Here is a 56,099-nt window from a genome sequence, read left to right as displayed (position 1 = left end):
CTGCTGTCGTTCACCCAGATGGAGTGTTTGTTAATGGGGAATTCAAAACTAGATTGTTGATTGATGCTATGGGACATCTTTCTCCCATCGTACTGCAAGCACGTCTTGGGCGAAAACCAGATGCACTTTGTCTAGTTGTAGGTACATGCGCTCAAGGTTTTCCTGAAAACAGCACAGGTGACCTATTATTATCTTTTACACCTATTCAGCATCAGTGTCAATACTTTTGGGAAGCTTTTCCGGCTAGAGATGGGAGAACTACTTATTTATTTACTTATCTGGATGCCCATCCACAACGTATGAGTCTAGAAGCTTTGTTTGAGGAATATTTACGCTTGATGCGAGAATATCAAAATGTGGAATTAAACCAGCTTACCTTCAAACGAGCTTTGTTTGGCTTTTTTCCCGCCTACCGCCATCCACTCCAAATGCCTTGGAGTCGCATTCTCCCAGTAGGAGATAGCAGTGGCAGTCAATCTCCCTTGAGTTTTGGTGGTTTTGGCGCAATGGTGCGTCACTTGCAGCGGTTGACTTTTGGTATTTACGATGCTCTACAAACAGATCAACTATCGCAAAAATCTTTAGCATTATTACAACCTTATCAACCAAGTTTAGCTGTTACTTGGTTATTTCAAAAGGCAATGAGCGTGGGCGTAAATCAGAAAGTTGCTCCAAATCAAATTAATGAACTGCTGTCTGCGGTATTCCTTGCCATGCAACAACTAGGCGAACCTGTACTTAAGCCATTTTTACAAGACGTGGTGCAGTTTCCGGCGCTCACGCAAACTTTACTGAAAACAGCTATAACACATCCTGGAGTAGTTGTCAAGGTGATACCTCAAGTTGGCTGGGCAAATTTACTTGATTGGATGGTGCATTACGGTAATTTGGGTATTTATTCGGCTTTATTTTCTTTGAGTCAAAGGCTACCAACTAGGGTGGAGTTGCCTAGTGTGGTTAAATATTATTGCGATCGCTTGATTGATGCGAGTAAATATGGTTCAGGAAGGGACTTTGAACCCGAGAAGCAGACAGAGGTACTTTGAGTAGCCGCAAATGTGGTTAACTAAACACTGATGCAACTGCTGTTTCCGCACTGACGGAGTGCAGCATGTTATGGTTGTGCTGAGTAGATGATAATGTTGCTATCAAGAAGCATTAAGAATCTCTACCAGGAAGATGTCGTCTGGAGCGTACATCACGCTGCCAAGCGATTGGATCAACTCCAGCAAAAGCATTGTTAGCAGCAAGTTTCTCCAGGATCTCCGCCATTTTTTGACCGCGAGAGGCAGTATCTTCACTCAAATTGTCTTGCACTATTGTAATATGAACCATAATCGGTTGGTCGCCTAGATCTGGTGTTTCTTCCGTCCACTCTAAACAGTTTCCCCTCAAAATCGCCTTAAAAGTTTGTAACATCATCGCCTCCCAGATCACAATCACCTTTATTATCCTAAAGTAACTCAACTTACCGTCATTAACTCCAAATGCCTTGGAGTCGCATTCTCCCAGTAGGAGATAGCAGTGGTAATCAATCTCCCTTGAGTTTTGGTGGTTTGGTCCCGATGATGCGTCACTTACAGCGTTTAACTTTTGGTATTTGCGATGCTCTACAAACAGATCAACTATCGCAAAAATCTCCAGCATAACTCAAGTAGGATGGATAAATTTACTTGATTGGATGGTGCATTACGGTAATTTGGGTATTTATTCGGCTTTATTTTCTTTGAGTCAACGGCTACCAACTAGGGTGGAGTTGCCTAGTGTGGTTAAATATTATTGCGATCGCTTGATTGATGCGAGTAAATATGGTTCAGGAAGTGACTTTTGATGACATTCTTTGATAATATCACACTTGAACGTCGGCTCACAATTGTCAAGCCAAAAATTTTCAACTAAATCTAATCATTATCATAGATAATAATCTATTTAATAGAACTTGTAGGATAAATAAATCCAGATATATAAATATTTGCTTATGACATCGATTTAATATATTTTTAATAAATAAAGGCAATGAATTAATCATTGTGTCTTCTATAGCTGTACACTATTTCTTAGTACACCAATTAGATATCCGACAACATTTCAGAATATAAAGTTCCTGAATTTCTCTAGGCTTAGCGAAGAAGAGTCTACTTAGACTCTTTTTGAGGAAAGGCTAAGAAACCATGAGCATTTATAAATTTAAGGTTGCTTAAAAATGCAAGAGATACATCCTTCTTGCTGAGCTTTCAATTGCTTTCAAAAACGTTTACTTACTTAAATACTTTATGACAGAGCATTTTAGCATCAAATTTTTTTTAATCTATTCTTACCCACTGATCATGCTTGTGCCAAAGTTGTGTTAATCAAGCCGAGAAAATAGATCTGACCACAACCACCACTATCTCTCGTTAAACAGCTAGTTGCTGCTCACAGTAATTGGTGAATTAATCTTTGCCAAATACCAATATAAAGCCGGATATTTTCATTGTACAGGCGGCTCAACCATTTATTTCTGAATAACATATTTATTTACAAAAAGATGCATAGGTTAAGTTGAGTTCGCGACTCGCAATGTTCTTGGATTTGTTGTTGCATAAGGCAAATTATGTTTGTGGGGTAGTGGCAAGATTAGGGGTATGTTTTTGAATCAACGGGTTGTCGTTTATCATAAAGCAGGAAAATGCGAATTACAAATCTTATCCATTTTAGGAACCTGCGCGGCGATATTTTTGGTGGTTTAACCACCGCTGTCGTCTCTTTGCCACTGGCACTGGCTTTCGGTGTCGCCTCTGGTGCTGGTGCGGTGGCTGGTCTTTACGGTGCGGTGTGCGTCGGCTTTTTTGCAGCGCTGTTCGGAGGCACACCCACCCTCATTTCTGAACCAACTGGACCGATGACTGTGGTGATGACCACGATAGTGGCTGGGATGACGGCAAGAAACCCAGAGAACGGCTTGGCAATGGCGTTTACTGTAGTCATGTTAGCCGGAATATTTCAAATTATCTTCGGTGTATTTAAGCTGGGGAAATACATTACCCTCATGCCCTACAGCGTAATTTCGGGCTTCATGTCTGGAATTGGCGTTATCCTCGTCATCTTGCAAATTGCGCCGTTTGTGGGACAGCCTAGTCCTAAGGGTGGCGTAGTAGGTGTAGTTCAAAACTTGCCCCAACTATTATCAAATATCAATCCTGCCGAAGCTACCTTGGGAGCAATAACGTTGGCAATTCTTTTCCTCATGCCAACTAAGTTCAAGCGGATTGTTCCACCACAACTGGTGGCGTTAATAGTAGGAACAGTAATTTCCCTGGTCTTCTTCAGTGGCGTTGAGATTCGACGGATTGGCGAAATTCCTGTGGGACTGCCGGAATTGCAGTTGCCAGTCTTTACCTCAGGTCAGATAACGGTAATGATCCTTGATGGTCTGGTTCTAGGGATGCTGGGTTGTATTGATACCTTGCTCACCGCCGTCATTGCTGACAGCATCACTCGCACTCAACACGACTCTGACAAAGAATTAATCGGTCAAGGCATTGGCAACCTGGTTACTGGGTTATGTGGTGGTTTGCCTGGTGCTGGTGCCACGATGGGTACCGTAGTTAATATTCAAACTGGTGCAAAAACAGCGCTGTCTGGTATCACTCGTGCGTTAGTACTGCTCGTTGTAGTTTTGGGTGCAGCTCGTTTGACCCAAAGTATTCCAATGGCGGTGTTAGCAGGTATCGCCCTCAAGGTGGGTATTGACATTCTCGACTGGAGTTTCCTCAAGCGTGCTCATAAGGTATCGATGAAGGGAACCTTAATCATGTACGGTGTGTTGTTACTCACTGTATTTGTTGACCTGATTGTTGCGGTTGGTGTTGGGGTGTTTATCGCCAATATCTTGACTATCGAGCGTCTGTCTGAGCTGCAATCCCATGAAGTTAAAACTGTTAGCGATGCTGATGATGAAATTGTCTTAACTAAAGAAGAGAAGCTGTTACTTGACCAAGCTAATAATCGCGTCCTGCTGTTCTACCTCAGTGGACCAATGATTTTCGGAGTGTCCAAAGCAATTGCTCGCGAGCAAACAGCAATGAAAGACCATGATGTGCTGATTGTCGATTTGAGCGATGTTCCTCTGTTAGGTGTGACTGCTTCCTTGGCGATTGAAAATACCATCAAAGATGCCATTGAGAAAGACCGTAAAGTTTTTATCGTTGGTGCTACTGGCAAAATCCAGCGACGGCTGGAAAAGTTAGGAATCTTCGACCTCTTACCTCAAAATCAAATTTTGATGGATAGAACTGAAGCGCTGCGGCAGGCAGTTGCCTTGGTTAGGGGATATAGCGATGGTACGGCTGCTGTGAGGTATCACTACGGTAATGATTCTGGTTCCGATAATTATCAATCTGGAGCTCCTGACGTTGTTACATAAGTTGGGTTAAGCAACAAAACTAGTTATTAGTTAGCGCTGTCTTCGCGAAGATAGCGCAACTGCGAACTCATCAAAATTACTCACGTATTCACCATGCAGATAGTAAATTTAAGTATATTCTTACCTCAGCTTTTGGTTCCAATTCATCCGCTACTAGCTACAGCAACTAAGGCAGAAAACGCTCCCATTGTTCTCACCGCAGTATTACTGAGCTTAGTTGTTATATATATTGCAAGTAAGATAGGCGGCGAGTTATCAAAGAAATTTGACTTACCCCCGGTTTTAGGTGAATTGGTTGGCGGTGTTGTAGTGGGTGCTTCCGCTTTGCATCTGCTGGTGTTTCCCGAAAGTGGAGCCAACGCTTCTGACTCGGTACTCATGACCATCCTGCAAATGATTGACAACCTCAGTCCGGAGGCGGTACAGTCCATCTTTGAAAGTCAGAGCGAAGCAATTTCCATCTTAGCAGAACTAGGTGTAATTGTCCTGCTATTTGAAATTGGTCTGGAGTCCGACTTACGGGAACTGCAAAAAGTCGGTTATCAAGCGGCGATTGTGGCTTGTGTCGGGGTGGTGGTTCCGTTTGTGGCTGGTACTGTAGGATTGATGTATTTGTTTCATCTGTCAGCTATTCCCGCGATTTTTGCAGGTGCAGCTTTGACTGCAACTAGTATTGGCATTACTTCCAAAGTGTTGTCAGAAATAGGACAACTCAAGTCTAGAGAAGGGCAAATAATTGTTGGTGCTGCGGTTATTGATGATGTTTTGGGTATTATCGTGTTGGCGGTAGTCGCTAGTCTTGCCAAAACTGGCGAGGTGGATATTTTCAACGTCATCTATTTAATTGTCAGCGCCACAGTGTTTCTGCTGGGTTCGATTCTACTGGGTAAGTTCTTCAACAACAGCTTTGTCGCGATCGCTGATAAACTACAAACACGGGGCAAATTAATCATTCCAGCGTTTATCTTTGCATTTTTCATGGGTTTCCTTGGTAACGCGATTCATTTAGAAGCCATCTTAGGCGCTTTTGCAGCAGGCTTAGTCTTGGATGAAACTGATAAGCGCAAAGAACTCGATCAACAGGTGATTCCCATCGCCGATATTTTGGTGCCAATTTTCTTTGTCACCGTGGGTGCCAGAGTTGATTTAGGTGTTCTCAATCCTGCCATTCCTGAGAATCGCCAGGGATTAATTATCGCTGCGTTCTTGATTGTAGTGGCAATTATTGGCAAAGTTGTCACTGGTTGGGCAGTTTTCAACCAACCCGGAATTAACCGCTGGGCGATTGGAGTTGGCATGATTCCACGGGGTGAAGTTGGATTGGTGTTTCTTGGTATTGGTGCAGCTAGCGGAACCCTTGACAAACCCTTGCAGGCGGCGATTATCATTATGGTAATTTTAACAACTTTCTTGGCTCCACCTTTTTTACGGTTGGTGTTTAAACAACCTGTGGAGGTTGAAGAAGTTGTGGAAGTTAAACAACCAGCGGATGTTGCTGGGTGATTTAAGTGACATTTATGTGGGTAATCACCGTGATTACCCCAAATTTACAGTAGCAGCAAACCCTTATCCAACAGGTAATTCCCGTGTTAGAAGCATATGTGTTCGCAACAATGTTGTGCGGATTTTTCGGCATCATCTGGAAAAAGAACCTTGTGATGAAGATCATTTCGATGGATGTTATGAGTACGGGGGTGATTGCTTATTATGTGCTGATTGCATCACGAAATGGGTTTGTGACACCAATTGTGTCTAACGTCAAAAATAGCGCATATGCTGATCCGGTTCCCCAAGCGGTGATATTGACGGCGATTGTGATCGGATTTTCGATTCAATCTCTAATGCTAGTTGGTGTCATGAAGCTGGCACGGGATAATCCGACTTTGGAAAGTAACGAGATCGAGAAGAACTATACGCCATGAGTACCATTACGATCGCGTGGATTGCACTACCGTTTTTTTTAGGATTCGTCATTTCTCTCATCCCAAGACTTGACAAATACCTCTCATTGTGCGTAGCTTTTGTTTCTTTGGGATATGCATTGCAGCTATTTGTCTCGTCACCACTGACATTAAAATTACTAGATAATTTCGGCGTTATTTTAGTAGTTGACCAATTAAGCGGCTACTTTATTTTAACTAATGCGCTGGTAACAGCCGCAGTTATCCTCTACTGTTGGCACAGCGGTAAGACAGCTTTTTTTTACGCACAAACTGTGATTTTGCATGGCAGTATTAATGCGGCGTTTGCTTGTGCAGATTTGATCAGTTTATACGTGGCGTTAGAGGTGAGCGGTATTGCCGCGTTTCTCTTGATAGCTTATCCCAGAAGCGATCGCTCAATTTGGGTTGGTTTACGCTATCTGTTTGTCAGCAACGTGGCAATGCTATTTTATCTCGTTGGCGCGGTGCTGGTATATCAGGCACATCATTCGTTTAGTTTTGCTGGTTTGGGCGTGGCACCTCCAGAAGCTCTTGCCCTGATCTTTGTAGGACTCTTGACAAAAGGGGGAATTTTTGTATCGGGATTATGGTTGCCTTTAACCCACTCCGAATCGGAAACGCCAGTGTCGGCAATGCTGTCGGGAATTGTGGTAAAAGCAGGTGTCTATCCATTAGTGCGTTGTGCGCTGATAATTGATCAGGTTGATCCGATAGTGAGAACCTTTGGAGTTTGCACCGCGCTTTTAGGAGTGTTTTATGCAGTCTATGAAAAGGATACCAAGCGGATGCTGGCGTTTCACACGGTTTCCCAGTTAGGTTTTATCCTCGCTGCCCCTAAAGTCGGTGGTTTTTATGCGCTCACGCACGGATTGGTAAAAGCGGCACTCTTTCTCATCGCTGGTGTCTTACCAAGTCGAAACCTGAAGGAACTGCAACATCAGCCGATATATACCCCGCTCTGGATTGCCCTAGTCATAGCTAGTTTCTCGATTTCCGGCTTTCCCTTGTTGTCGGGCTTTGGGGCGAAGGTGTTGACATCGAAGAATTTCCTACCTTGGCAAGCTATTGCTATGAACATTGCTGCCCTGGGAACGGCAATATCGTTTGCCAAATTCATATTTTTACCGCGTGGGGGTGAGGTCCAAGGGGATGCAAGCCCTGGTTTCTGGGCAGCAGTAATCCTGTTGATAGGTGGGCTGTTTGTAGCAAATATTGCTTATTACGAGGCGTATAGCGTTGCGAATATCATCAAACCTCTCGCTACCATCGGCATTGGATGGGTGGCTTACTTTGTGATTTTTAAAAGCTCAGTAGTCAGGCTACCGCGTGCCTTTGAACAATTTGACCATCTAATTGGTGTGATGAGTCTGATTTTAATCCTACTATTTTGGAAGGGATTTGCATGGTTGGGCATCTAAATCTGATCTTACGACTGGTCATCTGGTTTCTGCTTACTGCCAATTTCAGTCTAGAAAATATCATTATTGGCGTCACCATAGCACTTCTATTGCCCGGTCGTCAAAAAACCCCGGAAGCATTAAAAGATTGGCTGCGTGTGCTGGGTGAGATTATAGTGGCGATTCCGCAAGCGTATCTTGAGGCATTTGAAATCATTATCCGTCCCCATGAAGAAGAAGATATAACGATGGAACGAGTCAAACCAGGACGTACACCCGGTTTGATATTCTTGGATATATTCTTGATTACTTTTACGCCAAAGACTATTGTTCAGAAATACCACGAGGATGGTTGGTATGAAGTACACCGGGTGAAACGGAGGAAAGACGCATGAATTTGAACCTGGTAATTATAGCAATGATTCTGGCACTGCTCATACCCATCTACGAAGCATGGAAGGATGAAGATGTCTGGCAGAAGTTGTTGGCATTTTCAAGTATCGCGTCTAAGACATCAATTATGATCGTGGTCGTATCCGTCTTGCGCGATGATTGGATGGTCGGTGTTGTTGGGATAATTATTCTCAGTGTGGGTAATGCTTCATTAATGCTGCTGGCTAATGTACTCAAACGAATGAGTGATAATATATGATAAACATATTAAGTTATACCTGCATTGGCGTAGGAATAGTTTTCTGGTTTTGGGGAACCTCTCACCTCCTGGGCAAGCGATCGCTATTGTTTAAGCTTCATAGTCTTTCAGTTGCCGATACGCTCGGCTCCATGAGTATCATGTTCGGGATGTTATTGATGATACCCAGTAAATGGCCACTACTCATCCTCGCCATCATCTCCTTAGCAATCTGGAATACAGTGCTGGGGTACGTATTAGCTTACTGTTCTAGTAGCGGAGGTAACTATGAATGATAGCTACGTCTCTTTTATCATCGCCCTGCTGCCCTTGGCTGCGTGTATGGTGGTATTTGAGGTCAACCCATACAATGCCCTGGTTATCCGTGGCATATTAGGAGCGTTGGCGGCAATGACATATGCGATTTTGGGGGCAGCAGATGTTGCTTTAACCGAAGCATTGGTGGGTACTATGCTAGCAATTACGCTCTATACGGTTGCCGTGCGTTCATCACTGGTACTGCGTCTGGGCTTGCTTAAAGATGAGTCTGTACAAAAAGATAGCGATCGCCACTTTAATCTTCTCATAGAAGACTTACGCACAATCTTTCGCAAACGCCATATGCGTCTGGAACTAGTAACCTACGAAGATAACCATGCCTTACACCAGGCACTAATGGATAAAGAAGTTCATGCCACTTGTTCTCGACTGTCCCACTCAGAAGATCAAGACGAAAAATTACCCTATCAAACTGCAATTAGAGTCCGCCGTGTATACGATATCATACAAGGCGAACTTTCGTCAACAGTAACAAACCTGACCTATGTAAATACACCAAATTCAAAGGAGGGGCAGACATGAAATGGGTATACATTGCTGCGGGCATAGCGCTGTACATCAAATTCCTGATCATGCCCAATCCAGCATCAGAACCAGGTATCTCCATAGTCGAAGCGCTTGTCAAAGATGGTGGGATACCCAATGTAGTTTCGACGATTATTCTCAGGAACAGACTATATGATACCATCTTCGAGGTGATTGTATTTACGATCGCCATCATGGGTGCTTACTATCTGCTAGCCAATGAAAAGCCCTCCAGCAAAGTTTATCTTTTCAACGATCAACCATCCATTGTTCTAGCGCGTCTAGGAGCAACCATTGCCGCGATGGTAAGTATCGAACTAGCGATTCGGGGGCATCTCAGCCCAGGCGGTGGTTTTGCAGCAGGAGTAGCGGGAGGAACAGCGATTGGATTAATTGCCATTACCTCATCACCCGAGTGGATGCAACGGATCTACAAGCAGTGGCACGCCGCTACACTAGAGAAAGTTTCAGTTCTGATCTTCATTGTACTATCAGCTATAACTCTAGCTGGAATAGAATTACCCCACGGAGAATTGGGCGCACTCTTCAGTGGCGGTGTTGTCCCCATACTCAACATCCTAGTTGCAGTCAAAGTCGCATTAGGTTCTTGGGCAGTAATTTTGCTTTTTATTCGTTACCGGGGATTATTATAACAGATCAAAACCTTGCCGAATGTGAGAAGCACATGGACGCGGTTTCTGGCAAGAGCGCTTGCACCAAGAATATTTCTGCCAAAATTGAAAGTGTGACAGTTAAACAAAGAACGGAAATTTATGATTAACCCATTATTTGAAAAACAGATTCTTGCCCAACTTAATAAATTGAGTAATGAGCAACAGCAGCAAGTACTGGATTTTGCGCAATTTTTAGCGATGAAAAACCCTGTGGGTGTGCCTGGTAAAGATTTGCTACAATTTGCTGGTGTTATCTCAGATCAAGACGCAAAAGTTATGCTAGAAGCAGCAGAAGAAAATTGGGGACAGGCAGATTTAAAAGCATGGACTGAATGAGTAGTAAGTTTTTACTAAATATCAATATTATTATCGCTTTGCTTCCAAGAAACACATCAGTTCAGCAAGATTGTTGGTTAATCTAGGAAATTACATGGAAAACACCTTTACTGCAGTGTTTGAAAAAGTAGATGACTGGTATATTGGCTATGCTCAAGAGTTACCTGGAGCGATCATTTGATATCAAATCCGCTTGGTCTGAATGATTAAAAAACCGCCGAGACGCTGAGGGCGCAGAGGGAGAAGAAGGAATAATTCCGATACAAACGGATTTGATATGAGTTGTTTATTCCTGCCTGGGTTTTACCTCGAATTCCAATTTGGAGCGATAAAAACAAACATCAAATTCTAGAAAAAAGTTTGTTTGTCCAAGTATCAATGGAGCATTGGCACTTTTTCCCCAAGCAAATGCTAATCTTACGGGGGCAAAATCACCTATCTGGGCAATAGCGAACAAAGGCATCGCTGGTTGGTTGCTAAGATTTCCTGCTAATCGAAGAATTGCTTTACTATCATCCCAAACTCCGCCAAGCTGGATACCAATTTCATAGGGCAAAACGTTAATTGTTGCACCACTATCTACCAAAGCAATCACCTCTACCAATTGTTCATTAGTGTGGAGAATCAACGGAATTCTTGGCAAGCTGTCAAACTCGTTTTGAGATGGATTGGTAGTTGAGTATTTAAATCGCATCTTTTATATTTAATCGCTTTGGGAAGTTCGCTCCATAGCTTGCATTAAGAGTTCTCCAACCCCAAAGTTATCATACGGTGTTGGCAAGTGGTAAGTTTTATATGGCTCTAAAGGAGAGATATCTTCTTTAGTATCCAGTTGTTCAGCTAGGATACGGATTAACTTCAGCTTTTCTTGTGAGGAAAGTTGCTCAATTGCAGGAAGGATTTCGGTTAAAGTCATTTTCAGTTGACCACTATTTTTTCTTTTTGACTTTCTTCTACATCATATCTTGCGCGATCGCCATTAAGTGGTAAGCGTTACCTGACAGTAGACTCCGCTCCTGTTGTCCAATAGCAAAAGTACTTACGGTAAAAGACAAGTCCACAGCTTTTACTTAGGGTGTAACGGTTTAATAGTAAGGTGCGTGTTAACCGAAAGACACGTTAGTTCAGCAACTTTATGTAGAAGCTGAGGCGGTATTTGTTTCCAGCACTGTAATAGGTGAACTCTATTATATAGAATTGAGTTAATTATTCAACTGATATGTAAAATGAATGACTCCCAGCCCCTGACTATTCAACTATCTCTGCAAGAGCGTTCTACCTTAATAGCTGAAGCCCAGCGACGCAATCTTTCACTGGATGCGTTGGCACTCGAACTTATCAAAGATGGAATTGCCCAAATGCAGTCCTTGAAGCGTCAAGCAGCCCTCAACGCTCTTGAATGCTTAGATGAACTAATTAGTCATCTACCATTGGTGGATACAATTGAGATAGTTCGTGCCAGCCGTGAGGAGTTGGAACAACGGAGTAAATTTAGCCAATGACTGTTGCGGCGAAATGCCCATGCGAACTTTCCACCGAAACTCACTTATTTCATTCTTGCTCATGTTTGATCGTGTTGTGCATCAAGGGCGAAAAGAGCTTCGAGATTCGAGAACTTTACAGGTTCCCGCTCAGGAAGATGAATCGCAATCTCTATGGAACCACCAAGAGCACGGATGATATTCGCAAGTGTAGCAAGCGTGATGTTATCTCGTCGTTCAAGTCGTGAAATGTAAGACTGATCAACTCCAAGGCGTTCAGCGAGTACTTCTTGAGACATTCCTGTAATTTCTCTAATTGCCTTGAGGATGTGAAGTTCGTTCTTTATCTCCTGAGATCGAGCAGTTATGCGCTTTTGAGCTTCTGGTGAAAACTCCTTTCTTTTTTCTTGATAAGATTTCATTGCTGGTTTCTTCTTTGTAACTCTTCTAAATGTTCTTTAAAACGTTTGTCAGCTATGGGAATGTTCTCCTCATACCATCGCTTGTTCCCTTGCTTATTCCCGCCCACTAAGAGAATTGCTTTTCGCTCTGGATCGAAGGCAAAAAGGATTCTCCACGGAAACCCTCTAAACTGTACTCGCAGCTCCTTCATGTTGTTAAAGGACGACTCAGAAATCGTATCAACGTAAGGTCTCCCTAGAGTTGGTCCTTCCTCGGATAGCACATCAAGTACCGCAGCAATCTCTTCTTGAAGTGCGGGATCTTGCTGGTCGAACCATGCTTCAAACTCGTCGTGAAAAAGTATTTCCCATATCATATATTTTATATTATGACATATATATCATAATTATCAAGTCTAGGGGAAATAATAGTTAGAGCGGTAAAAACCAACATCAAACTCTAGAAAAAAGTTTGTTTGTCCAAGTATCAATGGAGCATTGGCGCTTTTTACTCAAGCAAAAGCTAATCTTACGGGGGAAAAATCAATCATCTGATCATATCTTGGGCGATCGCCAATGAGACTACTTTGGGATGAATGGGAAGCAGCGAACCAAGAAATAGAAGAAGTCGCGTCCAAGTTTATCTTTGCTAACTGTTATAATTCCCAATTTGCCTGCATCGTACTACAAGCACACCCAGAAGACTTCTCTACCACCCAGTACCAGGTATCGGAAAGCAAGAAGCCGCAAGACTTCGTGGAAAAAGAGTTATTTATAAATCTTCACAATTTTCTGTAAGCTTTATATGTTACACTTCACAGAGATGGACATGAGAGAAGAATCGACCACGTCGCCAAAAAAATCTGGTAAGGGATTCATATGGTGCTCTGTAATGGTGGGGAGATGCCCCACGGGAGCTTCTAGGGAAAAGTTTAGTTGATTATACTTCTGCCATTCAGTATTCTTGCGCCAGCCGACACGATCAGCTAACTTCGTATACTTCTCATAAGTGTCTCCTCGGTTGCTTACCATGCCGCCTACCTGATCCCAAATGCGCTTTTGTACGCTAAAGCCAAAGCGCTCATTACTGTATTTTACCCAAAGTTGGTCAATAGTGCGTAATTCATTACAGGGAAAGTTGCTAATGCTTTGCTCATCTAGCCGGCCTTCTTTTTCTCTGCCAGCTACTTTCAGCATCAGTCTGGAAGTTTCCTCATCCGCTTCTTTCCATTTTTTGGCTCTAAGCAAGTTCTCTAGATTAGAGTAATCTACTTTTGTCACTTTTGGTGTGGATGAATTGATTGGTAATGGCGAGTTTTGCGTTGTCAATTGTGATATCACTGGTATCAATGCTGTGAATAGCGCCAACAAAACAATAATCGCTAATATCCACTTCCTAAGAGGTTGCGTCCAAGGTAGTTTGGGACGAGGAGTTGGAGGTGGGGTGTTTTCAGGCAATAAATTCAACCACTCTTGCATCGTTTGAGGACGGTTTTTTGCCTCCAACGCCATACCTTTCCAAATTGCTTGATTCACCGCATCGCTGAGACTGGGGACAAGTTGCTTTGGTGGTGATAATTTCTCGCTTTCAAACTTACGGTTTAAGGATTTGGTGGGTATTTGTCCAGTTACCGCATAGTACAGAGACGCAGCTAAACAGTACACATCCACTGTTGGATGACGAATACCTTTGCTAATTAATTCATACGGCGCAAATGCCTTATTACCAAAAGACCTCGAAAGGGTACTAGGTGGCGACATGTCTCCAGCAATACCAAAGTCAATCAGCACCGCCTTACCAGAGTTAGGAAGCCCCGAATCAAAACTGAGCATAATATTAGGAGGGGTGACATCAAGATGCCAAACTCCTTTTTTATGTACTTCCACTAAAGCTATCCCAATTTGGTGGATGTACTTAACGGCTTCAGTTTCCGATAATGCCCCGATGCGCTGCACAAACTGCCATAAACTCTCGCCTGGTATATATTGCATCACTAGGCAGTGGCGACCATCTTCTTCAAATAAATCGAAGACCTGTACAATATGAGGGTGGGAGTCTGTACAACATTCTGCCAGCATCTGCGCTTCTTTTTTAAAGCGCTCAACATACTTGGGATAGTCTGGATCGTTTTGGACATTTTGGTTTGGTGTTTTGATGACGACTAGGCGATTGAGCGTGGTATGGATTGCTTGGTAGGTGACAGCGAAACCACCACCGCCCAACATTCTCTCTATCTGATATTTGCCGTTGTGTATTAGCTGCCCTTTTGCCCAGAACATATACCTCGTTTTATTGAGAACTATTAATGATTTTGACACGTCTGAGGATGAGGTCAGCACTGTGGTGATTGTCACCTGTTTTGCTGTTGATTGGGGGTAGAATGGTTAAGAGTAGGTGGTTGATTGGGAAACCAATCCTTTAATAAATCTGTACCGTCTTTAATTCCTGATATCAATGCTGCAAATAATGCCAAAACACCCATAATCTCCAGTATTACCGCCCATAGAGGTTGTGCCCACAGTAGTTTGGGGAAAGTAAAACTCCTTGTTTTCAATCCCAATTCCTTCAACCAGTCGTCTACAGTCTGGGGACGTTTTTCTGGTTCTAGTTGCATCCCATGAATAATAGCTTTGTTAAGGCGATCGCTAATTTGATTGTTCAGTTCTAATGGTTCAATTAATCGCTTACTTTGGTCTTTACGATCTGTCGCAGAAACTGGCTGTTGTCCAGTTAATAATACATATAAAGTTGCTGCTAAAGAATAAACATCCGTCCAAGCACCGCGCTGCGACTGTCGTTTTGCCGAGTTGAAGTAAAGTTCAATCGGTGTAAATCCATCAACTCTAGCACCGCGACTTGTGAGGGGATTGTCGAAACCCCTTGCTAAATCAAAGTCTATCAAAACAGCTTGGGTAGTACCCGCCCGCACCATGATATTTTCTGGTTTCACATCTCGATGTAAGAATCCTTGTTTATGAACTTCAATCAGTGCTTGTCCAATTTGCTGGATATAATCTATAGCTTCTTGTTCTGGTAAAAATTTTCGGGCTTTGACAATATTAGCTAAATTATTTCCATGAATATACTCTATTACTATGCATAGTAAATCCCCTTCCTTAAATGTCTCTATCACGCGGACAATATTGGCGTGTGCGCATCTTGCTAGCTTGGGGGCTTCATCTGCAAACCCTGATTCTAGATAATTGCGATCTTGAAGAGTCAGTTGGTTAAGCACATCGGGATTCAGTGTTTTAATAACAACATTCAAGTTATCCCTATTTGTTGCCAGATAGGTAATTGCAATGCGCCCCCGTCCTAACTCTTGTTTTATTTCATACTTATCGCGGTGTAACTTTTGTCCAGTTGCCCAGGTCATTAGTTTATCATCACAGATTGAATTTATTTTTACATAGTCATAGCAAACAATAATCAGTTTCTGCGTCCATGCTTCATCAGCTTGGCGTCCTTCTCTTCGAGACGCTTCGCGAAGGCGTCTTGGCGGTTTATATAATTAAATTGAGGGCGCTATAGGAGTAAATCATAATTAACTCTTCAATTACGAATTGCCCGTATCACCTGCAAACTCCCACCCGCATACAAAGTTAACTCGGTACTCTCAAACCCCCTCTCTCTCAATAACCCAACCAAATCAGTTTTCAACAATTGCCAAGCAGTCTCCGTCTCAAACAACAGCAAAAACACCCATAACCCAGGTAAGAAGACTGGATTGGTGGGAGGATGAAAATCTACCAACGTAAACACTCCACCTGGCTTCAACACCCGATATACTTCTTCGATAATCTTTCTCAATTGCTCCGGAGCCATTTCATGCAATGCGACGCTGGTATGCACTACATCAAATTCATTATCCGCAAACGGCATCTCTTCTGCAAAAGCCTCCACATACTCTGCTTGAGGAACATTTTGTCTGGCTCTTTTTAAAGACAGCGGCGATGCATCTAAACCTGTTACGTTTTGTGAATATTTTACCAAGTACTTAGTTGCTTGACCGCTACCACAGCACAAATCTAGTACCTTGGTGTCTGAGGAAATTGATAAGTTTTGTAAAGGTAATTGGTGGAAACGCGCCTCTCCGCCTATGCTGAGAGCGGCTAGACGCGATATGCCATCATAAAGCCATTGATAGCGGTAACTCAGATCTCTGAAAATTGTTGCCATAGCTTCTTTCCTGATTCTGAATTTAGGGTATTTAATAAAGATATTATTGTTAACATTAGTAAAAAAAGCTAATAAATATTGGGGGATGGTAAAATAGTATGGGTCGTGTAGGCGTATTATTGCTCAACCTTGGTGGTCCAGATAAGCTCGACGATGTAGGACCATTTCTCTTTAACCTGTTTTCAGATCCAGAAATTATTCGCCTACCGTTTCCCTGGTTGCAAAAACCCCTGGCTTGGCTAATATCTTCACGGCGAAAGAAAGAATCTCAAGAGAATTATAAGCAAATAGGCGGTGGTTCTCCACTACGACGCATCACCGAAGCTCAAGGAGAAGCCTTAAAAGCACAACTTGAAGCATTGGGAGAACAAGCAAAGATTTATGTTGGGATGCGCTATTGGTATCCATACACCGAAGAAGCGATCGCCAGAATTGCCCAAGATGGCATTGAACGTTTGGTTATATTACCACTTTATCCCCAATTTTCCATCAGTACCAGTGGTTCCAGCTTTAGGCTCTTAGCAAAACTTTGGCGAGAAAATCCCAAACTCCAACCCATTGAATACACCGTGATTCCCTCATGGTACAAAAAACCAGGCTACCTGCAAGCAATGGCAGAATTAATTGCCCAAGAAATCGATCAATGTTCCAATCCTGACGAAGCCCATATCTTTTTCAGCGCTCACGGTGTACCAAAAAGCTACGTTGAAGAAGCAGGCGATCCTTATCAACAAGAAATTGAGGAATGCACTCACCTAATTCTGCAAACCCTCAATCGTCCCAATCCCTATACCTTAGCTTACCAAAGTCGCGTAGGTCCGGTAGAATGGTTACAACCATATACGGAAGAAGCTATCCCAGAATTAGGAGCAAAAGGCGTGAAAGATTTGGTAGTAGTACCAATTAGTTTTGTCTCCGAACACATTGAGACACTGCAAGAAATTGACATCGAGTATCGCGAAGTAGCAGAAGAAGCCGGAATTCACAACTTCCGTCGCGTACCCGCCCTCAACACCCATCCCATATTTATTAGAGCATTAGCAGACTTAGTGATAGAAGCATTGAAAGCTCCCAGTCTCAAACTGTCACAAGTCACCCAAATGAAGAAAAAGGTGAGAATTTACCCACCAGAACGTTGGGAGTGGGGGATGACATCAAGTGCAGAAGTTTGGAATGGTAGAATTGCCATGCTCGGCTTTTTAGCATTGATTATAGAGTTAATCACCGGACGTGGTTTACTGCATATGGTTGGTTTGTTGTAGTCGTAGAGACGTTCCGACGGAACGTCTCTACATGATTATCGTAAACATTTGTCAAGATAGATTCAGAATTCTCATTTTTAGTTCAAGATCGAAATATATAAGCATAGTAGCTACCTGAACTGGATTTGGTAAAACCACAGGAGCTAATTTATTGCATTAAATCTCAGATTTAAAATAGGAGATGGAAGATGATGGTACAACAACATGCATCTCAACTTTTCAAAGCAGTAAAACAGGATCAAGCATTAAAGGAAAGACTCAAAGCAGCATCTGAGCCAGAAGCTTTTATCAAAATTGCAAAAGAGCGTGGCTATAACTTTACAGTACAAGAATTAGAGACAGAATTGAGCAATTTGTCTTCAGAAGAGTTAGCTGCTATTGTCAATCCAGGAATGTCACCCAGATTTCACATTCATCCCAGGTAAGCTAGAGATGTTTGTCATTTGCGCGTTGAGACAGCAGAGGAGTGGGGGAGATAGGGAGTGGGGGAGATAGGGAGAAAGGGAGTCGGGGAGAAAGGGAGAATTCAAATTCATAATCTCCTCTGCTCCCCTACCCCCCCTACGCCTCTAAACCTTCAAACCTGCTTGCGATTGAACGTAGGCTTCTAGTTCAACTTTAACAGGTTCTACCTTCCAGATATTCTGACAGTACTCACGAATAGAGCGATCGCTCGAAAATTTCCCAATCCGTGCTACATTCAAAATTGACATCTTTGTCCAATGCTCTTGATTGCGGTAAGCTTGACTTACTTGTGCCTGACAATCAATATATGATTGATAATCAGCAAGTAACAAAAAGGGATCGCGTTGAAGTAGATTGTCGATGAGCGGGCGGAACAAGTTTGTATCACCCCGTGAGAAAACACCTGAAGAAATCAAATCGATGACTTCTCGCAGTTGAGGATTAGAGTTATAGTAATCCCAAGGATGGTAATTTGTCTTGAGGTGAGAGACTTCCTCAGTTGTCAATCCAAATAAAAAGAAGTTTTCTGCTCCTACTTCTTGACGAATTTCCACATTCGCACCATCGAGAGTACCGATAGTTAGTGCGCCATTCATAGAAAACTTCATATTTCCCGTACCAGAAGCCTCAAACCCAGCAGTAGAGATTTGCTCTGATAAATCAGCAGCAGGGTAGACTCTTTGTCCTAAAGTAACATTGTAATCTGGGATGAAGACAACTTTAAGGCGATCGCGCACATCCACATCATTATTAACAACTTCCGCGACAGCATTAATTAACTTGATAATTAACTTTGCCATGTAGTAGCCTGGTGCAGCCTTCCCACCAAAAATGCAAGTACGGGGTGTAACTTCGATATTTGGATTTTGCTTGATGCGGTGATACAATGTGATGATGTGGAGAACATTGAGATGTTGACGCTTGTACTCGTGAAGACGCTTAACTTGAACATCAAATAAAGATTCTGGATTCACCACAATCCCAGTGCGCTGCTCAATATATTTCGCCAAATCACCCTTCACATCCAACTTAATTTGTCGCCACTGTTGACGGAAACCAGCATCATCAACAAAAGCTTCCAATTTTTTCAATTCCTCAAGATGCTTAATCCAGTCATCGCCAATCTTGCTTGTTATCAAACCAGTCAACCGGGGATTACTCGAAACCAACCAACGGCGTGGCGTAACTCCGTTAGTTACATTAGTAAACTTCTGTGGGAACAACTCATAAAAATCTCGTAAAATAGTTTGCTTGAGTAACTCCGAATGCAAAGCAGCGACACCATTAATAGCATGACTACCAACACAAGCCAAATTAGCCATGCGCACGTATCTCTCACCAGACTCATCAATCAGAGACAACCTAGCCACCTTACCTTGATCATAAGGATACTTTCGCCGCACCTCATCCAACAAACGACTGTTAATTTCGTAAATAATCTCCAAATGACGAGGTAAAAGACTACCAAACAAACTAATCGACCACTTTTCCAAAGCCTCTGGAAGTAAAGTATGATTAGTATAACCAAAAGTATTTTGAGTAATCTGCCAAGCACGATCCCAATCAAAGCGATGCTCATCAACCAAAAGGCGCATCAACTCAGCAACACCAATTGCTGGGTGAGTATCATTAAGCTGCACAGCAAACTTTTCATGGAAATTATCCAAACTTTGCCCAGTCAGCAAATGAACACGAATCATATCCTGAAGAGAGCAAGAAACAAAAAAGTATTGTTGCTCCAACCGTAACTGCTTACCTTGAAGCTGCTCATCATTAGGATAAAGAACCTTAGTAATATTTTCCGACACTACTTTCTTATCAACAGCGCGGTAATAATCACCCACATTAAAAGCTTGAAAATCGAAAGACTCAGGAGCCTCCGCCTTCCAAAGACGCAAAACATTAGCAGTATTCACCTTATACCCAACAATCGGAGTATCGTAGGCTATACCCTTAACGATTTGATTAGGAATCCAACGAATGCCCCATCCCCGCTCATCATTATAGAACTCAGTTTGACCACCAAACTTCACCTCAAACGACACATCAGGACGAGCAATTTCCCAAGGATTACCCCACTGTAACCACTTATCAGTAATCTCAGCCTGCCAACCATCACGAATCTCCTGATCAAAAATACCATACTCATAGCGAATCCCATAACCGATCGCCGGAATCTCCAGAGCCGTCATAGAATCCAGATAACAAGCAGCCAGACGCCCAAGCCCACCATTACCCAAACCAGGCTCCTCCTCCTGCTCAACCAACTCATCAAGATTCAACCCCGACACCTCAACAGCTTCACGCACCCGCTCATAAATCCCCAAACTAATCAGATTATTTCGCAAATGGGGACCCAAAAGAAACTCAGCCGACAAATAACAAACAACCCGCACACCCTGCTTCACATAAGCCCTAGTAGTACTAATCCAACGCTGAATCAAGCGATCGCGCACAGTATAAGCCAACGCCAAATAATAATCATTCCTATTAGCAATCTCCGGATACTTACCCTGCACATAAAACAAATTATCAGCCATTGCCCGACGCAGAGTCTCAACACTCAAACCAGTGCGATCATCCTCAAATTGTAACCCAACTTGTGGCTCCATTGATGCAGTCATATAATCCTCCTTACTTCTTCCTTCGCGCTCTTCGTGCCTTCGCGGTTCAATTAATTAACCGCGAAGACGCAAAGAGCGCGAAGTAAATATTAGCTTTTACGTACAAATCAAGTAATCACAGTCGGCTTATCCATCCCCGTATACTCTCGTACCCCAGCCACCGTATCAGCAATACCAATCAAATCAGCTAAAGCCACCTGCGGATCAAGATTATGTTTCCCCGCATCAGCCTCATAACTTTCTAAATAAATTCTCACAGTCGCACCTTGAGTACCAGTACCAGACAGACGGAAAACAATTCGCGAACCATCAGTAAAGCCAATGCGAACACCCTGCTTTTGACTAACACTACCATCTACAGGGTCAGTGTAGCTGAAATCATCGGCATATTCAACCTGATAAGAACCGTATTGTTTTCCTTTCAATGAAGGTAAAGAAGAGCGCAGTTTTTCAATCATAGTATTAGCGCGATCGCTATTCACTTCTTCATAATCATGACGGGAGTAGTAATTGCGCCCGTAGGTTTGCCAATGTTCTTTAACAATCTCTTCCACCGACTGTTGGCGTACTGCTAAAATATTCAACCAGAATAACACTGCCCAAAGTCCGTCTTTTTCGCGGATATGGTTAGAGCCTGTGCCGAAGCTTTCTTCGCCACACAAAGTTGCTTTGCCTGCATCTAAGAGATTACCAAAGAATTTCCATCCTGTGGGAGTTTCGTAACAATCAATCCCCAAATGTTGCGCTACTCTATCTGGTGCTTGACTAGTAGGCATAGAGCGAGCTATCCCAGCTAAACCAGAACTGTAACCGGGGACAAGTTTGGCGTTGGCGGCTAATACTGCTAAACTGTCACTGGGAGTAACATAGAAGTTGCTACCCAAAACCATGTTGCGATCGCCATCGCCATCGGAAGCTGCACCAAAGTCTGGCGCATTCTCGCCAAATAGAATTTCCACCAAATCATGTGCATATACCAGATTTGGGTCAGGATGTCCACCCCCAAAATCTTCTAATGGTGTACCATTTTTCACAGTACCAGAAGGTGCGCCCAAACGTTGTTCAAAAATGCGGTGAGCGTAAGGACCTGTGACAGCGTGCAGAGAGTCCATGCACATGCGAAACTTACCATTGGTGAGGAGTTCGCGAATGCGGTAAAAATCGAATAGTGACTCCATTAGCTCTGAGTAGTCGGCTACGGAATCAATTACTTCCACCACCATGTCACCTACCTTCCCTGGTCCTAATGTATCAATATCTACATCATGAGCTTCAATAATCTTGTAGCTATCAATTACTTTACTACGTGCATAGATAGCTTCCGTCACCTTTTCTGGAGCAGGACCACCATTACTTGTATTATACTTTACCCCAAAGTCTCCATCTGGACCACCAGGATTGTGGCTAGCGGAGAGGATTATACCACCGAATGTGTTATACTTGCGAATAATGCAAGATGTTGCTGGGGTAGAAAGAATACCACAGTGTCCCACTAAGACTTTACCAAAGCCATTAGCGGCTGCCATTTTTAGGATAACTTGAATTGCCTGACGATTGTAGTAGCGACCATCGCCACCGACAACGAGAGTACTTCCTTGATATCCTTCTAAGCTGTCAAAGATAGACTGAATAAAGTTTTCTAGATAATGAGGCTTTTGAAACACAGAAACTTTCTTGCGCAGCCCAGAGGTACCAGGTTTTTGATCGGTAAACGGCTGGGTAGGTAAAGTTTTAATATCCATAGCTATGCTTTTTGACATGATGTCTCAGTCATAATTTTATCCTGAAAGGTTCAGATACCCGACCACCCTGCGGAAAGTCAAAAGTCAAAAGTCAAAAGTCAGCATGATTTTTGACGCTCCCGTTGGGGCGTGACTTCTCTAAGAAGTAGGGTATCTTGTATAGGTTATTACGTATTTAGGCATTACTTCTTCTGGACGAAGCAGAACTAATTGCTTTACTTGAGAATATTAATTACCACTAGAACATGTCATACCCCAACAGGTAGTAGAGGTTGACAAAGTTAAACCCCAGTAAAACCGGGGTTTTTTTATGATATTAATGTCATAAATCTGCCAAAAGGCAGAGTTATAGATTTGTTTGACAAGTTAATATCCGGGTGTAGTAACTCCAAAAACTCAACTACTACGTATTCAAGTACCCCTTTGGGGTCTTTTTTTTGCTTGGCGCAAAAGGCTATTTGCCTCTGCATATAGTATATTACCATACATTTAGGTGCGTCCAGCTAAACTAGCAACGACTGTCGCTAATTCAAGTGGTTCAACAGGTTTTGGTACATGCATTTGAAAACCTTCCTTGATTGCTCGTGTGCGATCCTCTGCTCTAGCATAAGCTGTTAGTGCTGCTGCGGGAATTTTTCTTTGATTTCTAGAGACTTCGCGCAAGCGTACTTCACGAATTAAAGAATAACCATCGCGCTCAGGCATAGCGATATCGCTAACTAAAACATCTGGATTCCATTCTTGCATCACATCCAAGGCGGCTCGAGCTGATGCGACTGCTTTCACCTGAGCTTGGCACTGTTGCAATACTATAGTAATATACTCACGAGTGTCATCTTCGTCATCGACAACCAAAACCTTAACATTATTTAGTAAAGGTAAAGTAACACAGGAGTTAGAATCAAGTATTTGGATAGAGTGTTCTTCTCCTCTACTCCTCATCACCCCTACTCCCCTAATTTCTTCGACAAGTGGTAGTGTAACAGTAAAAGTTGCACCTTTACCTTCCCCAGAACTATTTACTTGGACAGTGCCGCCGTGTAATTCTACTAAATGACGAACGATCGCCAATCCTAATCCTAGTCCACTATGAGGTCTTGTGCTAGAGCTATCTGCTTGACGAAATCGATCAAATACGTAAGGCAGAAATTCAGCATTAATTCCCATACCTGTATCAGTTACGGTAATTTGGGCAGTTTCCCCTACTCCCCCCCTACTCCCCGGCTCCCCCTCCGGGTTGGCAGTCGTCTGCTTCGGGAAACCCGGATGCAGAGCTGTCTCACCTACTCTTTGTGAAAGCAGTACTTCTACCCTGCCATTATTTGGTGTAAACTTAATCGCATTGGATAATAAATTCCAAATTACTTGTTGTAAGCGCTCGGCATCGCCAGAAACTAAGAATTTTGCCTGGGTTCCCTTGTTTATGGCATTGTTAAGTTGTGCATTCTGTGATTCTGGTGTGGGAGAGAGGGAAAATTTCAAATCAATTTTCTTCGCTTCAGCGGCTAGGCGTACAGTTTCAATCGCGGCTTCGACAATCGGAACTAAATCACAATTACGGATATTCAGTCGTAACTTACCCCTAATCATGCGCGAGATATCGAGTAAATCTCCGATGAGCTGTGTTTGCGCTTTGGCATTGCGCTCGATTGTCTCGATTGCCTGAGCAGTTTTCTTTTCATCTAGCTTGCGGGAACGCAAAAGTTGCGCCCAACCAAGAATCGCATTGAGAGGCGATCGCAACTCATGAGATAATATTGCCAGAAACTCGTCTTTCATCCGATTTGCTTCTCTGAGCTGCTCAGTTTGCTGTTGTAAAGAAGCAATCAACCTAGCTCTTTCCATTGCAATGGCAATTTGATCGCAAACTGCTTGCATCATCCCTATTTCATTTTGGCTAAACTTTAACCGACTGCGGCTACCAAAACTCATCGTCCCCAAAAGCTGCCCTTGAGCGATTAACGGGTAACTATAGTATGCTGTAATTCCCACAGAGCGAATCCACTCAGCTTTGGGATTGATTGATTGCTGTACATCTTCTATCGCAATTGGCGTGCGGTGGTAAGCTACATCTCCACTCACCAATTTCCCCAACTCTAGCGATTGAACTTCTTTTGCTTTTTCTTCAGAGATGCCACTGTAAGAAGCTAGCTGTAACACTAATTTTTCATCAATTAAATAGTTAAAGTAAACATCCAAACCAATCTGCTCAGAAAGTTTTCTAAACAAGCTATCAATTAATGCTACTGGTTGCTGACTTGACAGTAAATCGCTAGCAGCGTTAAATAGTAACTGCAGCCGCTGATAACCCAAAGACAAAGCTTTCTCCACTCGCTTCAGATTAGTGATATCCTGAAATACCAAGACACAAGTTGCTTGATGACCGTGCATTGCAGGTAGGGTATCAGCAAATACCAGCAGGGAACGAATACCTGCTGGTGTGTGCCAATCTAATTCCAGTCCTTCTATTCTCTCACCCCTTGCTACCCTTACTCCAGGAGTAAGTTCATTTGGAATAGGATTTCCGGCTTTGTCAGTAGAGTAGTAAATTGTCTGATACTCAGCTATAGAGTTAGCTAGGGGAAACTTGCCTCCTGCTACTTCGTCAGCCGCTCTATTGGCAAACATTACCCTTGCTGTAGCAGGTTCAATCAACAGCAGCGGCGTTGGCATCAAGTTTAGCACCTCTTCCAACCATTTTTGCTGATTAATCAGAGTTTCTTCTATTTGCTTACGAGCTGTGATGTCTTCCGCGAAACCGAGAATTTGATAAATTTCTCCCTTGTCATCCAGAATGGGGATATATTTAATTAATGAAATAAACTTGCCATACCCTGGTAAGTTTACTGTAACTTCCTTTGTTTGGGCAGTGCGTGAATATTTTGCTGTTTTGAGAATATCAATATAACCTGATGTCAACTCTGGTGGGAAGATTTCCTCATCAGTACATCCGAAAACTTCTTCTTTTGACTTGTTAATGCGTCGCAATCCTTCAGCATTCAAAAACTGAAACCGCAATTGCGCATCGTAAATGGAAAAAATATCAGGGATGTTGTCAACAGCTAAGCGAAATCTCTCTTCAGTATTGCGTAAGGCTTTTTCTGCACGCTTTTGTTCGCTCAAGTCTAGTATAAAGGCAACTGACTCAACTCGATTTTCCCCTAACAAAGCATAACCTACCAAAATAGGGATGCGAGTTCCATCTTTACGAATGTATTCTTTTTCGTAGGGTAGACAAGCACCATCTGCTTTTGCTTCGGCAATTCTTTGCTTATCTAACTCCAGATACTCTGGGGGCGTAATCTCAATCCAGCTGATTCTCCCAGCAACTAAATCCTCTCGATCATAACCAATTATGTCCAGAAATTTGTCGTTGGCTTGCTGAATCCCACCATCAACATTACCAAACAAAATACCGATCGCGTTGGCTTCAAATAAACTGTTCAGTTTTTCTTCTTTCTCTCTTAACGCTATTTTAACGCGATCGCGTTCATTGCTTAGTCCTTCTACTAATCCCGCATTCAACACAATTAACACGCAAAAACTGCTCACCAGTACTATTACCAGCAGAGATATTGCCAATCCCGACTCATAAAGCTCTGCCAGTTGTCCTTGCAGAATTATCCATCCTAGTAATAACGGTACTACAATTGTCGCCACTAACAAACGACGCGCCAGCACCCCACTATAAGTATCGCTCGTCACCAACCGCATGAAACCTTTATCTGCTCGCGTCCACAAAATTCCTACACTTAGTACAATGAAGGTAGCTGCTGTAAGTAACGTCATTGGTGAAGTTGTTGGCAGTATGCTGTAGAGAATTGGCTCATTGTAGGTATAACCCATCAGGGCTACTCCAGAAATGACGACAACGAAGACGGCAAAAATCTGGACATACCAAGAAGAACGGTCAGTTTTTGATATACTTAAAAGCTCTAACGCTCTACCTAGTAGTATAAAATTTATTGCACAGTTCAACCCCATTCGCTCGGGGGAAGATGTCATCCAAAGTCGATCAATTCCTATATCCCAACCAAATAACCACTCGCTCAGTGTCAACCAACCAATTATATACACACCTAATGCGCACAACCTAGACAACAGTGTCTGTGGAATTGTTAGCGAGGTATTATTCTCCTCCCCTACGCCCCAAACAGATAGCCACAAAGATACTCCCGCCAAAATGAAGCATAAGGCTGCATTTGCATTCATTGTCGAGACAATGAAGAAACCTTTGTCCCAGTTTAGTCCCCTAATCACCATTACCATGCAAGCGATCGCTATAGTAAGGAAACTCGCTGCTTGTGCAACCAGTTTTAGTAATGAAGTTTGCTCTTGGTTGTTTTGGCACAAGCGGTTGACTTTTAGCATTGAAGATTTCGTAACCGCATCTATCTAGCGTAGTAGGTTAACAATTTATCAGTTTACTAACTATCCATAATAATTTACCTTTTAATTTTTTTTAATCTACCATACGGCAGAAGATAAATAGGTTATCATTAAAAATTGTCTTTTCCTCCTTCTGCCCTCTGCCTGGTTTAAATAAACAATTTAAACCGCATCAGTTGAGTTTCAATCACTTGGGGTAGGATTTTGTGTAGTTCTGTACTATTAGTAAATTGTAAAATTTGCTTCGATGCTAAGTCAAAAGGAAACTCTCCTGATAAATCTGGGCGCTGCATTTGAGTTAATAAGATTTGCTCAGAGCGTTTGCTTTGCATAGCATAGCCTATTTCTACACAAACATTTGGGCTGGGAATTAACTGTGTAGCTTGTTTTTTTTCCATGCTAGCAATCGGCGTAGTGTCGGCTATAAATAACAAGCTCTTACGAATCTTTCGCATTAAAGCGCTACCCAAACGCAATGGAGCTTCTTTAGGGCGGTAAGATTGCACTAACTTGAGAGGAAGACGCGATCGCAAGTTCAATACTTCTAAACTAGAAAGTAATTCTTCTCGTATAATCTCACTTGACGTTTGATACTCAGTTTGATAGCACAAAAAAATAGTCGGGTCTAGCTGTGCTAGTATGACTTGTTTAGTAAAATAAATTTCGTGACTGATTAAATCAATATTGGCGACAGAATAACCACCACTACCCTCAATATAAAATTCTACATTTTCTCCTTCCAAATAGCGCCCAAACCAAGTTGATTTCTTCACAACTTCACTTTCTTCTAAGAAATCTGCTCTCAATGCTGATTTCAGCAGGCTTTTTTTACTGAGTCTAATGTCTGGGGGACGTTTTTCCAATTCGAGTATGGGCTGATAATTCTCAAGATACCATGCCTTGAGAGCAATAATCGACATAAGGCGCTATTTTAACAGACTAACTGTACAAGCTTACAAGAAACAGGGAACTGTTACCACAGCAATAACCGTCGGTGTAAGTGAGTGGGGGAGTGAGAGATTACCCTCTTCCCATTCTGGGATAGCGTAGTTGAGAATAGATTGGATGTGTTTCAAATGATGCAAAAATATGGTAAGAACAGCAAATGAATACGCGATACACCTGATGATGGAAAGTGGGCATCGGGAAGAGGTGCGTTTTCCCACAATCCAAGATTTTCAGAAGTGGTATAGTGGTGAACTAATGCCAAAATCAGCGTCTGAAGATTTTATTAATGTGCCAATAAAAAATATTCAGGGTGAATATATGGTAATCCGTCCCGCACGGATTGTGGCAATCCGAGTAGAACCAATTTTTAGCTCTAGTGTGGAAAGATTTACTTAATATATGAGAAAAACGCTTGCTTTAGTTTTCTTAGGTTTCTTAATTGCCCTTTTAAATCCTCTCATGTCAGTGTTTGCTCAGTATCCTGACATCCCACCACAACCAATACCGATTGAACCAGGGATACTACCACCGCTAGAATTAGTTAATCTAGAAGCTAATTGTATTACCCCAGGATCTAGTTGCTTGGGTTGGGATGAGCAAATTTGGGATGAGAATGGTAGAAAAGGCGATCGCACAGCACTGTTAAACTCAATTGATAACAGTCTGCGTTATCTAGCAACTCCGGAGGCTATGGCAGCGTATCAAAATTATCCTGTCAAGGAAATCACCCTTGACAGGATTCGTGATAGTTTGCTACGTTTCCGCCAATTGGTGATTAACTCTAACTCCCCGGCACAACTACAAGCTGCTGTGCAACGAGAGTTTGTCTTTTATCAATCTGTTGGTAATGATGGCAAGGGTACTGTCAAGTTCACAGCATACTTTGAACCAATGTATACTGCTAGTCGTGTGCGCACAGCAGTATACAAGTATCCTATATACCGTAAGCCCCCAGATTTTGACAACTGGAGCAAACCTCATCCCAAACGAGTGGATTTAGAAGGTAAAGATGGTTTACTAGGCAATAAAAGTCGTCTGCGCGGTATGGAACTGTTGTGGTTTCGCGATCGCTGGGATGCTTATATGATCCATATCCAGGGTTCCTCTCAAATCCGCTTAACTAATGGTACTACAACTTCTGTTGGTTATGCTGGTGGAACAGATTATCCTTGGACTAGTATCGGCAAAGAATTGTCTAAAGATGGCAAACTACCCGCAAAAAGTTTATCTATGCCTGGAATAACTCGCTTTTTTCAGCAAAATCCCAGGGAGATGAATAACTATTTGCCCCGGTGGGAACGTTTTGTCTTTTTTAGAGAAACTAATGGTAGCCCTGCTCAAGGTAGTATTCGTGTACCAGTAACAGCAGAACGTTCTATTGCTACAGATAAATCTCTCATGCCTCCAGGAGCGCTAGCACTTATTAACACCAAAATACCTTATCCTACTCCAAGTGGACAATTGGTGTATCGTAATGTTAACCGTTTTGTGCTTGACCAAGATACAGGTAGCGCAATTAAAGGACCAGGACGGGTAGACTATTTTATGGGTACTGGTAAATTAGCAGGCGATCGTGCTGGCGTTACAGGTGGTAATGGTAGGTTATTCTATTTACTACTGAAATAATCACAGAAAGACGCTCCGGTGGAGCGTCTCTACGTCTATCATATACACAACTATGAAATTTAGTGAAATTATTCAAAAATTAGGCGATTTAGCTACAGTTAATAGTCTCAGAGAAAACTCTCATGATCCAGAAATTGCTACTGTAGCAGCAATTGATGAAGCAACTGGTGGTAGTATTAGTTATATTGAAGGAGCAAAATTCGCTGCTATGGTTGGGAAAACCAGTGCCAGTGCTTTAATTTTGCCTCAAATTGAAGAATTACAAACCCAAGCCCAAGCGCTTGGTATTGCCTGGATTGCAACATCAGAACCAAGATTAGTATTTGCGAAAACTATCTCTGTGTTCTATCAGCCTTGGCGTCCTACTCCAGAAATTCATCCCACCGCTGTAATCCATCATAGCGCCAAAATAGGTCAAGATGTTCATATCGGCGCTCATGTAGTCATTCAAGAAGAGGTGGAAATTGGTAATGGAGTTTGTATTCATCCAAATGTTGTGATTTATCCCCAAACCACTATTGGCGATCGCACTACCCTACATGCCAATTGTACCATCCACGAACGTACCCGCATCGGTGCAGATTGTGTTATTCACAGTGGGGCTGTCATCGGTGCTGAAGGTTTTGGCTTTGTTGCGACATCCAAAGGTTGGGTAAAAATGGAACAATCCGGTTACACTGTATTAGAAGATGCCGTGGAAATTGGCTGCAATACAGCTATTGACCGTCCTTCAGTAGGTGAAACACGGATATGCCGCAGTACTAAAGTTGACAATTTAGTTCAAATAGGACACGGTTGCCAAGTAGGAGCAGGTTGTGCTATTGCAGGACAAACAGGTTTGGCAGGTGGGGTGAAATTAGGTAAAGGCGTAATTTTAGCAGGACAAGTAGGAATTGCTAATCAGGCAAAAATGGGAGATCGAGCGATGGCTTCTGCACAAACCGGAATTCTCAGTGATGTCGCCCCAGGAGAAATAGTATCAGGCACTCCAGCTATCCCGCACAAAACTTATTTAAAAGTAGCCGTGATTATGAACTACTTGCCCCAAATGTATCAATCATTTAAACGGTTACAAAGGAAATTTGGCATCGAATGAGGAATAGAGGTGTTTTAACATTCAGTATTTTATCGGGGTGACTGTTTTTTATCTAAACATTAGTTAATAAATTTTTGTAAACAATATAGTGGTAGAGGTATAAAACTTAATAATGTAAAACCTGATGTCTAAAGATAGCACAAACCACCGCAGTTAAATTTATGGTTATCCCAGGCTCTACCACAGATTATCAATTGACACCCATTGCATTTTCTACACCAGTATTCTCCGACAATGTACAAGATTTACTTGGTGTAGGGATTTTATCTCAAAACCTCAATGCCATCATTACTGTAAACAGTACAGCAGATGTGTTGGATGATAGCGACGGCGTGACGAGTCTACGAGAAGCGATTATCAGCGCAAATGCTGATGATGGTGAAGACACGATTGTGTTCGAGCGAGCGCTATTTTCCACCGTAGAAACCATTACCCTAACTGGTGGAGAACTAGATATCACCGACAACTTGAGCATTATCGCTCCACGGGATACGTTAACAGGAGGAGATTTGGTAACTATCAGTGGCAATAATACCTCACGAGTGTTTGAGATTGAAGAAGAAGCAACAGTGAGGCTCAATGGTTTGATTATTGCTGATGGTCGTGTGGGTGACAATGGTGATGGAATTAGGAACAGTAGTACCTTAATCCTAGATAACAGCATTATTCGCGATAGTTCAGCAATATCCATCGATGACAGGGGCATTATCAACAACCCCAACGGCGGGGGCATCTTTAAAACGGGTAGACTTTCGGTAAATAACAGCACTATAAGCAGTAACAGAACAACTAATGGCACAGGCACTGGCGGCATCTCTAACACAGGTGGAACAATCTCGGTAAATCACAGCACTATCAGTGGCAACTCGTCAGAGTTTGGCGGCGGCGGCATTTCTAACAGTAGTGGTATCTCAGTGAATCACAGCACCATCAGTGGCAACTTGTCAGAGTTTGGCGGGGGCATCTCTAACAGTAGTGGTATCTCAGTGAATCACAGCACCATCAGTGGCAACTCGTCGTTATCTTCGCGATTTGATAGCGGCGGCGGCATCTCTAACCGTGGCAAATTTCTCTTGAACAACAGTAACGTCAGTGGTAATTCGGTAACTGGTAACTTCGGCTCCGGTGGGGGCATCTTTAACGGTAGTATTCGGTCTGATACACCCAACATTACCATCATCAACAGCACCATCAGCGGTAATTCAGCACCCGAAAATGGTGGTGGCATATTTAACGATTACAATGGTACAGTAACGCTGTTGTTTAGTACCCTGACCCAGAATCAAGCAGCCAATGGTGGAGGTGTGTACTCTCGAACTGGCTCTAACAGCGTACAGAATCCGATCATTGCCTCTAATCTCAATAGTGACAATGGTGTTAACCCTGACGTATCGGACACATTTACCAGCAACGGCTAAAATCTGATCGGTGACAGCACTGGCAGCACTGGATTTGGCGTCGCCGGAGACATAGTTGGTACAAGCTCACGCCCCCCCCGTTTAGCCCCCTTAGACTTTTACGGTGGTTTCACGACTAGAATTGCCCTACTTCGGTGATAGTCCAGCAATTGATGCCGCAGTTCTCAGTTTGCTCGTTACCGATCCTACCACCGACCAACGTGGTTTTCCTCGTGTGAGCAATGGTAGAGCCGTAAGGAGCGCGTTTGAATTTTCTGCACCCAAGGCGTAAGCTCTGAATTCGGAATGATTCGCTCAGTGCATCTCCACCAAATTATTGCTACTACTTGTCACTAAGTTATGATCGGGACGCACAAATAAAATCAGTATTTATCAAGCCAAGTGCGGTAACACGTTCAAGTTCTGCAAGTGTGGCGTTGTTCAATTTGAGCAAGATACTCTAATTCAAATGGTGTAAATGCTACTGGGCGTTCAAGTAAATTGAGAATTTCTACCTCGAAGGGATCTAAGTTACATTTTCTTAATTTCTCCAAGCGCTTACATACCTCAACAAGTTGTGGTTCTGTGTTTTTTGACACAACCTCAACAAGCTGATGCTTGAGAGTATGCTTATAAAAGGTCATGGAAGCCATCAGCTAACCAGTACGATTCCCCGTCATAAAAAACTGTAACAGGCTCTAATTGTTGCCCATCCTCCATCTGATCTTCCAATTGCAGCCCTGGGCTGTGTTCCAGCATCACGACGGATTTCATCAAGTGCTAGGTAGTCTGTTTTATTTCCGCTCGGAAATGATAACCAGTTAGTACTGCCGGAGCGGATTGTTTCTACAGGTGTGTCAACGAATGTAGGTTGTGTCGTGATGGGTGTAGGTTTTATAAATTGCCGCCCCTTCCTCGTCATAGGACGGGGTTTACCTCAAGTGCGCTTTCTAAGTCGCCATATTCTATTATAGGAGTATTTAATAGAAATGGCAATGGGATCGGAGATAATATAGTAAAGATATTGTCAAAGGGAAGAAGACAGAGCATGGAAAGGGAAAAGCACGCGCCAGGACAGCATCCAAATAGCAAAGCCAACTTGATATATCATGAAGGTAGACCGCAAGCTTTTGGCGCAAAGAAGCGGAAACGAAATTTAACTGTAACTGAAGAGGGATGGGAAGGGTTACAGCCAATCATTCAAGAAGTAGGCTGTTCCAGTGTATCTGAGTTTCTAGAAAAATTAGGCAGGGGACAACTGAAAGTATCTGCATAAATACATCAGCAACCTGAAGCTTCTTTCCAAAAGGCTGTAACTCGACAATGCCAAGTGGGTAATTTTGAGTGGGGTGCAAAAAAATATTATCAATTAATTAAAATTTTATCGTGAAATCAGCTAATTTGATGTGAATAGAGAAAAAACCACTCACCTGCCTGGAAGGAAAATTTATGCATCAAAGCAGTTTCGCAAATCATATCCAGGGCGAAATGATTGGATTAGCTGTAGGGAACCATATCATCAAGATTGGTTCAATTTGGGGTGCTGTGGCAGATGTGGCAACGCCAGAACAGCTATTTACCGTATGTTCTAGCCATAAGCCATCTTTGATGCCCACGGACGAAAGTCTCCTACTCCAAGATCACGAGTTAGTATTGAAGGCGATCGCTACCTTAATATCTGGTCAATCAGTGGAGTTATGTAGTCAGTGCGAGTGGGAAAGAAAAGCTATATTGTTAAGTATATTACATTCAGAGCAAATTTTATCATCTTTTAGTGATGGTATAATAAGTTTATCCCCTCTTCATCCAAATGTAAACGATTTACTCCAATCAATTTGGGAAGCTTTTTATGAAACTGACATTCCCTATAAACCAACGAACAAGCAAATCCGTCCACAAATTGAAGACAAACAAGCTCTAATTGTACTGGATGATGATGGTAAACTGTTTGAGTTTGAAGTGTTGGAGTTAATGAATGTAGCTAGCAAATGTACATTTTTAATCGCTTCGTCAACAAAACGGATTCAACGCTTCATTTCTATAAACGCCATTGAAGAAGGCAGGAGGCAGGAGGCAGAGGGCAGAAGGTTTATTTCTCATCGGGATTCAAACTTAGAAGAATCGCTTTGTACTATATTAACGGAACCCAAATATCTACAGCTAGTAGTTGCAAGCATAGTTGCCGATGGCATCTCGTTATTCACAAACTTAGTACAACAGCAACGAGTGGAACCCAAAATGACGGCAGAAATAGATGCGATCGTACAAATCATTGAATTAGGCCTTAAAACCAATCGTTGGGGTGATGTTTTGTACCTAGTGGAAGCAGTAGAAGGCGCAATCGCGTTGAGTCGCCGCTGGGGTTTATGGAAACAAGTGCTGCAATGGGGATTACAAGCAGCCCAAGCTAAACAAGATCTTTGTGCTGAAGCTTGGGCGCTGCATCAACTTGGTACTCGCGCACTATGTTTGGGAGAAAATACCGACGCGATCAATTATCTTCAAACAGCTATACAAATACGAGAATTTTTAAATGATTCGACGGGAGTCTCCATCGGTACACACAATGTTAATCTACTCTCAACCACAGAACTTGTAAACCCTCAATCCTCATTAGTAGAAAATATGCTGTCACGAATGAATGTAGTAGTGGAACCTTCTTCACATCAGTTTACGCCCAAAAGGGTTTTAGTTTCACCGCTCAGGATTTTAACTACGGGAATTTTAGTGGGAGGAGGATTGTTTGCTTGGTTTAACTCGCATCGTTTCATACCTGCTCCTGTGGTACAGACACCCCGCCAAAAAATTTCTACCCCTGCACCCATGATGGAGACGCCCCACCAGGATGTATCTACACCTGCACCCGTACAGACGTTCCGCCGGAACGTCTCTACCCCTGCCCCCTCCACGCTCCTGCCTGAATATAAACCTACAGTAAATCCACCGTTGACACCAAAAATTAATGAATATGAACCAACACGAGGTAAAGTAAATAATTCAAAAATTGTACCTACTACCCCACCAACATTACCTACACCGATTCCGAGCGTACCAGAGCAACCGAACATAAAACTTATCCCAACTCCCATAGAGCCACAGAAGGTAGAACTTATACCAACTCCCACGCCAGAGCAACCAAAGGTAGAACCTACCCTAACTCCGACTCCCACACCCACAGAGACGCCTGAGCAAGTTTCTTCTCCCACGCCAATTTTTCTACCTTCTATAGAAGAAACACCGACAGCAGAAGTTATACCTACTCCTGCTATTACAGTCACACCTATAGAGGAACAAACTGCTAAATAATTATTTATCCTCAATTTTAAGTTGTGGATAAATTTTCTTCGGTTGAGACACACCCAATTAAACCAATTTCATCAGGGCTTTGATTTTTACGCCCCAAGGCTGACTAAAAATCATCTTCGATAGGGGGTGAACCAATCATAAAATCAAAATTACCTTCACCCCGGCTTTTTTTCAATGTTTCCATGATTTTTTTGGGGTTATCATGGGGACCATTGACATAGAAAGGTTTACCGTTACGACCACATTCAATACGTACTATACCATCCCATTGTCCGATGTGCGATCGCGATTTTTCAAAGTCTTTGTGTGGTTGAAAGCCTAAGTCTTGTGCGTATTCGTAAGCACTAAATATCATTCCTTGGGCAACTTCAAGGGGAACCTCTTGGGGTTTTCCGGGAAATAGATTGAATAGTTCTTGTGCAACTTCTTTAAACTTTATCCTGTCTACTGTACGTGGTGCTATGACATCTTTAACACCCAAACACCATACATCTAAAAGGTAACTACAAACCGTAATTTGATTGTATCGAGCAACCCTGGCAATAACTACTAATCCTAAACCGCGATCAATATCGTCGTTGCTTTTTACAGGGATGATTTTTGTCAGCCAATTTTTGATGCTGTTTTCTGGTGTCTTCGGTAACAATTGGATCAGATTCTCGCTTACTAAACACTGGTATACGGGGTCTAATTCTCCTAAAGCTAATCTATCTAATGTGGTTTGCTGTGCTTGTTTTTGAATTGTTGCATTGACGGATGATACTTTGATACCTAGTTTTCGAGCTATTTGTTTGGGCGTTAAATTCAATGCCCGTAAATCCATGATTTCTTGTTCTTGTGTTCCTGTCATAAACTACTACTTTATACAAACAATCGGGAGCAGAAATATTAAACCTGTTCTATCAAGCAATTGCAAGGGGTTCGGTTGCTTCAGACAGCACTAGACGGATACGCTCGCGCTTCGAGCAGGGTTAAATGAGAATAATCGTAAGCTACGATCACTATTAGTATTTGTCACCAATAAGCTTAAACTGCCATGACATCCCCATCGCGTGTTGTTCATAGCGACCCTGATATACTGGGGGGAACCCCTGTTTTTGTTGGTACGAGGGTGCCGATGAAAACTTTGCTTGACTATCTTGAAGCAGGTGATTCGCTTGATGAGTTTCTAGACCATTTTCCCAGTGTCAAACGCGAACAAGCGATCGCCGCCTTAGAATTAGCAAAGGAAATGCTGACTGCTTATGCGCATTCTACTTGATGAATGTGTTCCACGACCTCTTAAACGTGAACTCACTGACTATAAAGTACGAACAGTTGTGGAGATGGGATGGTTGGGTAAGAAGAATGGTGAACTACTGCAACTCATGATACAAGAAAGTTTCACTGTTTTATTAACAGCAGACCAAAATTTACGGTATCAGCAAAACTTGCAACAAGCTGGGGTTGCAGTAGTTGTTTTGATTGCATCCAGCAACCGCCTGAGCGCTTTGCTTCCACTGATGCCAAAGGTTCGCAGTGTACTGGCGAGGATTGCTCCGGGTGAAGTTATTGAGGTTGAAGAGTAACAGCTTTTACATTAGTTCAAGCATCAATGATTCTTTACTGACAATTTTCCCGCCTCTATTTGCCGCACTACCGTTAGTGCCGAGTAACTCACACCAGCAGTACCTTCACCAGGATGGGTAGAGTCACCAACAAGCCAGAGATGGTTAATAGGTGTACGATTGGCAAAACCAAAGGGACCAAAAGTAGGTATTCTTTGTCCAATACCACCAACAATACCCTGAGCGCGTGCTGTGTATCGAGCAAAAGTGCGGGGTGTGGCTGCTTCCACATGAATGATGGTTTCTGGTTTTAGGTAGAAGAATTCAGCTAGGTAAGGTTGTTGTGGTGCGTTAGGCGTCAGTCGTAACGCACCCTACATTTTACATTTTTTTATGTAGATAAATTTGAGTTTTAAATTGGGAATGTTAAATATAGACGAGTTCAATCGTTAACAAAGGCATTCTCAATGGACTTTATCGAAAAAGAGTTAGAAGTTGATATCCTCGCTGCTGCTTTAGGCACAAACCAGCAGGATAATCCAGAATTACTAGGATTGCTTGCCAAAAAGTTACAACAAATCTTACCTAAAAATACCCGCGTCAAACGGCGATTTTTTGGACTTGGTTCTATCCAAGAAATTACTGTATTCTTTGATGAATACCGATTTCAAGTCAGTCGGCAACGTTACGGTTCACTGTCTGCCAAAGTAATTAAAGTCGTCCGAGGCATAGTAATTAAAACGACCGAAATTCCCTTTGAGCAATGGAATTATGAAATTGCTCAAGAACTAGCACGGTTGGCGCAACGTAGTGCTGATACGCGCAATGCAATCAAGAAACTCGTAATGCACATCTGATAATATTTTATGGGTCTATTTACTAGTTTAGCTCAGTATTTGCTAAATAAGTTAAAATCTGCTAGGGAATCCAATATTTTGGCGACTCAACCAATACAAATACAAAAGCCAACGCTTTCCCAAGCTGATAATATTCCAGACATTGCTCGCCAACGTCTCAATCTACAAAAACAAGTCAGTCAAAACTTTTTTACAAGTGACTTTACTTGTAACGAGTATTTACTTACTCGTGAAGTAGGTTTTGAACCGATTGGAGTTGTCATCGGAACCAGTTTCTACAAAGTTGGTTTTTACGGGTACTTTCGTGGTTTCCGAAATTATACTGGTGAACTTGAAGCTTTGACACAGGCACAATTAGCAGCAAGAGAATTAGCTATTAGCCGGATGCAGTCAGAGGCAGCAATGTTAGGGGCACACGGAATTATTGGAGTGCGGCTCAAACAAAGTCGTCATAGCTGGGGTACGGGTATGGTGGAATTTACTGCCATTGGTACTGCAATTAGAATACCACATCGTCCACTTGACCCTCAACCGTTTACCAGCGATTTGAGCGGACAAGAATTTTGGAAATTATACCAAGCAGGTTACTATCCTAAAGGTATAGTCTTTGGTGCTTGTTCTTACTATGTGCATAGCGACGCACAAACCCGCGCTATTACTAACCCATCATTCTGGAACAGATTATTGAGAACTGGAAGATGGCGGTTAAATCAAGAGATGATTCAGTTTAGTGAAGGATTTAATGCAGCGCGAGAATTGGCAATTGAACGCCTTGATATTGAAGCTAGGGAAGTTGAAGCTGAGGGTACTGTAGGAATGCACATTGAAATGGATGTAGAACAAATTGTTTATCAATCTGCTTCACATTTACTCAATTTATTGAACGGATTACTATTTATGTCTATATCGTTTTTCGTATTTGTGCTGACTATGAAAAATCCTGAATTTATGACAATGATTATACCAATAATGATGGGATGTTTCTTTATTTATGCACTTGTTACTTCGTTCATTTCTTCTTTTTCCTCTCAAGGTCCTTATCGTGATGTAATAGCACACTTTGTCGCAGTTGGGACTGCAATTGTACAAGCTAAGAACACTCAAAACCCAGTAAGTAAAACCTTAATGTTTTACCCACTTTCAAAAATTTAAATTAAGAGACAATTGTCAATTCTAAATTACTAATTTTTATATTGTTTTATGAATAATCCTCAGCAACAGATGGGTATACCAGAACATGCACGTACACGTTTACAAGCAATGCGGGGTGGGAATGGAAAACAAAGTCTATTTACCAGCGATTTATCTGTAAACGAATTTTTATTAGTCAAAGAAGCAGGTTTTGATCCTCTAGGACTTGTGCTTGGTTGTTCAATGTATCATATTGGCTTTCAGGCGGCGGCTTGGAATCAGAATGTAGAAATGACTGTACTTTCTGAAGCAATGTACAACGCTCGCGAATTAGCAATGAGTCGAATGGAAGCGGAAGCTTTGGCTTTAGGTGCAGATGGGATTGTGGGAGTACGCCTCACTGCCAGACATATGCCTTGGGAACCAAACTTAGCCGAATTTGTCGCGATTGGAACTGCAGTTGTAGCACGCGATTGCGCGGAGCGCAGCGGCAAAGCCGAACGCACTACCTCTTACCGTACCAACAAAGGCAAACCTTTTACAAGCGACTTATCAGGACAAGATTTCTGGACAATGTTAAACGCAGGTTATCGCCCTGTCGGCTTGGTATTGGGTAACTGCGTCTATCACGTTGCCTATCAAGGGTTACGTCAGTGGTTCAATAACATCGGTAAAAACGTGGAAATGACAAATTTTACCCAAGCACTATACGAAGCACGAGAATTAGCAATGGAAAGAATGCAAGTCGAAGCTGCTCATCTGGGGGCTGAGGGCATAATTGGCGCACGCATTCATGAAGGACAATACTCTTGGAGTTCCCATGTCATCGAGTTTTTCGCTTTAGGTACTGCAGTAGTCCCCACCCGCAGCGATCATCATATCCCCAAACCACAACTTATCCTATCGCTCAACGACCCACCATTAGAGAATACTGTATTCTCAACCCCTAATTCTCACACTAGCGAACACTAATAGTAGAGAAAAGGTACACTAGAAAATATCTTGGTTTAAGAAGGGTACTTCCGAGACGAATGCAAAACCCGGATGATAGTCACCGTCGTCGATGTTACCCGGTAAATCACGATATAAGGCGTTTGCAAAACAACCAGTTCCCTCGTCCCTTCAACCCGTCCAAGTCTGCCTATATGTGGGGAGTTCTCAAGCTGGGCAACAGCCGCCTGAATCTTTAACACAACGCGCACAGCCGCCGCCGGATGATCTCTGGCGATATAGTCATGCGCCTGCTCTACATTGCGAAGGGCTTTTTTCAACCATTTAATGGGCATTGGTTAGCTTTGCAAAAACAGCTTGAACCTCTTCATCGGTAGCATAATCCCCAGCGTCTGCTTCGGCAACACCTGCCTCAATCTCTGCTATCTGCCACTGGTAAACCTCAAGATAAAGGTCAATGGCTTCGTTTAGTACATACGTTCTATCACGATCAAGACCAGCCGCGATGGTATCCAAAATGACACGCTTTTCACTCTCAAGGCGGAAGGTAATGTTTTCTTTGCTCATACAATTCCTGACCATAGTTAAGCTCTCTCCCCTTAATATGCCTTGCAACGCAAGATCATGCAAGACAACGGGTATTCTCAACCCCCAATTCTCACATAGCGCGATCGCGCTTTAGTAGAGAAAAGGTATACTAAAAGCATTTGAAGAATATTTGTGTGACCATGCTATCCATAGAACAACTGATGCAGGAAGCATTGTCTTTACCAAGTGCATCAAGAGTACTCTTGGTAGAGAAACTAGTAGAGAGCCTTGAATTTGATATTGAGCCAGCAATTCAAGCAGCTTGGAATACTGAGGCAAAAAGACGAAGAGATGAAGTCCGAAGCGGAGAAGTTCAACCGATTCCAGGGGAAGAAGCTTTGACTCAGGTGAGGCGGTTGCTTGAGCAATGAAATTTGTATTTCACCCTGAAGCGCTCACTGAATATGCTGAAGCTGTCCAATACTATACGATGCAACGTGCTGAGCTAGCCCAAACGTTCATCAATGCAGTTGAGGATGCCGTCTATCGGATTAGAGAGTCGCCTACTCGTTGGCGTATAATTGAAGAGGACGTTCGCCGATGTCTAACACGAAAGTTTCCTTATGGAATTCTTTACACTATTGAGCAAGACTACATTCTCATTCTAGCTGTAATGCATTGTAGTCGAGAACCTGGATATTGGAAAAGTCGTAGAGAACACAAGCCCTCAGATACCTAACAAATTGCTGCACCGGACGGATGGCGATCTCCCGTATACTAAAGTTGTTCACCAAGAAAGAACTGAGAACATCTCCCCTTCTCAAGTTGAGACTAAATGAACACTTCATACTCAGGTTTTAAAGAAATATTCATTGGCTTGATACTTGTATGGGCTTTGCCTGCATTCTACAATTTTTTCGCCTCTGTTTGTCTTACAACTGTCTTTAAGGTAGCTCTAGCCGTAAGAAATGCACCTGACCAGAATGCTCACCTGCAACAATTGTTACTCCATCAGGCGCAACAGCACAGCAATATAGATTATCATCTGCCGTAAAACTGGCAATTACCTTGCCACTATCTAAATCCCAAACTTTGATGGTGTGATCCCATGAAGCGGAAACTACGTGCTTCCCATTAGGACTGATGGCAACTGAACACACCGTTGATGTATGTCCTGTAAGAATATCCTCTATATCTCCTGTCTGCAAATCCCAAACAATCAGAGTTTTATCACTTGAAGCGGAAACTATATTTTTTCCATCTGGGGTAATAGTGATCGCCTGTACCCAGTCACTATGACCTCTAAAAGTTTTGAGTTCTTTTCCTGACCACAAATCCCAGACTGTTAGAGTGTAATCTGAAGTTGTTACTACCTTTTGCCCATCAGGAGTGATAGCAACTGCGTATCCAGATGATAAGTCTTTAGCCAAATTTTTCAGTTCTTTTCCTGACCGTAAATCCAAGACAATGAGTTGACTTTCTCCTCTTGAAACGGCTAGTTGTCTATCAGGAGTGACGGCGACTGCTTTTACCGCAGTGTTATGTCCTTTGAAAACGTTTAATGGTAGTCCTGACTGTAAATCCCAAAGAATGATCTGTTCATCCTCTGAAGCGGAAACTGCCTGTTTACCATCAGGAGTGATAGCGACTGCCTTTACAGCTTTGGTATGAAATTTAAGAAGTTTCAGGGGAGTTCCTGATTGTAAGTCCCAAACTATGAGATTGTAATCGTCGGAAGCCGAAATTGCCATTTGTCCATTAGGAGTGATAGCTACTGCTTGCACAGAAAGCAAATGCCAAGTAGTTTTTTTCTGCCTTTCTCTTGATTGCAAATCCCAGATTCTAAGTTCATTGAATGAAGCTGAAACTGCAAGTTTACTATCAGGAGTGATGGCAACTGCTCTCACTTGCTCAGGATGCTTAGAGAAAGTTTTCCAGCGGTATGCTGTTCCTTGCTCTGAAATACCCCAAACAATTAGTTCTTGGTTAAATGAACCTGTAATTAACGTTTTCCCATTGGGAGCCATAGCAATTGAGGTTATTGAGTCGGTAGATTGGGTGAGAATTTGAAACACATTTCCTGTCTGCAAGTCCCAAATAATCAGGGTTTTATCACCTGAACCAGAAATTGCTTTTTGCCCATCAGGTGTAATAGCTACTGCTATTACCCATTTACTATGTCCAATAAGAGTTTTTAAGATATTTCCCGTCTGTAAATCCCAGATAATCAGGGTTGTATCGTCTGAAGCTGAAACAATATGTTTACCATCAGGAGTGATGGCAACTCCATTTACACCCTTGGTATGCCCAATGAGAGTTTTCAAGATATTTCCTGTCTGCAAATCCCAGATAATTAGGGATTTATCACCTGAAGCCGAGATTGCCTTCTGCCCATCGGGAGTTATGGCGACTGCATTTACTCGTTCGCTATGCCCCTTGAGAGTTTTTAAGATATTTCCTGTTTGCAAATTCCAGACAATTAGTGTATTGTCGTCTGAAGCAGTAACTACGTGTTTACCATTGGGAGTAATAGTTACTCCATTAACATAGCTAGTATGTCCAATAAGAGTTTTCAAAATATTCCCTGTCTGTAAATCCCAAACAGTCAGGATTTCATCGGTAGAAACAGAAATTATCTGTTTACCGTCAGGAGTAATAATTACTGCTTGGAAAGAATTTCTGATATCTCCTGTGAGAATACTCAATAATGCTCCCCCTGGTGGTGTTAGGTTGGGCGTCAAGGGACGCAGCCAGGGTGTGACATGAGACTTTTGCGCTTGTTCTAAAATTTTCAAAATTTCAGCATGTTTCTCTACATTTTGCTGCAATTTTATTTTACGCTTATTTCCAAATTTTATCTTTGTTTTTTTAATAGGTAAAAACCTACTAATCATTGTTACTGGTAAATTAACAAATATAATGAATAAATTCTGAGCTAATTGATGAAGGAGTGAAAAAATAATATTCCAAAGTAATATTCCTAAAGATATAGGTTTTTGAAGAATAGGTTCTTTTTTGCTTTTGATTTTCCTTTTAATCCAAGCTGGGCGATAGAAAAACCAACTGATAAGCTCCTGAGTTAGTTTGAGAAAGATTAAGAAAAGTAATATCGGTAATACTAGTACTACAGAAATGCCACCAATAAAATTACCAAACAGAGACGGAAACCAGAATAATGACTTTGGTACCGTAATTTCCTCGTCTACAAGGTTACAATGCATCAAACGTCCTAAAAGTTGCTCTGGTAGCTGTTTTGAATCATCTGCCAAAACATTTGCTGACAATCGAATAGAACCTTGAATCAATCTCAGACTTTCCTTCTTATCCTCAGGAATTTGGATGTCAGGCTGCAATGCCAAATCGTAATCTGTAATTAGCGGCTGTGGTGCTCCCGTGGAAACCTTATATTCAATAAACTCGAATTCAGTCATTAATTCGTACAAGTCATCTGCCATACTACTTATAGCTAAGTGATAGGGCAAATTCATGACATATTCTGCGTCTTCAGGTGACAGATTATCAAACTCATTCACGGCGATAGCGATTCTTCCACTTATTCAACTGGTCTTTGGCAATTAGCAAATGAACACCCGGAATTGTCAACCCAGTTTTCTCCAGAATGTCCTTACGATGCAAAAAATCCCGGAAACTCGCATGATACACGCTGTAGCGTCTTTGCTCGTTGATACGCAGGTCGTGTAAAAATTGTTCCCACTCGTTTAACACAGTCTGCACTATGCGGGCATCTTCCCCAGAAAAGTCACAAATCTGCTGCCGGGAAACAGGTTGTTTCACCTCTCCCAGAATATAGACAATCTTAATCTTGGCATCAGGTAGCGGAGTGGCAGTCATTCCCATACGTCGCCAGTGGAACTCGTAGTATCCCTGTAGACCTTGAGGGAAACTTTCGAGACTCAAGTCCTTGTACAGACCCTCTTCAATGTCTTGCAGTACATATCGCAAGTACATGAAGTTGTTCTCACTCTTATCGGTGATTTTGTTGGTAAATTCAACAATTGTCTCCTTTCGCTCTTTAATTCGCTGGCGCAGTTGTTCACTGCTATTGACACGGATCTGTATGTATTCCCGCACATCCCTCTGGCTATATGCTTGATAATCTAGCAGGTTGAAAAGCTGTACAGGTGCATAAGTCGTTAATGGCACTTCTACACCCCGCCGTCGTGTCATAATGAAGTAAACTTTTGTGGGCAAGTGGGGTGGCAGGTACAGGATATTGGCGTCCCTGTAGCTGGCTGAGTCAACCTCATCTAAAGCATCAATGGCAATCACTATAGGTTTACCATTTTTTCTTTGGGCAACCTGATCCAGCAGTTGACCTATGAACTCTCCATCTCGCGTTGCATTTGATGGTAAAAGGTTATAAGGGAGCTGGTAGCTGTCAATCAGTTGCTTGCAGACACTTTCCAAGAATTGGTCTGCCCGGTTTGGACCTTGCAATTGCACGTTGAAATGAGCAATGCACCCAGTATCCTGCACATACTTTGCCAGAATAGCACTTTTACCCATTCCAGGGTCGCCAATGATGCTAAAGTAACCGTTGGGCTGAGTGGAGATGAATTGGGCGATCGCCTCAAAAACATATTCACGCCCAACAAAATCCTTAGTTTTATCATCAATCAGTGCTTGGAACTTGTTGGGAACGCTTGAAAGCTGAGTCTGCTGTAAATCAGATTGTGGGGAATTTGACTTTACCCGATCCCATTCGGGCGACTGTAGTCAGTTGAATGTTATCGTGTGACCACTACCACCTTGAATTACTGGGGCATTGGTCTTGATAGCATTATTCTGTTCAGCTTCTCCACCATAAACATTCTGAAGATTCTGACCTTGAACCCCACTGCTGTTAATTTCTTGCTGAATCTCACGAGCAAGTTTTTCTATCTGTCTAGCAAACTCTGGTTCTTCGTTCATAACTACTTGTAAGTAAGCAGCAACCCGATCTAAGTCTGACTTAGAGCCTTTTTCAGCTGCCGCCAGAGCCGTTTCTGCCTTCAAGTTTCCGCGAAACTTGTCCCAAATCTTTTTCCGTAGCTCACTCATCTTAGCTAGGGCTACTTCCGTGAATTTTTCGATTGTCTTTTCAAAGGCTTTTGTTAAAGCGAGAGTTGCGATCGCTGCCGCTGTCAGTGTCGTTGGTTCCATAATTTAACAACAAAATCCGATATTACACTACTGTCTATATTTTTAACGTTATGCATGACATTTCCGGAAAATCCGAAAGCAATCCTCCTACAAAGCTTTTATATAAAATATTAATCACACTTCTCGCACTACTTTTTAGTTCTACTTCAACCTTTAATTATGAGTTTTAAAGGTAAGTATATTAAGTAATAAAAAGTGTAACGACTTGGTTTTATAACAAAATTAATTATTAATGTTTCAATTATTCTATAAAAGTTTCTATCGAATACTGATACCATTATTAAAAAAGGTAAAATCATCAAATAACCAATAATAGTAAGAAATCTAGAGCTATGTTTAGCCAAGGTACGAATTCTTACCTCATTTGCCGTCAAATTTTCCTTGTCTACCTCATCCAAAGCTTTGATATATAACCTATCAACAAACATCTTTCACCTATTTGAATTTGAATAAATTGATATAGGGCGTTCCCACTATCGCAACACTGTATCACTCCACTACATGTAGCCTAAAGGATTTTATGTTTTTAGCATTCCTGTATTAATATTCGCCTTAAGCCTGTACTGCACCATATGCAGGCTTTTTACAAACAAAATCAAGGCAAGCACCCTAAACAGCAACTTTCTTTGTATTTTTGTACTAATCTAATTATACCGATGCCATTTGATTAATTACTTGTTATTACTTAAACTTTACTAAGTTTTTATACTTCATAAGAAGAAAACTGCCTAATCAGGAACTATGCTAACCAGTAGAAGAAAGGTGTAACGGGATAAAGATAGCGTGAATTTGGGCGATGTAGTTATTCTAACTAAAAAGGAGTTCAAGGTTTAATTAGGGTTGTCTCCAGGCGATCGCACTTTGAGCAGGGTTAAATGAGAATAATCCTAAGCTAGGATCACTCTCAGTATTTGTCACCAATAAGCTTAAACTGCCATGACATCCCCATCGCGTGTTGTTCATAGCGACCCTGATATACTGGGGGGAACCCCTGTTTTTGTTGGTACGAGGGTGCCGATGAAAACTTTGCTTGACTATCTTGAAGCAGGTGATTCGCTTGATGAGTTTCTAGACCATTTTCCCAGTGTCAAACGCGAACAAGCGATCGCCGCCTTAGAATTAGCAAAGGAAATGCTGACTGCTTATGCGCATTCTACTTGATGAATGTGTTCCACGACCTCTTAAACGTGAACTCACTGACTATAAAGTACGAACAGTTGTGGAGATGGGATGGTTGGGTAAGAAGAATGGTGAACTACTGCAACTCATGATACAAGAAAGTTTCACTGTTTTATTAACAGCAGACCAAAATTTACGGTATCAGCAAAACTTGCAACAAGCTGGGGTTGCAGTAGTTGTTTTGATTGCATCCAGCAACCGCCTGAGCGCTTTGCTTCCACTGATGCCAAAGGTTCGCAATGTACTGGCGAGAATTGCTCCGGGTGAGGTTATTGAGGTTGAAGAGTAACAGCTTTCTAAAATTTCCCCGCCTCTATTTGCCTGACAACTGTTAGCGCCGAGTAACTCACACCTGCAGTACCTTCACCGGGATGGGTAGAATCACCAACTAGCCAGAGATGGTTAATAGGTGTACGATTGGCAAAACCAAAAGGACCAAAAGTGGGTATTCTTTGCCCAATACCACCAACAATACCCTGATCTCGTGCTGTGTAATGAGCAAAAGTGCGAGGTGTGGCTGCTTCCACATGAATGATGGTTTCTGGTTTCAGGTAAAAGAATTCAGCAAGATGAGCGATCGCTTCAAGTGTATACTTTTGTTTGAGTCCTTGATAATTTTCTGTATTCCACCACTGTTGAGGATCGACAAAAGAAGAAGCAATAATTGTTGCTTTCCCTGCCGGAGCACGCCCATCACCGGGATGACTAACAGAAACAAACAGGGAATTATTCTCTCCAACTGGACCATTAGGATTGTACATAAATTGGAGATGGGGTGGACATCCAAGAGGAATAGCGCTTTCATCTACACCCAAATACACTACAAACGCACCTGTTGCTGGTGGTAATTTTTCCACTCGCTGCTTATAACCAATCGGTGCTTTTTCTCCCAACAATTGTACTAGATTTTGTACAGTAACATTAGCAACCACATGGTCTGCTGATTCCGTCCACACTTCACCTGTTTTAGTATTACGAATTACTACCGCAGTTGCTTTGCCTTGTTCTACGTGAATATGTTCAACAGCGTGACGCATCAACAACTTACCACCATCTCTTTCCAAAGCAGAGACTAGGCGATCGCTCAATACCTGCATACTACCTTGTAAATGAAACAATCCATGCGGCAACTGTGATACACTCAAAGCTGTAGCTGCATAAAGTAGCGCTGTTTCCTCTGCACTCACTTGGGAATACAACTTGAGTTGCAGATCCAAAAACGTCCTCAACCGATTGTCATGCGCCAACTTATAGGCTCGCAAAGCATCCCCCACTGTAAACAAACTGTAGGGTACAGTAATTAGTGTATCACTCCGCACTGCCTTAGTTAATTGCCACAAATCCCACACATTACGCGGTGGTAGCACAGGATCGCGTCCTTGAAAATTCCAACTAGCTTGAAACAAAGTTGATATCAACTGCCAAAAAGGCTTACTGCCAGGAAACTGCTGACAACGTTCCTCATCCCACTTATCTGGATCGCGCCAAACATTAATCGGAGTCTTCTCTCCTGGTAAGTATACAGCACAAGCAGGGTCACAAGGCGTTGCTGCTGGCAAATCTATTTCTAATTCCGAGAAAATACGGTGATGAATACCTCCAGGTTCCAACCCTGCTACCTGAGTCGCTCCCACATCAAAGGTAAAACCCTTACGCTTGAAAGTAGAAGCACATCCTCCCGGAACAATAGCTTGATCCACAATTAAAACACTATAACCTCGACGGGCTAACAATGCTCCCGCCGTTAAACCACCAATTCCAGCACCAATAACAACAACACGAGATTTACCAGTGCCAACAGGATAAAGCATTGCTGACATATTTCTTAACATTTATCATCATAATTTTACAACACAAAACCAGAACTGCGATAATTTGATAATATAAGCTCACGCACAAGTAACAATGACTTCAACCCTGCTCAAATTTCCCAGTCTTCATGCTCCGGTGGTAAAATCCTTACCAAATGGTTTAACCATAGTCGCACAGCAGATGCCGATTGAAGCCGTTAACCTCAACTTGTGGGTTAAGGTAGGCTCAGCCGTGGAATCGGATGCAATTAACGGGATGACTCACTTCTTAGAGCACATGATATTTAAGGGAACTGAGTTACTACCAAGCGGTGAGTTTGAACGTCGAATCGAAGAGCGGGGTGCTGTGACTAATGCCGCTACAGGTCAAGACTATACTCATTTTTACATTACCACTGCTCCCAAGGATTTTGCTGATCTTGCGCCGATGCATATTAATTTGGTAAGGTCGGCAAGTATACGTGATGAAGGTTTTGAACGTGAGCGATTCGTGATTTTAGAAGAAATTAGACGCAGCTCTGATAATCCTAACCGCCGCACTTATCAACGGGCAATGGAAACGGCGTTTGATCGGTTACCATATAGACGTTCAGTATTAGGCCCAGAAGCAGTAATTTCTCAACTTCAAGCAGCACAAATGCGAGATTTTCACGCTACTTGGTATCAACCTCGATTCATGACTGCTGTGGCTGTAGGTAATTTGCCTGAGTCGGAGTTGATGGAAATTGTTACACAAGGATTTGAAAATACCACACCCGTTTCGGGTAGAGACGTTCCGGCGGAACGTCTCTACGATGTTCACCCAGAACCCGCGTTTACAGAAATAGTCCGTCAGGAATTTGTTGACGAAAGTTTAACTCAAGCACGGTTGGTGATGGTTTGGCGAGTACCGGGGTTAGAACGGCTACATCAAACTTATGCGCTAGATGTACTGGCAGGAATTTTAGGACACGGATGGACATCAAGGTTAGTTAGGGATTTACGAGAAGAACGAAAACTGGTTTCTCATATTTCCGTAAGTAATATCACGCAAGAATTACAAGGAATATTTTATATTTCAGCACAATGTGAAGCGGAAAACTTAGCAGTTGTAGAAGCACACATTGCCCAACATATCCGTTGTCTGCAAACAGAGTTGGCGACAGAAGCAGAAATCGCTCGCGTGCGCACACGAGAAGCTAATAGGTTTATTTTCGCTCATGAAACACCAAGCGATCGCGCCTCTCTATACGGCTACTACCAAACATTACTAGGAAACTTGGAAGGAGCGTTTAACTACCCAGCTTACATCCAAGCCCAAGAAGCAACCGACTTAATGCAAGCGGCACAAAATTATCTTTCCCCAGATGCTTACGGTGTTGTTGCAATCAAACCACATTAAACTAGAAGACTGGCTAATTGCTAATAGTTCATGGCAATTAACAATTAACAATTAACAAATAGCATTTCCCTAATTTTATGCTTTGGTCTGAAATTGATGCTCATATTAGCAAGGTTTGCGGCGAAAAATTCCAATCGCAAAAGCGGCATTCAGTTAGCGGTGGATGTATCAACCAGGGTTATGCGGTAAGTGATACACATAAAACTTATTTTGTCAAGCTTAATAATGCCTCTCAAGTAGCGATGTTTGAAGCAGAGGCGCTGGGTTTAAAGCAAATGCTGGCAACGGCTACCATCCGCGTTCCCAAACCTATATGCTACGGTGTGGCTGGTGATTCTGGCTATATAGTGTTGGAGTGGCTAGAAATGGGTGCGGGTAATACTAAATCTTGGGAAGAGATGGGGCGCAAGTTGGCAATGATGCACAAGTCTAACCCCCCTCAGTCCCCTACCCCCCTGCCTACGGCATCCCCCCGAAGTTCGGGGGGAATGAGGGGGGTGGGGGTGGGTTTTGGTTGGGACATAAATAATACCATTGGTAGTACACCCCAAATTAATACTTGGACAGCAGACTGGGCAGAATTTTACGCCAAGCATCGTCTGGGTTATCAATTCCAACTAGCAAGGCGACGGGGAGGTTCTTTTGCCCAAGAGCAAGAATTATTAGCGGCGATTCCGGAAATATTGACACATCAAACCCAACCTTCTTTGGTACATGGTGATTTGTGGAGTGGTAATGCTGGGTGTACAATATCGGGAGAACCAGTGATTTTCGATCCTGCTACTTATTATGGCGATCGCGAAGTTGATATCGCCATGAGTGAACTTTTCGGCAGCTTTCCCGCCGGATTTTATCGTGGTTATAACGAAGTCTGGCGTTTAGATGAAGGTTATGAGCAAAGAAAAACTCTATATAACTTGTATCATATTCTCAACCACTTTAATTTATTTGGTGGCGGATACCTATCACAAGCAAATCGGATGATTGCACAAATTTTGCAGATAAGAAGATGACTATAGCTAAACCTCACATTCAGCAAACCAATCCACCAGGTTCTCCCAGAAATACTCTACCCACGATGTATGATTTACCAAGTGAACATCCAGAGGAACCAGGTTTGCCCGACGAGTATCATTTATGGCAGGCAGAACTGCTAAGTTACACAATTAAACCTCCCACCTATCCCCCAGATAGAGTTTTCACTGCCATTGACTTGAATCTTTACGCTCAACAACAAATTGAACTTGAACGACAAGGAAAGGAATTAGCTCAACAAAGAGCAGAGCAATTATCTCAACGATTGCAGCAACTAGGCATTAACCCTGATGATGTAACATGAATTACGAAACAGCGTGCAAATACTTGATTGCTCAATCTAAAACAACTGAGGAAAACTCAGATGTTCTATTATTGCGCCTTACTCAGGGAAAACCACCAGTACCAGGTCAAATCACTTCTATTTTATTAGCTTTGAAGGTGGTGTTTGAAGAACTTAAAGATGCTAATACTATAGACAAAGAACTGGCTTATGCTTTATATTTGTTGAGCATGAGGACTCAACAGTTATTTGCAGCAGGGTATAAAGCAGGGGTTGATTGGCCCCCACTTTTGAAAGAAGATTTGCTCAGAATTGCGATCGCTACTGAGGGTGTCTTTTCTGGAAACTGGCAAAACTTACATTAACGGTTGCGCAATTCGGCTTCTAACTTATCTAAGTCAGATTTAAGCAAAACTGTCATTTGTCCGGTGAAGGCTTTACCTTGCCTTGGTTGTGCTACCTCTACCCAGTATACATAGCGATCGCCTACTCGTAACTCTCCCCGCAAAGCTTCCCGAATGGGAGTTTTAGCGAAACGAGCCGAGTTAATTGCACTCTGGTTGGGATACTGATATACTACCTCAGCCCGATTAAAGTCTTGATAAATATCTAACCCGTAAATTACCCGTAAAGATTCTTGCAGCCGCTCAAATGTCATGCCGTTAATGGCATCATACATGGCAATGCGTTCATTACGAATTCTACTACGGTCTTGTGAAAACTGCACCCTGCCTGGAGGCAACACCGATGCTTGAAAAGTGAATCGCTGGGCTGCGGTATCACTCTTTTGTACAAATAATTTCTCTCCTAGTCTAGGGGTAAGTGTGGGATGTGCTTTAATCCAAGTACCCACCTCCTCTGTAGTTTGCCCTGGTAAGGCATGAGCGGGAGAGTTAAAGACAAAAGGGATGAGAGAAAAAGGTAGGATTAAAAAGTTAAGCAGTGGTTTTTTTAGCATTTCTTTAATGGCTATCAGCCTGGGATTAAAATCCCAGGTAATGAAGCAGTCGTGCAAAAGGGAGTAATCTTAGTTTTCCCAATTGCTTTGCATTAATTAACGTTTACAGCTTTTACAAATCAGAAAATAGGACTTAAGTCCGCACCTTAAACCCACAATTTTTGTAGATACGTTACATGTAATACCAATTCTTCTTATAGTTGCCACACGTTTTCACCCCCCAACCCCCCTTAAAAGGGGGGCAAGAAGGGATCTTGTGTAGCCAGCTTTCAGAGAAATGGTATAACGTCTCTACAAGATGTCGTATTTAAAGAGGGTTGTAAAAACCGGATTTGGTATTACGCTGGCGAGACAGTTACGTCAGTCTTGAGTTATACTAGTAATCGCTGATTGTACTTCGTCTTCTTCCATCGCTTTGTCTAGGCGATCGTTCGCATCCTTAGCAAGCTTGGCAAAAGCCACATTGGAAACTAATCCTCCTGCGCTGGTCATAGTCCCAGAGGAAACCTGACCTGATAGTATAAGATATACTCCTGTAAAACTGACAGCCCCACTCAATACAGTTGCACCCAAGAATACGTTAAAGGCTAGTTTGGCTTGTCTAATGCGCTCCTTCAAGAAGCTGGTTTCTCGGTTAAAGTCATTATTTTGATTCAGCATGTCTTGTGCAAAAGCGGGATGAAATACTGAATTCCCGCTTGCTGACTATTGTCGAATAAGTAAAATCTGATATTGTGGATGATGGATGTTGATGATCTGCAACCTGTAAAAATTTTTCTAGAAGTATCTAGAAACCTGTAATTTCAAGCCTTTCACCTTGATTGTCTCGATTATACTAGGAATGCCCATCTTCCATGCAGAACTTGCCGATCATCCGCATTTTGATTTGGAGCGTATTAGCATTTTGAGTGTGTCAGAATCTAAACCGAAGAAGAATAAGAAGAGTTGTGTATTAACTGATAGTGGTAGAAAGAAGCTAAATCAAGCTTTGGGTAAACAATATTCAAAAGGCTATAAGATCGTAGAATTGGCAGAAGGCGCTGGTATAAATCGTGATACGATATCAAATATATTAAGTAAAGAGCCAAAACCTGTAACCTGGAAATGTCTTAATGAGTTATTTAGCTTCCTTGGCATTGATTTAGAGGAAAGTGACTTTGAGAATCCTCCAAAGAACCAAGTACTAATGGGTAGCCAAAATCCATCTCAGGTATTGCAAAAAAGCGACGACTTTATTCTCCTGACATCTAACAGTGAAAAACTCAAAAATGCTCTCTGGAAGCTAAACTACTTTAACCAGCAAAACTTATTCGACGACGCGATTAGCCAGGTTAAGCCAGCAGCAGCTTTTTTAATCCACGGCAAACCTAATTATGGGCAAAGTTGGTTAGTTAATCTACTTAAGTATAAGGTTCCTTACCATACAGATGCTTGGCAGAAGGGAATTTACATTAAGCCTCATCGCAAAGATATCCAAACTCTTTGGCAAAGTCTAGCTAATGAACTGAAAACCGATCCTTCAGCAGAAGCAGTAGTAAAAGAACTTTACCAGCACTGGCAAACAAGGACGGTAATTATAGCTCTCCATGATGTAGATTTGATTGCCGGAAGTTGTTTGCAACAGTTTATAAATGAGCTTTGGCAGCCTTTAGTGGCAAGGGTAAATGGTGTTCCTTTACCTCAAAGACGCCATCGAATTGTGCTATTTTTAGTTGACAATAAAAACTCGAAGTTGAAGTTAGAAACATCCATATCTTTGGGAGGTAAACCAGATAGAAATAAACCTCACATTCCCTTAGCGTTACAAGAAATAGAACCTTTTAACCAAGATTTGATAGAAACTTGGGTTGGAGTTCAATCTGAATTACTTTCGCAATTATGGGAGAGTTTAGAACCTATAGAAAAAGTTATGGGGGAGATAATAGAACGGGATAATCAGCCTATCTCTGTTTTGAAAGACATTTGTCAGTGTTTTGAGTTGAACTGGGAACAAGATATAGCCGGAAAGCTAGCATTATGAGTAACGTGCAATTAGAATATACAGGTGAGCAAAAATACCAGCCCAAGCCAAACGCAAGTACTGAGTTTGTCAAAGGAAAAGTGTATCCTTATTTACCTTGTAAAGACTTAGTTAAAGCTGTTAATTTGGCAATTTATCTTCAGCGTCCTCTGCTACTACAAGGGGAACCTGGGTGTGGAAAGACTTTACTTGCGCGTGCGATCGCTTATGAATTTGCTCAGCGTTTGAAAGTCGAAAACTATCCCTACTTTCCTTGGTATATTAAATCTACCACCCGTGCCAAAGATGGTTTGTATATCTACGATGCTGTTGGGCGCTTGCGTGATGCTCAATTAGTTGGCACAGATTATAAAACTTACTTAAGTGGAGAAGAAACAAAAAAACTGTTTGAGCGGCTCAAAGACCCTTATGCTTATATTAAATGGGGAGCTTTAGGAAACGCTTTTAAAGAAGAAAAACATCGTCCAATTGTCTTGATTGATGAAATAGACAAAGCTGATATTGACTTTCCTAACGACCTTTTGCTTGAATTAGAAGAACAAAGATTTGTAGTTACAGAAACTGGAAATACTATTGAAGCCAAGCAACCACCCATTGTGCTAATTACCAGCAACAGTGAAAAAGAATTACCTGACGCCTTTCTCAGACGCTGTATTTTTTACTATCTTGAATTTCCTAGTAAAGAAGATTTAATCAAGATTGTAAACGCTCACTTGGACAAGCAGTTGTCAACAGAATTAGTCAAAGCAGCAGTTGAGCAATTTATCGAACTGCGAGAGAATGGAGCTAGCAGAAGAGACGGTAAAAAAGCTAGTACTAGTGAATTACTCGACTGGCTACGTTGGCTGAAGCGTTATCCAGAACAAGAAGCCTTGGAGATTGTGAAAAACATTGCGGATCATCTTCCCCTACTGGGAGCTTTGCTCAAAACTAAAGAAGATCAAGATTACTACAAGAGGAAGAATTAGTGAATGAGCAAAAGCCACCTCTATTTGATCTGTTCATTGGGCTGCGAGAAGAAGCCGGACTACCTCTAACTATTGACCAGTATGACATGTTGTTGCAAGCTTTGGAGGGTGGATTTGGCATTGCCAGTCGTGAGGAGTTAAAGCAAATCTGCCGACTGCTGTGGATTAAATCAAAATCTTCGCTTCAAGCAGAACGATTTGAGCAATACTTTGAACAGTACTTTGAGCGCTTCGATTTTCAACCTGAAAAGGAAACACCACGTACCACGATACCAAGCAACACACCCGTAGGGGCGAAAAACCATTCGTCTCCACAACCTGATACACAAATTTTAGACACTCCACATCCATCTGTAGGAGGAGTTTCACAAATCCCCTCGGCGATGCGAGGAGAACTTCTTCCTGAACAACCTTTTAGAGAAAGTCGCTACCAATTGAGTGTCAGAGACTTTCCCGTAACTCGACGCCAAATCCAGCAAAATTGGCGTTACCTGCGCCGCCCCATTCGAGAAGGAGCATTAACGGAGGTAGATATAGAAGCTACTTTACAAAAAATTAGCCAAGATGGAGTTTTTCTGGAACCCGTGCTGATGAAAAGTCGGATTAATCGGGCAGAATTACTACTTTTGATAGATGCTTCTAATTCAATGGTTCCTTTTCATCTTTTGTCTCAGAGATTGGTTGATAATCTACAGGGGGGGCGTTTAGGCAAAGCTGATATTTACTACTTTCGCAATTGCCCCAGAGATTACTTATACCTCCATTCCCATCGTCCTGATGCCCTAGCTATTAATGACTTACTGCCGAAGTTGCATTGTCAGCGCACTGTTGTTTTAATTGTAAGTGATGGAGGTGCTGCTCGTGGTGGCATAAATCGCGATCGCATCAAACTGACAAGAGAATTTTTGGATAGGTTTACTCCTTATGTTCGTCATCTCGCGTGGCTAAACCCGATGCCAGAGGAGCGCTGGCAAGACACAACTGCCCAGGCAATTTCTCAACTAGTACAAATGTTTGAACTCAATTACCAAGGATTTAAAGCAGCCATTTAACTAAGTAATAAAATACTGGGATTAGCCAGGATATAATGGAGTAAATCAGACAATTACTCCATTCCCAA

61 protein-coding genes and 2 pseudogenes (1 of these 63 running past the window's edge) are annotated in these 56,099 nt (G+C 42.3%); 39 read left to right on the top strand and 24 right to left on the bottom strand.

Annotated features, from left to right (window positions below):
* Positions 1 to 1,046, top strand: the 3' portion of a protein-coding gene (locus ICL16_RS17385; protein ID WP_190829999.1) for an FAD-dependent oxidoreductase. Its footprint begins 511 nt before the window's first position; only the last 1,046 of its 1,557 coding nucleotides appear in the window; its start codon lies beyond the left edge, outside the window; the stop codon is at positions 1,044 to 1,046.
* A 112-nt stretch (positions 1,047 to 1,158) separates the two neighbouring features.
* On the opposite strand, the gene ICL16_RS17380 is transcribed toward ICL16_RS17385, so the two are convergent.
* Positions 1,159 to 1,443 (bottom strand): hypothetical protein, encoded by a 285-nt coding sequence (locus tag ICL16_RS17380; RefSeq protein WP_337907051.1) that lies wholly within the window; start codon positions 1,441 to 1,443, stop codon positions 1,159 to 1,161.
* Positions 1,444 to 1,481: 38 nt separating this feature from the next.
* On the opposite strand from ICL16_RS17380, the pseudogene ICL16_RS17375 reads away from it, so the two are divergent.
* From ICL16_RS17375 to ICL16_RS17325, 11 genes and pseudogenes are all read left to right on the top strand, one after another.
* Positions 1,482 to 1,831, top strand: a pseudogene (locus tag ICL16_RS17375) (FAD-binding oxidoreductase); the annotation flags it as partial.
* 837 nt (positions 1,832 to 2,668) lie between these two features.
* The gene (gene bicA, locus ICL16_RS17370; RefSeq protein ID WP_190829997.1) at positions 2,669 to 4,405 is read left to right on the top strand and encodes a bicarbonate transporter BicA; all 1,737 of its coding nucleotides are present in this window, start codon (positions 2,669 to 2,671) and stop codon (positions 4,403 to 4,405) included.
* 93 nt (positions 4,406 to 4,498) lie between these two features.
* Positions 4,499 to 5,908 carry a cation:proton antiporter gene (locus ICL16_RS17365; protein WP_190829995.1) on the top strand — a complete coding sequence of 470 codons (1,410 nt, stop codon included), beginning with the start codon at positions 4,499 to 4,501 and terminating at the stop codon, positions 5,906 to 5,908.
* A gap of 83 nt (positions 5,909 to 5,991) precedes the next feature.
* Positions 5,992 to 6,327 carry an NADH-quinone oxidoreductase subunit K gene (locus ICL16_RS17360; protein ID WP_190829993.1) on the top strand — a complete coding sequence of 112 codons (336 nt, stop codon included), beginning with the start codon at positions 5,992 to 5,994 and terminating at the stop codon, positions 6,325 to 6,327.
* On the top strand, positions 6,324 to 7,766 hold the full coding sequence (locus ICL16_RS17355) for a cation:proton antiporter (protein WP_190829991.1): 1,443 nt from the start codon (positions 6,324 to 6,326) through the stop codon (positions 7,764 to 7,766). The genes ICL16_RS17360 and ICL16_RS17355 overlap by 4 nt, the downstream gene beginning before the upstream one ends.
* Entirely contained in the window at positions 7,751 to 8,140 is a 390-nt protein-coding gene (locus tag ICL16_RS17350) for a Na+/H+ antiporter subunit E (RefSeq protein WP_190829989.1), read from the top strand. The genes ICL16_RS17355 and ICL16_RS17350 overlap by 16 nt, the downstream gene beginning before the upstream one ends.
* On the top strand, positions 8,137 to 8,397 hold the full coding sequence (locus ICL16_RS17345) for a hypothetical protein (protein ID WP_190829987.1): 261 nt from the start codon (positions 8,137 to 8,139) through the stop codon (positions 8,395 to 8,397). Before ICL16_RS17350 ends, ICL16_RS17345 begins: the two co-directional genes overlap by 4 nt.
* Positions 8,394 to 8,672 (top strand): monovalent cation/H(+) antiporter subunit G, encoded by a 279-nt coding sequence (locus tag ICL16_RS17340; RefSeq protein ID WP_190829985.1) that lies wholly within the window; start codon positions 8,394 to 8,396, stop codon positions 8,670 to 8,672. Before ICL16_RS17345 ends, ICL16_RS17340 begins: the two co-directional genes overlap by 4 nt.
* A complete protein-coding gene (locus tag ICL16_RS17335; protein WP_190829983.1) occupies positions 8,665 to 9,237 on the top strand; it encodes a DUF4040 domain-containing protein in 573 nt (190 codons plus the stop codon). The genes ICL16_RS17340 and ICL16_RS17335 overlap by 8 nt, the downstream gene beginning before the upstream one ends.
* A complete protein-coding gene (locus ICL16_RS17330) occupies positions 9,234 to 9,893 on the top strand; it encodes a Na(+)/H(+) antiporter subunit B (protein ID WP_190829980.1) in 660 nt (219 codons plus the stop codon). The genes ICL16_RS17335 and ICL16_RS17330 overlap by 4 nt, the downstream gene beginning before the upstream one ends.
* A gap of 120 nt (positions 9,894 to 10,013) precedes the next feature.
* Entirely contained in the window at positions 10,014 to 10,250 is a 237-nt protein-coding gene (locus ICL16_RS17325; RefSeq protein ID WP_190829977.1) for a hypothetical protein, read from the top strand.
* A 286-nt stretch (positions 10,251 to 10,536) separates the two neighbouring features.
* Here ICL16_RS17325 and ICL16_RS17315 read toward each other — a convergent pair whose 3' ends face one another.
* Together ICL16_RS17315 and ICL16_RS17310 are read right to left on the bottom strand one after the other, a co-directional pair.
* Positions 10,537 to 10,944 (bottom strand): hypothetical protein, encoded by a 408-nt coding sequence (locus tag ICL16_RS17315; RefSeq protein WP_190829975.1) that lies wholly within the window; start codon positions 10,942 to 10,944, stop codon positions 10,537 to 10,539.
* Positions 10,945 to 10,953: 9 nt separating this feature from the next.
* Positions 10,954 to 11,166 (bottom strand): hypothetical protein, encoded by a 213-nt coding sequence (locus ICL16_RS17310; protein ID WP_190829973.1) that lies wholly within the window; start codon positions 11,164 to 11,166, stop codon positions 10,954 to 10,956.
* A gap of 310 nt (positions 11,167 to 11,476) precedes the next feature.
* Here ICL16_RS17310 and ICL16_RS17305 point away from each other — a divergent pair, with 310 nt between their 5' ends.
* On the top strand, positions 11,477 to 11,752 hold the full coding sequence (locus ICL16_RS17305; RefSeq protein WP_190829970.1) for a hypothetical protein: 276 nt from the start codon (positions 11,477 to 11,479) through the stop codon (positions 11,750 to 11,752).
* Positions 11,753 to 11,811: 59 nt separating this feature from the next.
* On the opposite strand, the gene ICL16_RS17300 is transcribed toward ICL16_RS17305, so the two are convergent.
* Together ICL16_RS17300 and ICL16_RS17295 are read right to left on the bottom strand one after the other, a co-directional pair.
* A complete protein-coding gene (locus tag ICL16_RS17300) occupies positions 11,812 to 12,153 on the bottom strand; it encodes a helix-turn-helix domain-containing protein (RefSeq protein WP_190829968.1) in 342 nt (113 codons plus the stop codon).
* Positions 12,150 to 12,509, bottom strand: a complete 360-nt coding sequence (locus tag ICL16_RS17295; protein ID WP_190829966.1) for a type II toxin-antitoxin system RelE/ParE family toxin — start codon at positions 12,507 to 12,509, stop codon at positions 12,150 to 12,152. Before ICL16_RS17295 ends, ICL16_RS17300 begins: the two co-directional genes overlap by 4 nt.
* 199 nt (positions 12,510 to 12,708) lie before the next feature.
* Here ICL16_RS17295 and ICL16_RS17290 point away from each other — a divergent pair, with 199 nt between their 5' ends.
* On the top strand, positions 12,709 to 12,930 hold the full coding sequence (locus ICL16_RS17290; protein WP_190830123.1) for a hypothetical protein: 222 nt from the start codon (positions 12,709 to 12,711) through the stop codon (positions 12,928 to 12,930).
* 3 nt (positions 12,931 to 12,933) lie between these two features.
* Here the strand turns inward: ICL16_RS17290 and ICL16_RS17285 are convergent, their stop codons facing one another.
* From ICL16_RS17285 to ICL16_RS17275, 3 genes are all read right to left on the bottom strand, one after another.
* Positions 12,934 to 14,412, bottom strand: a complete 1,479-nt coding sequence (locus ICL16_RS17285; protein ID WP_190830116.1) for a serine/threonine-protein kinase — start codon at positions 14,410 to 14,412, stop codon at positions 12,934 to 12,936.
* 71 nt (positions 14,413 to 14,483) lie between these two features.
* Positions 14,484 to 15,509 (bottom strand): serine/threonine protein kinase, encoded by a 1,026-nt coding sequence (locus tag ICL16_RS17280; RefSeq protein ID WP_190829964.1) that lies wholly within the window; start codon positions 15,507 to 15,509, stop codon positions 14,484 to 14,486.
* Between the two features lie 176 nt (positions 15,510 to 15,685).
* Positions 15,686 to 16,312, bottom strand: coding sequence for a class I SAM-dependent methyltransferase (locus tag ICL16_RS17275; protein ID WP_190829962.1), 627 nt, complete (start codon positions 16,310 to 16,312; stop codon positions 15,686 to 15,688).
* Between the two features lie 98 nt (positions 16,313 to 16,410).
* Between ICL16_RS17275 and hemH the strand changes: the two genes are divergently transcribed.
* Positions 16,411 to 17,574, top strand: coding sequence for a ferrochelatase (gene hemH / locus ICL16_RS17270; RefSeq protein WP_190829960.1), 1,164 nt, complete (start codon positions 16,411 to 16,413; stop codon positions 17,572 to 17,574).
* A gap of 191 nt (positions 17,575 to 17,765) precedes the next feature.
* Positions 17,766 to 17,999, top strand: a complete 234-nt coding sequence (locus ICL16_RS17265; protein WP_190830114.1) for a Nif11-like leader peptide family natural product precursor — start codon at positions 17,766 to 17,768, stop codon at positions 17,997 to 17,999.
* Positions 18,000 to 18,143: 144 nt separating this feature from the next.
* On the opposite strand, the gene ICL16_RS17260 is transcribed toward ICL16_RS17265, so the two are convergent.
* From ICL16_RS17260 to ICL16_RS17245, 4 genes are all read right to left on the bottom strand, one after another.
* Entirely contained in the window at positions 18,144 to 20,663 is a 2,520-nt protein-coding gene (locus tag ICL16_RS17260) for a glycogen/starch/alpha-glucan phosphorylase (protein WP_190829957.1), read from the bottom strand.
* 107 nt (positions 20,664 to 20,770) lie between these two features.
* Entirely contained in the window at positions 20,771 to 22,405 is a 1,635-nt protein-coding gene (locus tag ICL16_RS17255; RefSeq protein WP_190830112.1) for an alpha-D-glucose phosphate-specific phosphoglucomutase, read from the bottom strand.
* A 489-nt stretch (positions 22,406 to 22,894) separates the two neighbouring features.
* Positions 22,895 to 26,776 (bottom strand): PAS domain S-box protein, encoded by a 3,882-nt coding sequence (locus tag ICL16_RS17250; RefSeq protein WP_190829955.1) that lies wholly within the window; start codon positions 26,774 to 26,776, stop codon positions 22,895 to 22,897.
* A 167-nt stretch (positions 26,777 to 26,943) separates the two neighbouring features.
* Positions 26,944 to 27,714 carry a hypothetical protein gene (locus tag ICL16_RS17245; protein WP_190829953.1) on the bottom strand — a complete coding sequence of 257 codons (771 nt, stop codon included), beginning with the start codon at positions 27,712 to 27,714 and terminating at the stop codon, positions 26,944 to 26,946.
* Positions 27,715 to 27,883: 169 nt separating this feature from the next.
* Between ICL16_RS17245 and ICL16_RS17240 the strand changes: the two genes are divergently transcribed.
* From ICL16_RS17240 to ICL16_RS17220, 5 genes are all read left to right on the top strand, one after another.
* Positions 27,884 to 28,138 carry a hypothetical protein gene (locus tag ICL16_RS17240; RefSeq protein ID WP_190829951.1) on the top strand — a complete coding sequence of 85 codons (255 nt, stop codon included), beginning with the start codon at positions 27,884 to 27,886 and terminating at the stop codon, positions 28,136 to 28,138.
* 3 nt (positions 28,139 to 28,141) lie between these two features.
* Positions 28,142 to 29,368 carry a murein transglycosylase A gene (mltA, locus tag ICL16_RS17235; protein ID WP_190829949.1) on the top strand — a complete coding sequence of 409 codons (1,227 nt, stop codon included), beginning with the start codon at positions 28,142 to 28,144 and terminating at the stop codon, positions 29,366 to 29,368.
* Positions 29,369 to 29,420: 52 nt separating this feature from the next.
* Positions 29,421 to 30,464 carry a UDP-3-O-(3-hydroxymyristoyl)glucosamine N-acyltransferase gene (gene lpxD / locus ICL16_RS17230; RefSeq protein WP_190829947.1) on the top strand — a complete coding sequence of 348 codons (1,044 nt, stop codon included), beginning with the start codon at positions 29,421 to 29,423 and terminating at the stop codon, positions 30,462 to 30,464.
* Between the two features lie 161 nt (positions 30,465 to 30,625).
* Positions 30,626 to 31,882 (top strand): CSLREA domain-containing protein, encoded by a 1,257-nt coding sequence (locus ICL16_RS17225; protein ID WP_190829944.1) that lies wholly within the window; start codon positions 30,626 to 30,628, stop codon positions 31,880 to 31,882.
* A 103-nt stretch (positions 31,883 to 31,985) separates the two neighbouring features.
* Positions 31,986 to 32,153: a choice-of-anchor Q domain-containing protein gene (locus ICL16_RS17220; RefSeq protein ID WP_190829942.1), complete on the top strand. Its 168-nt coding sequence runs from the start codon at positions 31,986 to 31,988 to the stop codon at positions 32,151 to 32,153.
* Positions 32,154 to 32,277: 124 nt separating this feature from the next.
* On the opposite strand, the gene ICL16_RS17215 is transcribed toward ICL16_RS17220, so the two are convergent.
* Positions 32,278 to 32,505, bottom strand: a complete 228-nt coding sequence (locus tag ICL16_RS17215) for a hypothetical protein (RefSeq protein WP_190829940.1) — start codon at positions 32,503 to 32,505, stop codon at positions 32,278 to 32,280.
* A 32-nt stretch (positions 32,506 to 32,537) separates the two neighbouring features.
* Positions 32,538 to 32,783, bottom strand: a complete 246-nt coding sequence (locus tag ICL16_RS17210; RefSeq protein WP_190829938.1) for a hypothetical protein — start codon at positions 32,781 to 32,783, stop codon at positions 32,538 to 32,540.
* A gap of 126 nt (positions 32,784 to 32,909) precedes the next feature.
* Here ICL16_RS17210 and ICL16_RS17205 point away from each other — a divergent pair, with 126 nt between their 5' ends.
* Both ICL16_RS17205 and ICL16_RS17200 read left to right on the top strand, forming a co-directional pair.
* Entirely contained in the window at positions 32,910 to 33,137 is a 228-nt protein-coding gene (locus tag ICL16_RS17205) for a hypothetical protein (RefSeq protein ID WP_190829936.1), read from the top strand.
* Positions 33,138 to 33,310: 173 nt separating this feature from the next.
* On the top strand, positions 33,311 to 35,167 hold the full coding sequence (locus tag ICL16_RS17200; RefSeq protein ID WP_190829934.1) for a hypothetical protein: 1,857 nt from the start codon (positions 33,311 to 33,313) through the stop codon (positions 35,165 to 35,167).
* A gap of 103 nt (positions 35,168 to 35,270) precedes the next feature.
* Here ICL16_RS17200 and ICL16_RS17195 read toward each other — a convergent pair whose 3' ends face one another.
* Positions 35,271 to 36,017 (bottom strand): helix-turn-helix transcriptional regulator, encoded by a 747-nt coding sequence (locus ICL16_RS17195; RefSeq protein WP_190829932.1) that lies wholly within the window; start codon positions 36,015 to 36,017, stop codon positions 35,271 to 35,273.
* 186 nt (positions 36,018 to 36,203) lie between these two features.
* On the opposite strand from ICL16_RS17195, the gene ICL16_RS17190 reads away from it, so the two are divergent.
* Positions 36,204 to 36,428 carry a DUF433 domain-containing protein gene (locus ICL16_RS17190; protein ID WP_190829907.1) on the top strand — a complete coding sequence of 75 codons (225 nt, stop codon included), beginning with the start codon at positions 36,204 to 36,206 and terminating at the stop codon, positions 36,426 to 36,428.
* A complete protein-coding gene (locus ICL16_RS17185) occupies positions 36,412 to 36,735 on the top strand; it encodes a DUF5615 family PIN-like protein (RefSeq protein WP_190829929.1) in 324 nt (107 codons plus the stop codon). Before ICL16_RS17190 ends, ICL16_RS17185 begins: the two co-directional genes overlap by 17 nt.
* A gap of 23 nt (positions 36,736 to 36,758) precedes the next feature.
* Here ICL16_RS17185 and ICL16_RS17180 read toward each other — a convergent pair.
* Positions 36,759 to 37,046, bottom strand: a pseudogene (locus tag ICL16_RS17180) (C-3',4' desaturase CrtD); the annotation flags it as partial.
* A gap of 135 nt (positions 37,047 to 37,181) precedes the next feature.
* On the opposite strand from ICL16_RS17180, the gene ICL16_RS17175 reads away from it, so the two are divergent.
* Genes ICL16_RS17175 through ICL16_RS17165 form a run of 3 tightly spaced genes read left to right on the top strand, consistent with a single transcriptional unit; the run spans position 37,182 to position 39,674 of the window.
* The gene (locus ICL16_RS17175) at positions 37,182 to 37,571 is read left to right on the top strand and encodes a hypothetical protein (RefSeq protein WP_190829927.1); all 390 of its coding nucleotides are present in this window, start codon (positions 37,182 to 37,184) and stop codon (positions 37,569 to 37,571) included.
* A gap of 9 nt (positions 37,572 to 37,580) precedes the next feature.
* Positions 37,581 to 38,723: a heavy metal-binding domain-containing protein gene (locus ICL16_RS17170; protein ID WP_190829925.1), complete on the top strand. Its 1,143-nt coding sequence runs from the start codon at positions 37,581 to 37,583 to the stop codon at positions 38,721 to 38,723.
* A 48-nt stretch (positions 38,724 to 38,771) separates the two neighbouring features.
* Positions 38,772 to 39,674: a heavy metal-binding domain-containing protein gene (locus ICL16_RS17165; protein ID WP_190829923.1), complete on the top strand. Its 903-nt coding sequence runs from the start codon at positions 38,772 to 38,774 to the stop codon at positions 39,672 to 39,674.
* Between the two features lie 35 nt (positions 39,675 to 39,709).
* On the opposite strand, the gene ICL16_RS17160 is transcribed toward ICL16_RS17165, so the two are convergent.
* Both ICL16_RS17160 and ICL16_RS17155 read right to left on the bottom strand, forming a co-directional pair.
* Positions 39,710 to 39,988: a type II toxin-antitoxin system RelE/ParE family toxin gene (locus ICL16_RS17160; protein ID WP_190829920.1), complete on the bottom strand. Its 279-nt coding sequence runs from the start codon at positions 39,986 to 39,988 to the stop codon at positions 39,710 to 39,712.
* On the bottom strand, positions 39,978 to 40,235 hold the full coding sequence (locus tag ICL16_RS17155; protein ID WP_238360814.1) for a CopG family ribbon-helix-helix protein: 258 nt from the start codon (positions 40,233 to 40,235) through the stop codon (positions 39,978 to 39,980). The genes ICL16_RS17160 and ICL16_RS17155 overlap by 11 nt, the downstream gene beginning before the upstream one ends.
* 146 nt (positions 40,236 to 40,381) lie before the next feature.
* Between ICL16_RS17155 and ICL16_RS17150 the strand changes: the two genes are divergently transcribed.
* Positions 40,382 to 40,612, top strand: a complete 231-nt coding sequence (locus tag ICL16_RS17150) for an addiction module protein (RefSeq protein WP_190829918.1) — start codon at positions 40,382 to 40,384, stop codon at positions 40,610 to 40,612.
* Positions 40,609 to 40,920, top strand: a complete 312-nt coding sequence (locus ICL16_RS17145) for a type II toxin-antitoxin system RelE/ParE family toxin (RefSeq protein ID WP_190829916.1) — start codon at positions 40,609 to 40,611, stop codon at positions 40,918 to 40,920. The genes ICL16_RS17150 and ICL16_RS17145 overlap by 4 nt, the downstream gene beginning before the upstream one ends.
* Positions 40,921 to 41,125: 205 nt before the next feature.
* Here ICL16_RS17145 and ICL16_RS17140 read toward each other — a convergent pair whose 3' ends face one another.
* From ICL16_RS17140 to ICL16_RS17130, 3 genes are all read right to left on the bottom strand, one after another.
* Entirely contained in the window at positions 41,126 to 43,714 is a 2,589-nt protein-coding gene (locus tag ICL16_RS17140) for a beta-propeller domain-containing protein (protein WP_190829914.1), read from the bottom strand.
* The gene (locus ICL16_RS17135) at positions 43,707 to 44,708 is read right to left on the bottom strand and encodes an ATP-binding protein (RefSeq protein WP_190829912.1); all 1,002 of its coding nucleotides are present in this window, start codon (positions 44,706 to 44,708) and stop codon (positions 43,707 to 43,709) included. The genes ICL16_RS17140 and ICL16_RS17135 overlap by 8 nt, the downstream gene beginning before the upstream one ends.
* Positions 44,709 to 44,918: 210 nt before the next feature.
* A complete protein-coding gene (locus ICL16_RS17130; protein ID WP_190829909.1) occupies positions 44,919 to 45,344 on the bottom strand; it encodes a hypothetical protein in 426 nt (141 codons plus the stop codon).
* 936 nt (positions 45,345 to 46,280) lie between these two features.
* On the opposite strand from ICL16_RS17130, the gene ICL16_RS17125 reads away from it, so the two are divergent.
* Both ICL16_RS17125 and ICL16_RS17120 read left to right on the top strand, forming a co-directional pair.
* Positions 46,281 to 46,505, top strand: a complete 225-nt coding sequence (locus ICL16_RS17125) for a DUF433 domain-containing protein (RefSeq protein ID WP_190829907.1) — start codon at positions 46,281 to 46,283, stop codon at positions 46,503 to 46,505.
* Entirely contained in the window at positions 46,489 to 46,812 is a 324-nt protein-coding gene (locus ICL16_RS17120; protein ID WP_190829905.1) for a DUF5615 family PIN-like protein, read from the top strand. The genes ICL16_RS17125 and ICL16_RS17120 overlap by 17 nt, the downstream gene beginning before the upstream one ends.
* A 7-nt stretch (positions 46,813 to 46,819) precedes the next feature.
* Here the strand turns inward: ICL16_RS17120 and crtD are convergent, their stop codons facing one another.
* A complete protein-coding gene (gene crtD, locus ICL16_RS17115; protein WP_190830108.1) occupies positions 46,820 to 48,334 on the bottom strand; it encodes a C-3',4' desaturase CrtD in 1,515 nt (504 codons plus the stop codon).
* A 94-nt stretch (positions 48,335 to 48,428) separates the two neighbouring features.
* Here crtD and ICL16_RS17110 point away from each other — a divergent pair, with 94 nt between their 5' ends.
* From ICL16_RS17110 to ICL16_RS17095, 4 genes are all read left to right on the top strand, one after another.
* Positions 48,429 to 49,715 (top strand): M16 family metallopeptidase, encoded by a 1,287-nt coding sequence (locus ICL16_RS17110; protein ID WP_190829903.1) that lies wholly within the window; start codon positions 48,429 to 48,431, stop codon positions 49,713 to 49,715.
* A gap of 77 nt (positions 49,716 to 49,792) precedes the next feature.
* Complete coding sequence (locus ICL16_RS17105; protein WP_190829900.1) at positions 49,793 to 50,728, top strand: fructosamine kinase family protein; 936 nt, start codon at positions 49,793 to 49,795, stop codon at positions 50,726 to 50,728.
* Positions 50,725 to 51,054 (top strand): hypothetical protein, encoded by a 330-nt coding sequence (locus tag ICL16_RS17100; RefSeq protein WP_190829898.1) that lies wholly within the window; start codon positions 50,725 to 50,727, stop codon positions 51,052 to 51,054. The genes ICL16_RS17105 and ICL16_RS17100 overlap by 4 nt, the downstream gene beginning before the upstream one ends.
* The gene (locus ICL16_RS17095; protein ID WP_190829896.1) at positions 51,051 to 51,398 is read left to right on the top strand and encodes a Dethiobiotin synthetase; all 348 of its coding nucleotides are present in this window, start codon (positions 51,051 to 51,053) and stop codon (positions 51,396 to 51,398) included. The genes ICL16_RS17100 and ICL16_RS17095 overlap by 4 nt, the downstream gene beginning before the upstream one ends.
* Here ICL16_RS17095 and ICL16_RS17090 read toward each other — a convergent pair.
* Both ICL16_RS17090 and ICL16_RS17085 read right to left on the bottom strand, forming a co-directional pair.
* The gene (locus tag ICL16_RS17090) at positions 51,395 to 51,991 is read right to left on the bottom strand and encodes a hypothetical protein (protein WP_190829893.1); all 597 of its coding nucleotides are present in this window, start codon (positions 51,989 to 51,991) and stop codon (positions 51,395 to 51,397) included. The genes ICL16_RS17095 and ICL16_RS17090 overlap by 4 nt on opposite strands.
* Before the next feature lie 360 nt (positions 51,992 to 52,351).
* Positions 52,352 to 52,651: a TRADD-N-associated membrane domain-containing protein gene (locus ICL16_RS17085; RefSeq protein WP_190829891.1), complete on the bottom strand. Its 300-nt coding sequence runs from the start codon at positions 52,649 to 52,651 to the stop codon at positions 52,352 to 52,354.
* Between the two features lie 157 nt (positions 52,652 to 52,808).
* Here ICL16_RS17085 and ICL16_RS17080 point away from each other — a divergent pair, with 157 nt between their 5' ends.
* From ICL16_RS17080 to ICL16_RS17070, 3 genes are read left to right on the top strand one after another with little or no spacing between them, the layout of a single operon-like run.
* On the top strand, positions 52,809 to 54,011 hold the full coding sequence (locus ICL16_RS17080) for a helix-turn-helix domain-containing protein (protein ID WP_190829888.1): 1,203 nt from the start codon (positions 52,809 to 52,811) through the stop codon (positions 54,009 to 54,011).
* Positions 54,008 to 54,979, top strand: coding sequence for an AAA family ATPase (locus ICL16_RS17075; RefSeq protein WP_190829886.1), 972 nt, complete (start codon positions 54,008 to 54,010; stop codon positions 54,977 to 54,979). Before ICL16_RS17080 ends, ICL16_RS17075 begins: the two co-directional genes overlap by 4 nt.
* Positions 54,979 to 56,031: a hypothetical protein gene (locus ICL16_RS17070; protein ID WP_190829884.1), complete on the top strand. Its 1,053-nt coding sequence runs from the start codon at positions 54,979 to 54,981 to the stop codon at positions 56,029 to 56,031. The genes ICL16_RS17075 and ICL16_RS17070 overlap by 1 nt, the downstream gene beginning before the upstream one ends.
* The last annotated feature ends 68 nt before the right edge of the window (positions 56,032 to 56,099 follow it).

Origin of the sequence: Iningainema tapete BLCC-T55, from assembly GCF_014698965.1 — a bacterium.
In the GTDB taxonomy this organism is placed as follows: Bacteria; Cyanobacteriota; Cyanobacteriia; order Cyanobacteriales; family Nostocaceae; genus Iningainema; species Iningainema tapete.
The sequence above is the reverse complement of the archived record's forward strand: the minus strand, read 5'-3'. Positions and strand labels throughout refer to the sequence as shown.

Bases quoted from the DNA above. Each gene is read 5' to 3' on its own strand.
- bicA (WP_190829997.1), top strand. From the start codon at position 2,669: ATGCGAATTACAAATCTTATCCATTTTAGGAACCTGCGCGGCGATATT.
- ICL16_RS17365 (WP_190829995.1), top strand. From the start codon at position 4,499: ATGCAGATAGTAAATTTAAGTATATTCTTACCTCAGCTTTTGGTTCCA.
- ICL16_RS17355 (WP_190829991.1), top strand. From the start codon at position 6,324: ATGAGTACCATTACGATCGCGTGGATTGCACTACCGTTTTTTTTAGGA.
- ICL16_RS17350 (WP_190829989.1), top strand. From the start codon at position 7,751: ATGGTTGGGCATCTAAATCTGATCTTACGACTGGTCATCTGGTTTCTG.
- ICL16_RS17345 (WP_190829987.1), top strand. From the start codon at position 8,137: ATGAATTTGAACCTGGTAATTATAGCAATGATTCTGGCACTGCTCATA.
- ICL16_RS17340 (WP_190829985.1), top strand. From the start codon at position 8,394: ATGATAAACATATTAAGTTATACCTGCATTGGCGTAGGAATAGTTTTC.
- ICL16_RS17335 (WP_190829983.1), top strand. From the start codon at position 8,665: ATGAATGATAGCTACGTCTCTTTTATCATCGCCCTGCTGCCCTTGGCT.
- ICL16_RS17330 (WP_190829980.1), top strand. From the start codon at position 9,234: ATGAAATGGGTATACATTGCTGCGGGCATAGCGCTGTACATCAAATTC.
- ICL16_RS17325 (WP_190829977.1), top strand. From the start codon at position 10,014: ATGATTAACCCATTATTTGAAAAACAGATTCTTGCCCAACTTAATAAA.
- ICL16_RS17315 (WP_190829975.1), bottom strand. From the start codon at position 10,944: ATGCGATTTAAATACTCAACTACCAATCCATCTCAAAACGAGTTTGAC.
- ICL16_RS17310 (WP_190829973.1), bottom strand. From the start codon at position 11,166: ATGACTTTAACCGAAATCCTTCCTGCAATTGAGCAACTTTCCTCACAA.
- ICL16_RS17305 (WP_190829970.1), top strand. From the start codon at position 11,477: ATGAATGACTCCCAGCCCCTGACTATTCAACTATCTCTGCAAGAGCGT.
- ICL16_RS17300 (WP_190829968.1), bottom strand. From the start codon at position 12,153: ATGAAATCTTATCAAGAAAAAAGAAAGGAGTTTTCACCAGAAGCTCAA.
- ICL16_RS17295 (WP_190829966.1), bottom strand. From the start codon at position 12,509: ATGATATGGGAAATACTTTTTCACGACGAGTTTGAAGCATGGTTCGAC.
- ICL16_RS17290 (WP_190830123.1), top strand. From the start codon at position 12,709: ATGAGACTACTTTGGGATGAATGGGAAGCAGCGAACCAAGAAATAGAA.
- ICL16_RS17285 (WP_190830116.1), bottom strand. From the start codon at position 14,412: ATGTTCTGGGCAAAAGGGCAGCTAATACACAACGGCAAATATCAGATA.
- ICL16_RS17280 (WP_190829964.1), bottom strand. From the start codon at position 15,509: ATGACCTGGGCAACTGGACAAAAGTTACACCGCGATAAGTATGAAATA.
- ICL16_RS17275 (WP_190829962.1), bottom strand. From the start codon at position 16,312: ATGGCAACAATTTTCAGAGATCTGAGTTACCGCTATCAATGGCTTTAT.
- hemH (WP_190829960.1), top strand. From the start codon at position 16,411: ATGGGTCGTGTAGGCGTATTATTGCTCAACCTTGGTGGTCCAGATAAG.
- ICL16_RS17265 (WP_190830114.1), top strand. From the start codon at position 17,766: ATGGTACAACAACATGCATCTCAACTTTTCAAAGCAGTAAAACAGGAT.
- ICL16_RS17260 (WP_190829957.1), bottom strand. From the start codon at position 20,663: ATGACTGCATCAATGGAGCCACAAGTTGGGTTACAATTTGAGGATGAT.
- ICL16_RS17255 (WP_190830112.1), bottom strand. From the start codon at position 22,405: ATGGATATTAAAACTTTACCTACCCAGCCGTTTACCGATCAAAAACCT.
- ICL16_RS17250 (WP_190829955.1), bottom strand. From the start codon at position 26,776: ATGCTAAAAGTCAACCGCTTGTGCCAAAACAACCAAGAGCAAACTTCA.
- ICL16_RS17245 (WP_190829953.1), bottom strand. From the start codon at position 27,714: ATGTCGATTATTGCTCTCAAGGCATGGTATCTTGAGAATTATCAGCCC.
- ICL16_RS17240 (WP_190829951.1), top strand. From the start codon at position 27,884: ATGGTAAGAACAGCAAATGAATACGCGATACACCTGATGATGGAAAGT.
- mltA (WP_190829949.1), top strand. From the start codon at position 28,142: ATGAGAAAAACGCTTGCTTTAGTTTTCTTAGGTTTCTTAATTGCCCTT.
- lpxD (WP_190829947.1), top strand. From the start codon at position 29,421: ATGAAATTTAGTGAAATTATTCAAAAATTAGGCGATTTAGCTACAGTT.
- ICL16_RS17225 (WP_190829944.1), top strand. From the start codon at position 30,626: ATGGTTATCCCAGGCTCTACCACAGATTATCAATTGACACCCATTGCA.
- ICL16_RS17215 (WP_190829940.1), bottom strand. From the start codon at position 32,505: ATGACCTTTTATAAGCATACTCTCAAGCATCAGCTTGTTGAGGTTGTG.
- ICL16_RS17210 (WP_190829938.1), bottom strand. From the start codon at position 32,783: ATGACGAGGAAGGGGCGGCAATTTATAAAACCTACACCCATCACGACA.
- ICL16_RS17205 (WP_190829936.1), top strand. From the start codon at position 32,910: ATGGAAAGGGAAAAGCACGCGCCAGGACAGCATCCAAATAGCAAAGCC.
- ICL16_RS17200 (WP_190829934.1), top strand. From the start codon at position 33,311: ATGCATCAAAGCAGTTTCGCAAATCATATCCAGGGCGAAATGATTGGA.
- ICL16_RS17195 (WP_190829932.1), bottom strand. From the start codon at position 36,017: ATGACAGGAACACAAGAACAAGAAATCATGGATTTACGGGCATTGAAT.
- ICL16_RS17190 (WP_190829907.1), top strand. From the start codon at position 36,204: ATGACATCCCCATCGCGTGTTGTTCATAGCGACCCTGATATACTGGGG.
- ICL16_RS17185 (WP_190829929.1), top strand. From the start codon at position 36,412: ATGCGCATTCTACTTGATGAATGTGTTCCACGACCTCTTAAACGTGAA.
- ICL16_RS17175 (WP_190829927.1), top strand. From the start codon at position 37,182: ATGGACTTTATCGAAAAAGAGTTAGAAGTTGATATCCTCGCTGCTGCT.
- ICL16_RS17170 (WP_190829925.1), top strand. From the start codon at position 37,581: ATGGGTCTATTTACTAGTTTAGCTCAGTATTTGCTAAATAAGTTAAAA.
- ICL16_RS17165 (WP_190829923.1), top strand. From the start codon at position 38,772: ATGAATAATCCTCAGCAACAGATGGGTATACCAGAACATGCACGTACA.
- ICL16_RS17160 (WP_190829920.1), bottom strand. From the start codon at position 39,988: ATGCCCATTAAATGGTTGAAAAAAGCCCTTCGCAATGTAGAGCAGGCG.
- ICL16_RS17155 (WP_238360814.1), bottom strand. From the start codon at position 40,235: ATGGTCAGGAATTGTATGAGCAAAGAAAACATTACCTTCCGCCTTGAG.
- ICL16_RS17150 (WP_190829918.1), top strand. From the start codon at position 40,382: ATGCTATCCATAGAACAACTGATGCAGGAAGCATTGTCTTTACCAAGT.
- ICL16_RS17145 (WP_190829916.1), top strand. From the start codon at position 40,609: ATGAAATTTGTATTTCACCCTGAAGCGCTCACTGAATATGCTGAAGCT.
- ICL16_RS17135 (WP_190829912.1), bottom strand. From the start codon at position 44,708: ATGGGTAAAAGTGCTATTCTGGCAAAGTATGTGCAGGATACTGGGTGC.
- ICL16_RS17130 (WP_190829909.1), bottom strand. From the start codon at position 45,344: ATGGAACCAACGACACTGACAGCGGCAGCGATCGCAACTCTCGCTTTA.
- ICL16_RS17125 (WP_190829907.1), top strand. From the start codon at position 46,281: ATGACATCCCCATCGCGTGTTGTTCATAGCGACCCTGATATACTGGGG.
- ICL16_RS17120 (WP_190829905.1), top strand. From the start codon at position 46,489: ATGCGCATTCTACTTGATGAATGTGTTCCACGACCTCTTAAACGTGAA.
- crtD (WP_190830108.1), bottom strand. From the start codon at position 48,334: ATGCTTTATCCTGTTGGCACTGGTAAATCTCGTGTTGTTGTTATTGGT.
- ICL16_RS17110 (WP_190829903.1), top strand. From the start codon at position 48,429: ATGACTTCAACCCTGCTCAAATTTCCCAGTCTTCATGCTCCGGTGGTA.
- ICL16_RS17105 (WP_190829900.1), top strand. From the start codon at position 49,793: ATGCTTTGGTCTGAAATTGATGCTCATATTAGCAAGGTTTGCGGCGAA.
- ICL16_RS17100 (WP_190829898.1), top strand. From the start codon at position 50,725: ATGACTATAGCTAAACCTCACATTCAGCAAACCAATCCACCAGGTTCT.
- ICL16_RS17095 (WP_190829896.1), top strand. From the start codon at position 51,051: ATGAATTACGAAACAGCGTGCAAATACTTGATTGCTCAATCTAAAACA.
- ICL16_RS17090 (WP_190829893.1), bottom strand. From the start codon at position 51,991: ATGCTAAAAAAACCACTGCTTAACTTTTTAATCCTACCTTTTTCTCTC.
- ICL16_RS17085 (WP_190829891.1), bottom strand. From the start codon at position 52,651: ATGCTGAATCAAAATAATGACTTTAACCGAGAAACCAGCTTCTTGAAG.
- ICL16_RS17075 (WP_190829886.1), top strand. From the start codon at position 54,008: ATGAGTAACGTGCAATTAGAATATACAGGTGAGCAAAAATACCAGCCC.